Here is a 54,561-nt window from a genome sequence, read left to right on the forward strand (position 1 = left end):
CACCACGCCGATGTCGGCGTTGCGCTGCTTGAAGATGCGGTTCTCAGTCAGCAGATCGTCGATGTCCTGCAGACGCGCGGGGAACTCTTCGCACCAGGTGGCGATGTCGTCGATCAGTTCGGGCGGCAGGTCCTGGTGAACGCCGCCGGGCCGGAAGTAGGCCGCGTGCAGACGCGCGCCGCAAGCCCGCTCGTAGAAGATCATCAGCTTCTCGCGCTCCTCGAAACCCCAGAGCGGCGGCGTCAGCGCGCCCACGTCCATGGCCTGCGTGGTCACGTTCAGCAGGTGGTTCAGGATGCGCCCGATCTCGCAGTAAAGCACGCGGATCAGCTGGGCACGGCGCGGCACCTCGACGTTGCAGAGCTTTTCGATCGCCAGCACCCAGGCGTGTTCCTGGTTCATCGTGCCGACGTAGTCGAGCCGGTCGAAATACGGCAGGTTCTGCAGGTAGGTGCGGCTTTCCATCAGCTTCTCGGTGCCGCGGTGCAGCAGGCCGATGTGCGGATCGCAGCGCTCGACGATCTCGCCGTCAAGCTCCAGCACGAGGCGCAGCACGCCGTGCGCCGCCGGGTGCTGCGGACCGAAGTTGATGTTGAAGTTGCGGATCTTCTGCTCGCCCGTCAGGGCGTCTTCGAAACCTTTGGAGCCGTCCATCACTTCGCCTCCTCCTCGGCCTTTTCATCGCCGGGCAGCACGTATTGCGCACCTTCCCACGGCGACATGAAATCGAACTGGCGGTATTCCTGCACCAGTTTCACCGGCTCATAGACCACACGCTTCAGCTCTTCGTCGTAGCGCACCTCGACATAGCCCGTGGTCGGGAAGTCCTTGCGCAGCGGGTGGCCGCGGAAGCCATAGTCGGTGAGGATGCGGCGCAGGTCCGGGTGGCCCGAGAAGAGGATGCCGAACATGTCGAACACCTCGCGCTCCAGCCAGTTGGCCGAGGGGTGCACCGAGGTGATCGAGGGCACGATCTCATCCTCGCGCACCGAGACGCGCAGGCGGATGCGGTGGTTCTGGTACATCGACAGCAGGTGATAGACCACGTCGAACCGCTTGGGCCGGTCCGGGTAGTCCACCGCGGTGATATCCACCAGCGACGAGAAGCGGCAGGTCGGGTCGCTGCGGAGAAACTCCACCAGCCCGCCGATGTTGGCAGGCGCGACGTCGACGTTGAGCTCGTCGTGAGTGACGTCCCAGGCCACCACGCAATCGGGGCGTTTCACCTCGATGTGGGCGCCAAGTTCGTTCAGTGCTTTGGTCATGATCCCCTCCCGCGAAGGCTCAGCGCACGATCGTGCCGGTGCGGCGGATTTTCTTCTGCAGCGCCATCAGCCCGTAGAGCAGCGCCTCTGCCGTCGGCGGGCAGCCGGGCACGTAGACGTCGACGGGCACGACCCGGTCGCAGCCGCGCACCACGGAATAGCTGTAGTGGTAATAGCCGCCGCCGTTGGCGCAGGACCCCATCGAGATCACATAGCGCGGCTCGGGCATCTGGTCGTAGACCTTGCGCAGCGCCGGAGCCATCTTGTTGGTCAGCGTGCCCGCAACGATCATCAGGTCCGACTGGCGCGGCGAGGCGCGCGGCGCGGTGCCGAAACGCTCGAGGTCGTAGCGCGGCATCGAGGTCTGCATCATCTCGACCGCGCAGCAGGCCAGACCGAAGGTCATCCAATGCAGAGAGCCGGTGCGGGCCCAGTTGATCACATCATCGACGGAGGTCAGCAGAAAGCCTTTGTCCTGCAGCTCGCGGTTCAGCGCCTGCGTGGCTACCTCGCGATCTCCCCCGGCGGTATTGAGGCCGGTCGTCACTCCCATTCGAGCGCCCCTTTCTTCCATTCGTAGGCAAAGCCCGCGGTCAGCACCGCAAGGAACACCATCATCGACCAGAAGCCGACCATGCTCACATCCTTGAACGCGGTGGCCCAGGGGAAGAGGAAGGCGATCTCGAGATCGAAGATGATGAACAGGATCGACACCAGATAGAACCGGACGTCGAATTTCATCCGCGCATCATCGAAAGCGTTGAACCCGCATTCATATGCCGAGACTTTTTCGGGGTCAGGGCTGCGCACCGCCAGCACGACGGCCGCAAGGATAAGCACGAGACCGAGGCCAACGGCGACGGCGAGGAACACGAGGATGGGAAGATATTCCCGCAGCATCTCGTCCAAGATGTGGCTCCTTTGCGAGGCGCACCGCAAGCGGCGCGGAGACCATGGCTTTGTTGCCTTGCTGTGAGTGACTTATCGCTGAGTGCGGTCCGGGTCAACAACGGCCCAAGTTATTCACGAATGATGAAAATCTCGTCATTTCATGGAGATACCCCTTCTTACGTTGGGTAATCACTGATGTTTCGACATTTTTTCCGTCGACCGTTGCATACATTCTGCGCGGACACGCAGATTCAGGCCCTCAGAAGCGCCAAAGAAAACGCCAAACGCGGGGAGCCGGCTGGCAGCCCGTTTTTTCGGTCGACTTAGGTGTTCGGCAGCCAGCGCGCGCAATGCGCTGTCAGCCGGTCGCGCCGCCGTGATGGCCGCGCGCAACGCTTATTGTTCGGATTTGGTCGCCCATGGGGCCGGGCGCTTGTCGAAGAAAGCAGCGATGCCCTCCTGCGCCTCGGCGGTCTCCCAGCGCGCCGCCAGCGCGTCGATCGCCATATCCACCTGCGCCGCGCTCACCTGCCCCACAAGCGCGTTCAGCAGCGCCTTGCTCTCGCGCACCGCACCGGGCGCGCAGGCGAGATAGGGCGCCACCTCGGCCTCGACCGCCGCCTCCAAACCCTCCGGCGCCACAACGCGGTTCAGCAGGTTCAGGCGGCGCGCCTCCTCGGCGCCGAAAATCTTCGCGTTCATAAACACTTCGCGCGCCGCCGCGCCGCCCATACGGGCGATCACATAGGGGCCGATATTGGCCGGAAGCAGCCCCAGCCGCGTCTCGGTGAACCCGAATTTCGCGCCCTCGACGCCGACCACCATGTCGCAGACCGAGATCAGCCCCATGCCGCCGCCAAAGGCGTTGCCCTGCACCCGCCCGATCAGGGGCTGCGGCAGCGCCGCCAGCGCGCCAAGCGCCTCGGCGATGCGCTGCGATTCCGTGCGCCGCGTGGCGCTGTCCATCGCGAACTGCGCCCGCATCCACGCCAGATCGCCGCCCGCGCAGAAGGTCGGCCCCTCGGCACACAGCACCACCAAGCGCACGCTCTCCTCCGCCGCGAGAAGCGCCGCTGCAGCCACAAGCTCGCGCATCATCTCAGCCGACAGCGCATTGTGCTTTTCGGGCCGATTCAGCCGCAGTTCGGCGACGCCGCGCGCGTCGATCTCGGTCTCGATCAGGGCCATCTCAGGCATCCTCCATCTTCGCGGCGATCCGCGCCGCCGCCACTTCGGGATTGGCAAGGGCGGTGTCGATCCGCTGATCTGTGCCCTGCCAAACTGTATCGTCAATGGCCCCGACATCGCTCCAGTGCGACCGCCGCAAGCCCCGCAAGCCCCGTCATACTCAGCCCGTGCGCATGGCGCGCGCCAGCGCCGCCGCCTCTGCCAGCACGGCAGGATCAAGGCCCGTCTCATATCCCAGTGCCGCCAGCCGCTCCGCCACCGCCTCGGTCGCCACATTGCCCGCTGCCCCCGGCGCATAGGGGCAGCCGCCGAGCCCGCCCACCGCCGCGTCAAAGACCCGCAGCCCCATGGCCAGCGACGCCTCGATATTGTCGAGCGCCCGCCCCCCGGTATCGTGGAAATGCCCGGCAAGCTGGGCTGGCGGCACCACATCCGACACCGCCGCGAGCATGGCGCGCACCGCCTCGGGCGTGCCGCGCCCGATGGTGTCGCCGAGCGAGATCTCATAGCAGCCCATGTGATGCAGCGCCCGCGCCACATGCGCCACCGCCTCGGGCGCCACCGCGCCATCGTAGGGGCATTCCACCACGCAAGAGACATAGCCGCGCAGCGGCAGCCCCGCCGCCCGCGCCGCCTCGGCGACAGGGCGGAAGCGCTCGAGGCTCTCGGCGATCGAGGCATTAATATTGGCGCGGCTGAACCCCTCGGAGGCCGAGCCGAAGATCGCCACCTCGTCCACCTGCGCCGCCAGCGCCGCCTCCAGCCCCTTCATGTTGGGTGTCAGCGCCGCATAGGACACGCCCGGCGCGCGGGTGATCCCGGCCATCACTTCGGCCGAGGTCGCCATCTGCGGCACCCATTTGGGGCTGACGAAACTGGCGCATTCGATGCGCCGGAAGCCCGCCCGGCTGAGACAATCGACCAGCGCAATCTTCTCCTCCGCCGGGATCATCCGCGCCTCATTCTGCAGCCCGTCCCGCGGCCCGACCTCGAAGATCTCGACGAATTCACCCATCCTGCGCCCCTTCTTCTCTTTGCCAAATACGCATGGCCCCGCGCCCGCCCAAGGGCGCTGCGCCGCTCAGACCTCCGGCAGATCCCACGCCGGATAGAAATCGCGCCGATACAACCGCGCCCCTTCGTCGGGCAACGAGCGTTGAAACGCCTCGCGCGCGGTGATCCGCCCGTACCAGGCCTGCAGGTGAGCCAGCCCCTCGGTGCTGCGGAAATGCCGCCCGATATAGACCGCCTGCCCCACCGCGATATCCGCCGCCGAAAAGCCCTGCAGCAGATAGTCCCCGCTCTGCGCCAGCCGCGCCTCGATCGCCTCGAAACATTTGCCCAGACGCGCCGCCTCCAGCTGCATGATGATCGGCGAGCGCATGGCGTCCTCGCGCAGCATCAGATGCTGCTGGGTGAGCGCCGCGCCGTGGTGGCTCATGGTTTCGGCAAAATGCAGCCAGACGAGATAGTCGCGCCGCTCAGCATCGCCGCGCAGCCGCCCGAGCCCGCTACCCGGGTAAAGCTCGCACAGATACTCGAGGATGGCGCCGGACTCGAACATGGTCTCGCCGCCGATCTCCAGCGCCGGCACCCGCCCGGCGGGCGAGCGTGTCAGATACGCCTCGCGCCGCAACGACTTGTCGAACCGCTCGGTCACCAGCTCATAGGGCAGACCCAGCTCTTCGAGCAGCCACAGCACCCGCATCGAGCGTGACTGCGGCACATGATGCAGACGGATCATGCGTCTTCCTCTTCGAGCCGGATCAGCGCGGCCCCGGCCTCGACCTGCGCGCCCGCTTCGACCAGCACCTCTGCCACGGTGCCATCGCGCGAAGCGCGCAGCGTGTGCTCCATCTTCATCGCTTCGAGCAGCGCCAGCCGGTCGCCAGCGGTGACCTGCGCCCCCGCCTCGGCAAAGACCGCGACCACCTTGCCCGGCATCGGCGCCTCCACCAGATTGCCCCCCGCACCGGCGTCCGCCGCCCGCGCCAGCGGGTCGATCAGCTCAAAGCGCAGGCCATAGTGGGCAAAGACGGTCACATGGCCATCCTCGCGGAAATGCCCCGCCGCCGGGCGCCCGCCAAAGCGCCAGCGCCCGCCGAAACGCTCGGCCAGCACGGTCGCCCCCGGCACGTCGATCTCCACCAGATCCGGGCCTTTCGCGCGCAGCACACAGGCCAGATCCTCGCCCTCGTGCCGCAACAGCAGCGTGCGCGCCAGCGGCGCCCAGAGCGTGAAGCCGCTCTCCCAGCCCGACGCACCATCCAGCCCCGCCAGCACCAGCGCCGCCTCGGCGACCACCTGAGCCGCCAGCTCCGGCTCGGCCACCAGCGCCTCGAGATCGCGCCCGATGAGCCCGGTGTCGACCTCTCCGGCGGCAAAGCCCGGATGCTCGGCCAGCGCGCCGAGAAAACTAAGGTTGGTCACCGTCCCGGCCACCCGCGTCTGCCGCAGCCCCTGCGCCAGCTTGCGCAGCGCCGCCGCGCGGCTTGGCCCGTGCACGATCAGCTTGGCGATCATCGGGTCGTAATGCGGCGAGATCACATCGCCCGACCGCACGCCGCTGTCAGACCGCAGGCTCGGCGGAAACTCCAGATGCGACAGCCGCCCCGTCGCGGGCAGGAAGCCCGCGGGCACATCCTCGGCATAAAGCCGCGCCTCGAAGGCATGACCGGTGATCGACAGCTCCTCCTGCGCCAGCGGCAACGGCTCGCCGCCCGCCACGCGCAGTTGCCATTCCACGAGGTCGACGCCGGTGATCGCCTCGGTCACCGGGTGTTCGACCTGCAGCCGGGTGTTCATCTCCATGAACCAGAAGCCATCGGGCCGCAGCCCCTCCGAGCCGTCGACGATGAACTCCACCGTGCCCGCGCCCTTGTAGCCGATCGCCTCGGCGGCCCGCACAGCGGCGGCCCCCATGGCGGCGCGCATCTGCTCGCCCATACCCGGCGCGGGGGCTTCCTCGATCACCTTCTGATGGCGCCGCTGCAGTGAGCAGTCGCGCTCGAAAAGATGCACCGCTTTGTCGCCATCGCCAAAGACCTGCACCTCGATATGGCGCGGCGCGGTGATGAACTTCTCGATCAGCACCGCCTCATTGCCGAAGGCGCCACGCGCCTCGGCCTTGGCCCCTTCCAGCGCAGTTGCGAAGTCTGCCGCGCTCTCGACCAGCCGCATGCCCTTGCCACCGCCGCCCGCGACGGCCTTAATCAGCACCGGATAGCCGATGGCCTCGGCCTCGCGCGCCAGCCGCGCCGGGTCCTGATCCTCGCCAAGATAGCCCGGCACCACCGGCACACCGGCCTCATCCATCAGCCGCTTGGCCGCATCCTTCAGCCCCATCGCCCGGATCGCCCGCGCCGAGGGTCCGACAAAGATCAGCCCCGCCGCCTCCACCGCCTCGACGAACTCGGGGTTCTCCGAGAGAAACCCATAACCCGGATGGATCGCGCCCGCCCCTGTGGCCAGCGCCGCCTCGATGATCCGCTCGCCTTTCAGGTAGCTCTCCGAAGGCGCCGCACCGCCGATAGAGACCGCCATATCGGCCTCGGCCACATGCTGCGCGCCGGCATCCGCCTCGGAATAGACGGCCACAGTCCGCAGCCCGAGCGCCCGCGCGCTGCGCATGACCCGGCAGGCAATCTCGCCCCTATTGGCAATCAGCAGAGTGTCAAACATCACGCCCTCCAAGCCCGTCACGGCTTCGTCTAGACAAAAATATCCCGGGGGAGTCGCCGCAGGCGACGGGGGCGGAGCCCCCAACCTGCCTGGATGCGCGCCCGCGGCCCGCGCGAGCAGAGCCCCCTCTCACCTCAGCCCGCCCCATCACATCCGGAACACGCCAAAGCGTGTCTCCTCGACCGGCGCGTTCAGCGCTGCGCTCAGCGACAGCGCCAGCACGGCGCGCGATTTGCGCGGGTCAACGCAGCCGTCATCCCAGAGCCGGGCCGAGGCGTAGAGCGGGTGCGACTGCTCTTCGAACATATCGATGGTCGGCTGCTTGAAGGCCGCTTCTTCCTGTTCCGACCAGCTGCCGCCGCCGCGCTCGATGGCGTCGCGCTTGACCGTCGCCAGCACTCCCGCCGCCTGCGCGCCGCCCATCACCGAGATACGGCTGTTGGGCCAGCTCCACAGAAACCGCGGCTGATAGGCCCGCCCCGCCATGCCGTAGTTGCCCGCCCCGAAGGAGCCGCCGACCAGCATGGTGATCTTGGGCACATTGGTGGTCGCCACCGCGGTCACCATCTTGGCGCCGTGCCGGGCGATGCCCTCGTTCTCGTACTTCCGCCCGACCATGAAGCCGGTGATATTCTGCAAGAAGACCAGCGGGATGCCGCGCTGCGAGCAAAGCTCGACGAAATGCGCGCCTTTCTGCGCCGCCTCGGAAAAGAGCACGCCATTGTTGGCGATGATCCCGACGGGGCAGCCTTCCACATGGGCAAAGCCCGTCACCAGCGTTTCGCCGTAGCGCGGTTTGAACTCGTCAAAGCGCGAGCCGTCGACCAGCCGGGCAATGACCTCGCGGATGTCGTAGGGCGTGCGCAGATCGGCGGGCACCACGCCGAGGATTTCTTCGGGGTCATAGGCGGGCGCCTCGGGCGACTGCCACTCCACGCCAGAGGGTTTGACCCGGTTGAGCCCGCCCACAGCGCGACGAGCCAGCGCCAGCGCGTGGGCATCGTCCTCGGCCAGATAATCCGCCACGCCGGAAAGCCTTGTGTGCACGTCGCCGCCGCCGAGGTCTTCGGCAGTCACCACCTCGCCCGTCGCGGCTTTCACCAGCGGCGGACCGGCAAGGAAGATCGTGCCCTGCTCCTTCACGATGATGGTCACATCGGACATGGCGGGGACATAGGCCCCGCCCGCGGTGCAGGATCCCATGACCACGGCGATCTGCGGGATGTTCTTGGCGCTCATCCGCGCCTGATTGTAGAAGATGCGCCCGAAGTGGTCGCGGTCGGGGAAAACCTCGTCCTGATTGGGCAGGTTCGCCCCGCCGCTGTCGACGAGGTAGACGCAGGGCAGATGGTTCTCCTCGGCGATCTCCTGCGCGCGCAGGTGCTTCTTGACGGTCATCGGGTAGTAGGTGCCGCCCTTCACCGTGGCGTCGTTGCAGACCACCATGACCTCGCGGCCCATGACCCGGCCGATCCCGGCGATGACCCCGGCGCAGGGCGCGGCACCGCCGTACATGCCATGCGCCGCCGTCGCGCCGACCTCGAGGAAAGGCGAGCCCGGATCGAGCAGATTGGCGAGGCGCTCGCGGGGCAGCATCTTGCCGCGCGACACATGACGCTCGCGCGCCTTCTGGCCGCCGCCCGCCGCCGCCTGCGCGGCGGCCTCATCGATGACCCGCAGCGCCTCGAGATGACCCGCGCGGTTGGCGCGGAACGTCTCGGAGGACGGGATGGCCTGTGACTGCAGTTTCATGTGTCCTCCTGAACCTTCGCGTGTTCGGCCTTGGCTTCGGCGCTGGCACGGGCCTTAAGTTCCTTGCGGATCACCTTGCCGGTGACCGTCATGGGCAGATCCTCAAGAAACGAGATTTCTCTTGGGCAGGAATAGGTTGCCAGACGTTCCTTGACCCATGCCTTCAGATCCTCCGCGCTGGCCTCGGTGCCCGGTTTGAGCACGACATAGGCCTTCACGATCTCGGTGCGCAGCGGATCGGGCTTCCCCACCACGCCGACGGTCAGCACCGCAGGATGGGTGATCAGGCAGTCCTCGATCTCCGCCGGGCCGATGCGGTAGCCCGCCGAAGAGATCACGTCGTCCTCGCGCCCAAGAAAGCGCAGGTAATCGCCCTCCCAGATGCCGCGGTCGCCGGTGAGCAACCATTCGCCGCGAAACTTATCTGCCGTCGCCTGAGGGTTCTTCCAATATTCCAATAGCATAGAACCCGATCCCCGGCGGATTGCCACATCGCCTTCGCCCGTCACCGGCTTGCCCTCAAAGTTGATCACCGCGATCTCATGGCCCGGCACCGGCTTGCCGATGCAGCCCGGACGCGGCGCGAAAAGCGTGCCCGCCGAGCTGGCCACCATGTTGCATTCGGTCTGGCCATAGAACTCGTTGATCGTCAGCCCGAAGGCCTCGCGCCCCCATGCCAGCATCTCTGCCCCAAGTGGCTCGCCGCCGCTGGCGACCGAGCGAAGGCCGGGGATGCGCACGTCTACCGCCTTCAGCATGCGCAGAGCCGTAGGTGGGAAAAACACATTCCGAACAGCATGTTCCGCGCAGATATTCGCGCACTCCGTGACGTCGAATTTGGCCATGCGCGCGGCCACCACGGGCACGCCGAGCGCCAGCGCGGGCATGGCCACGTCGAAGAGCCCGCCGATCCAAGCCCAATCCGCCGGGGTCCAGAGCACGTCGCCCGGCTGTCCGAGCCGGTCATGGCTCATCTCGACGCCCGGCAAATGGCCCATCAGAACGCGGTGCCCATGCAGCGCGCCCTTGGGTTTGCCGGTGGTGCCGCTGGTGTAGATGATGATCGCCGGGTCCTCGGGGCCGGTGTCGGCGATGGCGCTTGCGGAAGGCTCCGCAGGCAGCTCGGTAATGACGCTGAGGTCAAAGGGCGCGAGCATCCCGGCCCCCTCTTCATCGGTCACCACCACCTGCGCGCCGCTGTCCCCAAGGCGCGAGCGCAGCGCATCTTCGCGGAAGAGCTTGAACAGCGGCACAGAGATCGCCCCCATGCGCCAGGCCGCGATATGGGCGGCAGCGCAGAGCGGCGATTGCGAGAGCAGCACGCCCACCCGGTCGCCCCGCGCCACGCCGTGCGCCTCGAGCGCCGCCTGCACCCGCCGCGACAGCTGCGCCAACGCGCCATAACTCACCGGCCCGCGTCCATGGTCGAGAATGGCGACGCGCTCGGGCTCCAGCGCCGCCCAATCGTCACAGACCTGCGCCGCCATGTTCAGCCGCTGCGGAAAGCGCCAGTCGAAGCGCGCCCGCATCTCGTCATATGTGCCATCCGGCAGCATCGGATTCATGTCTGCGGCCCCCTCCTGACCCGCGCGTGTAGGATGCGCCCCAGCCGGTCCATCTCGTAGACATGCGCCAGATCCTCCCGCGCGCATGTGACCACGATCCAGACCGGCGCCTCTGCGGGGCGCCCCGTGCAATCGCTTTTCTCGGCCCCCTCCGGGCCGGTCTCGACATAGAGCGTGGCGGCGGCCTCCATGGCCTCGGTCTCGGTGAGTTCCGCCGCCTGCATCCCGGCCCGGTAGGCCGCCAGCGCCACCAGCGCGAGAAGCGCCAGCGCGGGAGCATACCAGAGCGGCCGGGACATCATGCTCAGCTCATCGCGTTCATCAACTCGCGGCCCACAAGCATGCGGCGGATCTCGGAGGTGCCCGCGCCGATCTCCATCAGCTTGGCATCGCGGAAGAGCCGCGCCACCGGGGCGTCGGCCAAAAAGCCCGCGCCGCCCATCGCCTGCACCGCCTGATGCGCCTGCACCATCGCCTGCTCGGAGGCGTAGAGACAGCACGCCGCCGCATCCTGACGGGTGACGTCGCCACGATCGCAGGCCTTGGCGACCTCATAGACATAGGCGCGGGCCGAATTCATCGCGGTGTACATATCGGCGATCTTGCCCTGCATGAGCTGGAAGTTCCCGATGGGTTGGCCGAACTGCTTGCGCTCGACCATATAGGGCATGACCTCGTCGAGGCAGGCGGCCATGATGCCGGTGCCGATGCCCGCGAGCACCACACGCTCGTAGTCGAGGCCCGACATCAGCACGCGCACGCCCTTGCCCTCTTCGCCGAGGATGTTCTCGAAAGGCACCTCCACATCATCGAAGATCAACTCGGCGGTGTTCGAGCCGCGCATCCCAAGCTTGTCGAAATGTGGCGAGGTCGAAAAGCCGGTCATGCTCTTCTCGATCAGGAAGGCGGTGATGCCCTTGCTGCCCGCGTCGGGGTCGGTCTTGGCGTAGACCACCAGCGTGTCGGCGTCAGGCCCGTTGGTGATCCAGTATTTGTTGCCATTCAGCACGAAGCGGTCGTTCTTCTTTTCGGCGCGCAGCTTCATGCTGACCACGTCAGACCCAGCGTTCGGCTCGGACATGGCAAGCGCGCCGACATGCTCGCCCGAGATCAGTCCGGGCAAGTATTTCGCCTTTTGCTGCGGCGAGCCGTTCAGCTTGATCTGATTGACGCAGAGGTTGGAATGCGCGCCGTAGGACAGCGAGACCGAGGCCGAGGCGCGGGCGATCTCTTCGACAGCGACCACATGCGCCAGATAGCCCATGCCCGCCCCGCCGAACTCTTCGGGCACGGTGATGCCCAAGAGGCCCAGCTCGCCCATCTCGCGCCACAGCTCATTCGGGAACGCATTGTCCCGGTCGACCTGCGCCGCCATCGGCTTGACGCGTTCCTGCGCCCAGCGATGCACCATCTCGCGCAGAGCGTTCACGTCTTCACCCAGATCGTAGGTCATGACCGCGTTGAACATCAAACCGCCCCTCCCCTGGCAGTTATTGAACAGTTGTTCATATCTAAGCTCTCTGCCCGCCGGGCGTCAACAGCAAAGGCGCGTCACCCTGCCGTGATCATACGGAACGGCCCATAGGACCGCGCGTTGACGCGGTGACACAGCAGATAAGGAGAGACGATATGCCCAAGGATCATATCACCGACCTGAAAGCCGACTTCTGGAAAAACATGAAGAACGTGCGCGCGGGCCTGCTGGCCGCCGACGGCGAGCGCCCGGTGCCCATGTCGCCGAACGCCGATCCCGAGGAAAACGCCATCTGGTTCATCACCGCCAAAGGCTCGGCTGCGGATCGTGCCGCCAAGAGCGGCGGCGAGGCCTCCTTCCATGTGGCCGACCCCAAATCGCACCTCTACGCCAATATCTTCGGCACGCTCACCATCTCGGACGACGAAGAGAAGCTCGACGAAATCTGGAGCGTCGTCGCCGGTGCGTGGTTCAAAAACGGCCGCGAGGACGACTCGGTGCGTCTGGTCAAGATGACGCCGAAGGACGGCGAGGTCTGGGTCAGCAATGGCGGCGCGAGCTTCCTTTACGAGATCGCCAAGTCGCAAATGTCGGATGACACGCCCGACGTAGGCGAGCATGGCCGGGTGGTCTTCTCGTAAACCGCAGACCGGAGAATCCCCATGAAACGCGCCCTTCTCACCCTCTTGTGCCTGCTGCCCTCTATGGCGGCTGCTGAACAGGTCGGCGAGGTGGGCGTGGACTGGGTCGGCAACGACATCGAGATCGAAGCCGTTGCCGACCCGAAAGTGAAAGGCGTCACCTGCCACATCGCCTATTTCGACCGCGGCATGTTCGACCGTCTGTCGAAGGGCAATTGGTTCGAAGACCCGTCGAACGCCTCGATCGCCTGCCGCCAGACCGGCCCGATCGAGATCGGCGACATCGACCGCGACAAGGATGGCGAGGACGTGTTCCGCACCTCGCGCTCGATCATCCTCAAATCGCTGCGGGTGAAACGCATCTACGACGAGAAGAACCAGACACTGATCTACCTCGCCCATGCCGCCGAACTGACCGACGGGTCGGCCAAGCTGGCGATTTCCACCGTGCCGCTTTACGGCACCGAGGTCACATGGCTGGACGAGTGAGCCGCGCTCAGACCGCCTTGGTCACGTCGTAGCCGTAGATCCAATCGAACTGGCCCAGCATCTTTGCAGGCGCGAGCCGTCCCAGCATCCCCATCCCCATATGCGCAACGCCGCGGATCAGCGGGTTGCTCAGATGGTATTTCCATGCGTTGCCATTGGCCGCCTCGACGATCTTGACGCAGCGTTCGCGCCGCAGCTCCTGATAGCGGGACAGCGCCGCGTCCATATCGGTGCCGGAGGTTAGACAGGCGGCCAGCGCCCATGCATCCTCGAGCGCCATATTCGCCCCCTGCGCCATGAACGGCAGTGTCGGATGCGCCGCGTCGCCGAGGATCGCAACGCCCTGCCCATGCCAATGCCGCGCGACCGGATGGCGGAAGAGACCCCAGAGCCCCGGACGCTCGACCGCGGCAAGAAGCTTTGCCACATCGCCCCCGAAGCCAGCAAAGGCGGCGCGCAGGTTCGCGGCATCGTCATGCTGCGACCACCCCTCTTCGGTCCACTTCCGGCGCTCTTCAACCGCTACCAGATTGACCTTCTCGCCGCCGCGCAGCGGATAGCTGACAACATGCCGCCCCGGCCCCATGTGCACCCGCGCCTCGGGCGGGTGGCCGCAAAGGTTCGGCACCACCGCGCGCCACGCCACCTGCCCGGTAAAGAAGGGCGCCACGACCCCGTTGAGCGCGCTGCGCACCACCGAATGCAAACCGTCGGCACCGATCACCAGATCAGCCGAACAGGAATCTCCATTGGCCATCTCGATGCGCACCGGCGCGCCGGGCCGCACGGCGGCCACCTTCTGCAACAGACGGACCTGCACCCCAGCCTCGCGCGCCGCCTGCGACAACAGCGCGATAAGATCGGCACGATGCACGAAGTGATAGCTCTGCCCCTCGGGCAGCCGGGTCAGATCGAGCCGCAGCACCTCGCGCCCGGCGCGGTGATCGCGCAGCGACACGGCGGTGCCCCGGCAGGCGCCGGCGCGCAGCGCCTCGCCCACACCCAGCGCCTCGAGCACGCGCAGCCCGTTGGGGCTGATCTGCAGCCCCGCGCCCACTTCGGAAATCGCCTCGGCCTGCTCCAGCACCCGCACATCGCAGCCGCGCTGGCGCAGCGCCAGCGCCGCAGCGAACCCGCCGATCCCTCCACCGATGATCGTCACTGACTTAGCTGGCACCACGTGCCTCCGAATTGGGCAAAAATCAAAACGCCGGAGCCATTGGCCCCGGCGTCTTGTCTTGTCAAGCCTTTGGCCCCGCCGACGTGGTGCCGGCGGCGATGGCTTAGTCGTCGCGGTGGACCTTCTCGCGGCGCTCGTGACGCTCTTGCGCCTCGAGGCTCATGGTCGCGATCGGGCGTGCGTCCAGCCGCTTCAGGCTGATCGGCTCGCCGGTCACATCGCAATAGCCATACTCGCCCTCGTCGAGGCGGCGCAGCGCCGCATCGATCTTGGCCACCAGCTTGCGCTGACGGTCCCGCGTACGCAGTTCCAGCGCGCGATCGGTCTCTTCGCTGGCGCGATCGGTCACGTCGGGAATGTTCCGCGTGGCTTCCTGCAGCGCTTCGATCGTATCGCGGCTTTCGGCGAGAATGTCATTTTTCCATGCGAGCAGCTTACGGCGGAAATACTCCGTCTGACGCTCGTTCATGAAAGGTTCGTCTTCAGCCGGACGGTAATCGTCGGGCAGAAAAGTCTCGGGCTTCATTTCTGCTCCCTCTTCAAAACCGGCGTCCGGTCGAGGAATTCCTGACCGGCTCCGGCACCCCTTGCGAGGCTGCTGTTATCCCAAGCCCCCCCCGATGTCACTACACAATAGGATAGGTCGCGAACGAAACTTCGGCAGGTGCCTAATTTGTAACCATCACGTAACAGCGCCCTCTCTGGCCCCCTCGAAACCCCGCTTGAACCGTGCAATCGCGCCCTCTATCCCTTCCCCTAGAGCAGCGGAGGAATGCGTGATGAGCCTGAATTTCCAAGGCACCGAGGCCTATGTGGCCACCGAGGATCTGACCATGGCGGTCAATGCGGCGATCACGCTCGAACGGCCGCTGCTGGTGAAAGGCGAGCCCGGCACCGGCAAGACCGAACTGGCCCGGCAGGTGGCGAGCGCGCTGAACCTGCCGATGATCGAATGGAGCATCAAATCCACCACGCGCGCGCAGCAGGGGCTTTACGAGTACGATGCGGTCAGCCGCCTGCGCGACAGCCAGCTTGGCGACGAAAGGGTGCATGACGTCGGCAATTACATTCGGCGCGGCAAGCTCTGGCAGGCCTTCGAGGCCGCGGGAAAGGTGGTGCTGTTGATCGACGAGATCGACAAGGCCGACATCGAGTTCCCGAACGATCTGCTGCAGGAACTCGACCGCATGGAGTTCCACGTCTACGAGACCGGCGAGACCGTGCAGGCGCGTCAGCGCCCGATCGTCATCATCACCTCGAACAACGAGAAGGAACTGCCCGACGCCTTCCTGCGCCGCTGTTTCTTTCACTACATCCGCTTTCCCGATGACGACACGCTGCGCCGCATCGTCGAGGTCCACCACCCCGGCATCAAGCCGGCGCTGCTGACCGAGGCGCTGAGCCAGTTCTACCAGTTGCGCGAGCAGCCGGGCCTGAAGAAGAAGCCCTCCACCTCCGAGGTGCTGGACTGGCTGAAGCTGCTGCTGGCCGAGGATCTGGACGACGCCGATCTGCGCGCGGGCAGCACCGATGCGCTGCCCAAACTGCACGGCGCGCTGCTGAAGAACGAGCAAGACGTGCATCTCTTCGAGCGGCTCGCCTTCATGGCGAGAGGCCGCCGCTAAGTCCCTGCCCGTGAGTCTTTGCCCTTGAGCCTCTCTCTTCGCGGCAATCCGCCCGTTTGAGCAGCAACTGCCTTCACGATTCCGTGGCGTAGCTGCCTCAAATCCCCGCGAAACCGCCGTTTCGGGCGCGAAAATCCCAGCGAGATTGACCTTTCCCGCCTGATTCCGGTACAAGCCCGCATCATGACCGCATCAAGGCGGTTTTCTCGGGCCATCCGGGCCCTTCTCCTGACGCGCGGGCCAAGTTCAGTGTCCGCATGACATTCGGACATACATGACCAAGTTTACTGATCTTAACCTGAACCCCAAGGTGCTGAAGGCCATTGAAGAGGCGGGCTACGAGACGCCCACCCCGATTCAGGCTGGCGCCATTCCTCCCGCGCTTGCGGGCCGCGACGTGCTGGGCATCGCCCAGACCGGCACCGGCAAGACTGCGTCCTTCACGCTGCCTATGATCACGCTGCTGGCGCGTGGCCGGGCCCGTGCCCGCATGCCGCGCAGCCTCGTGCTCTGCCCGACGCGGGAACTGGCCGCGCAGGTCGCCGAGAACTTCGACACCTACACCAAGCACCTGAAGCTGACCAAGGCGCTGCTGATCGGCGGCGTCTCGTTCAAGGAGCAGGAACAGCTGATCGACAAGGGCGTGGACGTGCTGATCGCCACCCCTGGCCGCCTGCTCGACCATTTCGAGCGCGGCAAGCTGCTGCTCACCGGCGTGCAGATCATGGTGGTCGACGAGGCCGATCGGATGCTCGACATGGGCTTCATCCCCGACATCGAGCGCATCTTCTCGCTGACGCCCTTCACCCGACAGACGCTGTTCTTCTCGGCCACCATGGCGCCCGAGATCGAGCGTATCACCAATACCTTCCTTTCGGGCCCCGAGCGCATCGAAGTGGCCCGTCAGGCCACCGCCTCGGAGACCATCGAACAGGGCGCGGTGTTCTTCAAAGCCTCCCGCAAGGATCGCGAAGGGTCGGAAAAGCGCGCCGTGCTGCGCGCGCTGATCGACAAGGAAGGCGACGCCTGCACCAATGCGATCATCTTTTGCAACCGCAAGGTCGACGTGGATATCGTCGCCAAGTCGCTGAAGAAATACGGCTATAACGCCGCGCCGATCCACGGCGATCTGGACCAGTCGCAGCGCATGCGCACGCTGGACGGCTTCCGCGACGGTTCGATCCGCCTGCTCATCGCCTCCGACGTCGCCGCCCGCGGCCTCGACGTCCCTTCGGTGAGCCATGTGTTCAACTTCGACGTTCCCGGCCACGCCGAGGACTATGTGCACCGCATCGGCCGCACCGGTCGCGCCGGTCGCGAGGGCAAGGCCTTCACCATCGTCGTGCCGAAGGACGAAAAGAACTTCGAGGATGTCGAGGCGCTGATCCAGAAGGAAATCCCGCGTATCGATCCGCCGCTGAAAGGCAAGCGCGCCGCCGATGCCCCCGAGGCGAGTGACGAGGCCGAAAAGCCTGCACGCCGCAGCCGCTCGCGCAGCCGCAAGTCCGACAATAAGCCTGAAAAACAGACCCCGGTCGAAGCGGTGGACACCGCCGCCGAAGCGCCGGTCGAGACGCAGGCCGAACAGCCCGCGGCAAAGCCCGAAAAGGCGCCGCGCAACGAGAAGCCCACTGAGCGCTCCGGAGACCGCTCCAGCGATCGCGGCAACGACAAGTCGCGCGGTCGCGGCCGTCGCGGCGAGCGTGAGAACACGGTGGTCGGCATGGGCGATCACATGCCCGAGTTCATCGCCCTCAGCTTCGAGCAGCGCCGCGCCAGCTGAGCCGCGCTCCTTTATGAGACAGATGGAGCCGCCCCTCGGGGCGGCTTTTTCGTGAGCGCCCTTGCCCATGATCCGCGCAGGCCCGACGCATCGGCCTGCCTCCGGCGGGGATATTTTTGCCAAGAGGAAGCCCCCTGCTCTTCCTCTTGGCGAAAATATCCCGGGGAGCGCGAGGGGCTGGCCCCTCGCTCCGGTGCGTGCCAGAGGCGCCACGCCGGATGTGAAAAGGGCGCCTCCCGCAGGACGCGCCCTTCAAGATTGCGCTCAGCGCTGCACCCGCTCAGGCCAGCGAAGCATCCATGGTGATCTCGGCATTGAGCAGCTTGGAGATCGGGCAGCCCGCCTTGGCCTTGTTCGCCGCCTCCATGAAGGTCTCTTCGCTCGCGCCGGGGATCACGGCGGTCAGCTTCAGGTGGCTCTTGGTCACGGTAAAGCCGCCGTCCCCCTGCTCCAGCGTCACCGTGGCGACGGTGCTGATGTCCTCGGCCTTGAGATCGTAGTCACCAAGGATGTTGCTCAGCGCCATGGAAAAACAGCTGGCGTGGGCGGCGGCGATCAGCTCCTCGGGGTTGGTGCCCGCCTCGTCGCCGAAACGCTTGTTGAACCCGTAGTTCTGCTTGTCCAGCACGCCGGACTCGGTCGAGACGGTGCCGGTGCCGTCTTTCAGGCCACCTTGCCAGTTCGCGGATCCGCTCTTGTTGATCATCTCTTGGGTCTCCTCTTTCTGCCCCTTCGGGCGTTCTGGAGCGAAACCTAGCACAGCGCGGCGCAAGGTCACGCCTGTCGGAAAAACTTCATGACCCACGGTCGGAATAGCCAAGATCGCGCTCGGGCGCGATCACGTCGCGCAGCCGCTGCTTGAGCACCTTGGGCTCGGGGAAGCCACCATCGCGCTTGCGCTCCCAGAGCAGCGTGCCGTCCACCGAGACCTCGTAGACCCCGCCGTACCCGGGCACCAGCGTCACACCGCCAAGATCCTCGCCGAAGGTCTGCAGCAGTTCCTGCGCCATCCAGCCCGCGCGCAGCAGCCAGTTGCAGCCGGTGCAATAGGTGATCGACACCTGCGGTTTCGATGGCTCGGGCATGTCGGTCATCTCGCCTCCTCAGAGCGGCAGCGCGTTGGTGTTCTTGATCTCTTCCATCGAGAGCAGCGCGGTCACGTTGTAGACCTTCACCTCCGAGATCAGCGCCTGATAGAAGACATCATAGGCGCGGGCGTTCTTCACCCGCACCTTGAGGATATAGTCGATCTCCCCCGCGAGGCGATGCGCCTCCATCACCTCGGGCCGCTCGCGCAGGGCTTTGAGGAATTTCGCCTGCCAGTCGGCCTCATGCTCCGAGGTGCGGATCAGCACGAAGAAACAGGCCTCGAACCCCAGCTTCTCGGGATCGGGGATCACCACCTGCGGGCCGATGATCCCGGCCTCGCGCATTTTGCGGATGCGATTCCACACCGGGGTCTTGGAAGAGCCCACGGCGCGGGCAATTTCGTCCAGCGAACGGCCCGCGTCCTCCTGCAGTTCCAGAAGAATTTTCCGGTCGGTCTCGTCGATCGCCATGGCTGTTCCGCCCTTTTGCCTGCTTTGGAACGTCGTCACTCTGCTTAACCACAGGATGGAACGGATGTCCTTATATTTCCGCCCCACTGGCCGCAATGGGGGACAAAATTCTATACTGGGTGGCAACAAACCCCTTCCCGGAGTGTACCCCGATGCCGAAGCCCTTCACGCCCAAGGTTATCACCGCCAACGCGCTGATCGAAGGCGACGTGATCTATCTCGCAGCCGATGACAGCTGGGTGCGCGATCTCGCCGAGGCCGAGGTGATCACCGATGAGGCCATCGCGCAGGTCCGCCTTCTGGACGCGCAGGCGCGCGCCTCGGAGACGGTTGGCGTCTACCTCGCCGACGTCAAGCCGGGCGCGGGTGGGCCCGAGCCGACGCACTTCCGCGAGGATTTCCGCCGCACCGGCCCCTCGAACTATTTCCACGGCAAGCAGGCCGAAGCCGACGCCTGATCCGGCGCCCCTCCCCCTTCGCAGCGACCAGGCCAGACGCAGGAGACCCAGATGTACCGCTATACCGAGTTCGACACCGCCTTCATCCAGGAACGCAACCGCCAGTTCCGGGGCCAGGTCGAGCGCCGCATCGCCGGCAACCTCACCGAAGACGAATTCAAGCCGCTGCGCCTGATGAACGGTCTCTACCTGCAGCTGCACGCCTACATGCTGCGCGTGGCGATCCCCTATGGCACCTTGAGCTCGGCGCAGATGCGCCAGCTCGCGCTGCTGGCCGAGAAGTGGGACAAGGGCTACGGCCATTTCACCACCCGTCAGAACATCCAGTACAACTGGCCGAAGCTTTCGGATGTGCCGGACATGCTCGACGCGCTCGCCGAGGTGAACCTGCACGCGATCCAGACCTCGGGCAACACCATCCGCAACGTGACCGCGGACCACTTCGCCGGTGCCGCCGCCGACGAGATCGCCGACCCGCGCCCGGTGGCCGAGCTGCTGCGCCAGTGGTCGACCGACCACCCCGAGTTCCAGTTCCTGCCGCGCAAGTTCAAGATCGCCGTCACCGGCGCGCCGAACGACCGCGCGGTGATCAAGGCGCATGACATCGGCATCGAGATCGTCGAGAAAGATGGCAAGCAGGGCTACCGCGTGCTCGTCGGTGGCGGCCTCGGCCGGACCCCGATGATCGGCAAGGTGCTGTCGGACTTCGTCGCGCAGGAAGACCTGCTGCCCTTCGTCGAGGCCACCGTCTCGGTCTGGAACCTGCTCGGCCGCCGCGACAACAAATATAAGGCGCGCATCAAGATCACCGTGCATGAGCATGGCATCGAGGAAATCCAGCGCCTCGTGACCGAGCGTTTCGCCGAGACCAAGGCAGCCTTCAACGGCGCCGACCTCGAGCTCTACGAAGAGATCACGCAAAGCTTCCAGCCGCCCGCCTTCCGCAATGCGCCCGAGGACGACTTCACGGCGACCTATGACGCCGATCCGGTGTTCCGCTCTTGGGCCGACACCAACCTCGCCGAGCATAAGGCGCCGGGCTATGCCATCGTGCAGGTCTCGCTGAAGGCCCATGGCCAGACCCCGGGCGACGCCTCTGCCGATCAGATGCGCGTGCTGGCCGACCTTGCCGAGCGTTTCGGCCATGACGAGCTGCGCATTTCCCACGAGCAGAACGTGATCCTGCCGCATGTGCACAAGTCGGACCTGCCGCAGCTGCACCAGATCCTGAAGGCGCATGGGCTTGCCACCGCCAATATCGGCAAGATCAGCGATATCATCGCCTGCCCCGGCATGGACTACTGCGCGCTGGCCACGGCGCGCTCGATCCCGATCGCAACGCAGATCGCCACCCGCTTCGACGAGCTGAAGACCGAGCATGAGATCGGCGATCTGAAGATCAAGATCTCGGGCTGCATCAACGCCTGCGGCCACCACCACGTGGGCCATATCGGCATCCTCGGGCTGGATCGCGGCGGCGTCGAAACCTATCAGATCACCCTCGGCGGCGACGGCACCGAGACCGCCGCGCTCGGCGAGCGCACCGGTCCGGGCTTCTCCTATGAGGAAATCGTGCCCGCAATCGAGCGGCTGGTGGACGCCTACGTCGAGAACCGCGAGAGCGCCGACGAGACCTTCCTGCAGGCCTATCGCCGCCTCGGCATGGCGCCCTTCAAGGAAGCGCTCTACGAGACCGACAAAAAGAACGCCGAAGCGGCCTAACGGAAGCGCGGAGCGGATGACCCTTCATCTTTCCCCAAATACTCCCGCCGGAGGCATCCCGGCGCTGCCGCCCGAGGAACTGGCGGCGCGTCAGGCCCGGGTGGACGCGCTGAACGCGCGCTACCGGCACCACGGTGCGACCGCGGTGCTGGAGGGCGCTCTGCGCGATCCCGAAGCGGGGCGTATCGCCATGGTCTCGTCCTTCGGGGCGGAATCGGTGGCGCTGCTGCACCTCGTGGCGGTGGTGGACCGGACAACCCCGGTGCTCTTCATCGACACGCGGCTGCTGTTTGCCGAGACTCTGGAGTATCAGCTCGAGGTGTCCGAGCGGCTGCGACTGTCGGACGTGCGGGTGATCCGCACCGACGAGGCGCTGCTGCAGTCGCGCGATCCCTATGGCGCCCTGCGCTTCTCCGATCAGGACGCCTGCTGCGCCCTGCGCAAGACCTTCCCGCTGGAGCAGGCCCTCGCGGGCTTCGACGGCTGGATCACCGGGCGCAAGCGCTATCAGTCCAAGACCCGCGCGGGCCTCGAGTTCTTCGAGCTCGAAGAAGAGACCGGGCGGATCAAGGTGAACCCCATGGCCCATTGGGCGCCCGAGGACATCGGTGCCTATATGGACGAGAACCGCCTGCCCCGGCACCCGCTGGTGGCGCAGGGCTACCCGTCCATCGGCTGCGCGCCCTGCACCAGCAAGGTCGCCCCCGGAGAGGACCCCCGCGCCGGACGCTGGCGCGGCGAAGACAAAGTTGAATGCGGCATCCATTTCGTGAATGGCGAAGCCGTGAGAGAAGGACAGAGCCAATGACCGTCATCGTCACCGACGCGGGCTTCGGCCCGGACAGCTGGGCAGATCAGGACACTCCCGTGGTTGACCTGCCCTCGGATACCGACCCTGCGACGCTGGAAGTGCCGCATAACGCCATCCATGTGCGTATCGCCTTCCCCAGCTTTGCCGATGGCCGCGGCTTCACGCTGGCCCGCCTGCTGCGGCTGCGCGGCTACACCGGCACGCTGCGCGCCGCAGGCCATGTGATCTCGGACCAATACGCCATGGCCCGCCGTTCGGGCTTTGACGAGGTCGAGATCTCGGACGAACTGGCCGCGCGCCAGCCCGAGGACGAGTGGAAATTCCGCGCCGATTGGCGGAAACACGACTACCAGTCCCGCGTGCGCGGCTAAACCGCCTTTCGCCTGATCTGCATCAACGATACACCCAAGGGGCCGGTCCTATAGGATCGGCGAGAGAGATCATGACAGAGATGACCCCCGTGACCGAAGCCTCCGCAGCGAAAGCCGACGCGCCCAAGAAGATGGTGCTCCCCGACGCCCAGACCGTGACCGAGGTCAAGCATTGGACCGACCGGCTCTTCTCGTTCCGTGTCAGCCGCCCCGCCAGCCTGCGCTTCCGCTCGGGCGAGTTCGTGATGATCGGCCTGATGGGCGATCCTGACCCGAAGACCGGCAAGCAAAAGCCGCTGCTGCGCGCCTATTCCATCGCCTCGCCCAGCTGGGACGAAGAGCTGGAGTTCTACTCGATCAAGGTGCAGGATGGCCCGCTCACCTCAAAGCTGCAGCACATCCAGCCCGGCGACGAGCTGATCCTGCGCCCCAAGCCCGTGGGCACGCTGGTGCATGACGCACTGCTGCCGGGCAAGCGCATCTGGTTCTTCGCCACCGGCACCGGCTTTGCGCCCTTCGCCTCGCTGCTGCGCGAGCCGCAGACCTACGAGGATTACGACGAGGTGATCATCACCCACACCTGCCGCGAGGCGGGCGAGCTGGAGTATGGTGCCGCGCTGATCGAGAGCCTGAAAACCGACGAGCTGCTCAATGAGCTGATCGGCGAAGGCTTCTGGAAGAAGATCAAATACTACCCGACGACCACCCGCGAAGAGAGCCCGAAGATGGGCCGCATCACCGACCTGATGCGCTCGGGCGAGGCCTTTGCCGACCTTGGCGTCGCGCCGCTGAACCCCGAGACCGACCGCGCAATGATCTGCGGCAACCTCGCCTTCAACCTCGAGCTGAAGGAGATGTTCGAGGAATACGGCCTCGAAGAGGGCGCCAACTCGGACCCCAAGCACTACGTGGTGGAAAAGGCCTTCCTCGACTGAAGCGCCCTGCCCGCGATACAAGAACGCCTTCCGAAGGAGACTTCGGAAGGCGTTTTCTTTTGTAGGGTTGCCGGGGCTGACCGGCGACGCCGGGGATAGGTGAAGACGTCGCCGGCCCCGGACCCGGGCAGACCCCGGGCCATGCCGAGGACCACCGCGCAAGGCTCTCGCGCGGCGGCCAGTTCAAACCCTCAGGCGGCGGCCTTCTGCGACAGCTCGGCGATGATGCCGCGCAGGAAGTCCACGCAGAGGTCAAGCTGCGCGAGGTCGACGAACTCGTTGGGCTTATGCGCCTGCTCGATCGAGCCGGGGCCGACGATGACCGACGGGATGCCGCCGACCTGCTCGAACACCCCGCCTTCGGAGCCGTAAGAGACCTTGCCACCCCACGCCTCGGGCATCAGCCGCGCGTAGCGGGCATAGCCGGCGCTGTTGCGCGCCTCGCCCATCGCCGGATAGGCGAAGATGCGTTCGAAGCGGATGCCGGTGCCCGGCGTTTTCTCGGCCATGGGCGCGCCCACCTCGGCCTCGATCTGCGCCAGCAGCTCGGCCATGTCGGCCTCGGGGTCCATATCGGCGATCGAGCGCAGCTCGAAGGTGAAGCTGCAGCTGTCGGGGGTGACATTGGTCGCCACGCCGCCCTCTACCATGGTCGCCAGCATGGTCGCATGCGGCACGGTGAAATCCGCGTCGAACGGGCCTTCGGTCTCGTAGCGCTTGCCGCGCTCGGAGATGCGCGCGATGGCCTGCGCGGCGTATTCGATGGCGTTCACATGCTCGGGCACAAAAGACGAGTGCCCCGACGTGCCGGTGACATGGGCGCGCATGGCGATCTTGCCCTTCTGGCCGGTCACCAGTTCCATCATCGAGGGCTCGCCGATGATGGCGAACTCTGGCGGCACCGGCAGCGACGCCAGATGCTTGGCGATCGCCGGAGCGCCGAGGCAGCCGACCTCTTCGTCATAGGAAAAGCAGAAATAGACCGGGCGCGTCAGCTGCGCCGCCGCAAGCTCGGGGGCGACCGCCATGGCGCAGGCGGCAAAGCCCTTCATGTCGCAGGCCCCGCGCCCGTAGAGCTTGCCGTCCCGCACTTCGGCGGTGAAGGGGTCGCTCTGCCACTCGGGCTCGTCGGCGGGAACCACATCGGTGTGGCCGGACCAGACCAGCCCCGCCACATCTTCGGGACCGAAGGCCGCGACGAGATTGGCCTTGGTGCCGGTCTCGTCGGGCAGGATGGTGATCCGCGCGCCGAGCGCGCGGAGGTAGTCTGCCATATGGTCGATCAGCGCGCGGTTCCCATTGCGGGAGACCGTATCGAAGCCGATCAGGTCCGAGAGGTGCTGCGCGGCGCTGGCCTGCCGGTCAGGGGCGGGCGTTGTCTCGCTCTGCAGGGTCATTGGGCAACTCGTCTTTCTGTTTTTGTTTTCTGGAACTCGCGGCGCACGGTGACGGACACGACGAACACGATGAGCGCGGCAAACAACCATGTGATCGGCGACGACAGTAGCACCGCCGGGTCACCGCGCGAGATGGCAAGCGCGCGGCGCAGGTTCTCTTCCAGCATCGGGCCGAGGATGAAGGCGATCAGGAATGGCGCTGCGGGAATGTTCAGCAGGAACATACCGAAGCCCACCAGCCCCATCACCAGCAGCACGGCCACGTCGAAGGTGCTCGAGGCGATCGAATAGATGCCGAAGATGCACAGCAGCAGCACCAGCGGCGTCAGCAGGGTCTGCGGGATGTGCGAGACCTTGGCGAACATGCGCATGGTCGCCTTGCCCGCGAAGAACAGCAGCACCGAGGACACCAGCATGCCGATCAGCAGCATGTAAACCTCGTGGATGTTGGTCTGGAACAGCAGCGGTCCGGGGGTGAGGCCCTGGATCATGAAGGCCCCGAGCATGACGCCGGTGATCACGTCGCCCGGCACGCCAAGCGCCAAGAGCGGGATCATCGTCGCGCCGCAGGCGCCGTTGTTGGCCGACTCCGAGGCGGCGATGCCTTCCAGCTCGCCCTTGCCGAAGTTCGCGCCCTTCTTGGAGCTGCGCTGCGCCTCGCCATAGGAGAAGAAGGCCGCCGAGGACGGGCCGATGCCGGGAATGGCGCCCAGCACAGAGCCGATCACCGAACCCTTGAGGATGGTCTTCAGCGAGCCCATGAACTCTTCGCGCGTCACATGCTGCGCGCCGAGCGTGGCCGCCTCTTCCTTCTTGGCCGCGCGCATCACGACCAGCTTGATCAGTTCGGGCAGCGCGAAGAGGCCGATCAGCACCGGCGCGATCGAAAGACCCGCCTGCATGTCGGGGGTGAAGGCAAAGCGGAACGAGCCGTACATATCCTCGCCCACGGTCGCCAGCAGCAGACCCAGCGCCGCCGAGACGAGGCCGAGCAGCAGCGAACTGCCCGAGACGCCCGCAACGGTGGTCAGCGCGAAAAGCATCAGCATGAAGAACTCGGGCGGGCCGATGCGCAGCGCCAGAACCGCCAGCGGCGCGGCAAAGAAGATCAGCGAGAGGTTCGACAGGAAGTCACCGATCACCGAGGAATAAAGCGCCATGTTCAGCGCCTTGCCCGCCTTGCCCTGCTGCGCCAGCGGGAAGCCGTCGAGCGCGGTGCAGGCCGCCGAGGCGGTGCCCGGCGTCTTGATCAGGATGGCCGAAACCGAACCGCCGTAGGTCGAGCCCTTGTAGAGGGCGACCAGCAGCAGGATCGAGGGCACCGGCTCCATGTAGAAGGTGAAGGGCAGCGCCAGCGTCACCGCCATGGTCCCGGTCATGCCGGGGATCGCGCCGACGATCACCCCGCCCCAGATGCCCGCGACCATGATCAGCAGGTTCTGGAAGGTGGCAACCGCTTGCAGCGCCGAAAGGATTTCATTGAGCATTGTGGTCTCCGATCAGAAGCCGAAGGGCTTCGTCAGCGCGCCCTTGGGGAACTGCGTGCCAAGCGCGGAATGGAAGAACAGCGTCAGGAGGATCGGGCCGCCGAAGCACAGGAGGACGATCCAGATCTTGTGGCCGCGCTCGCCGGTCATCAGCACGATGGCCAGCGTCAGCGCCATCGTGGCGACCAGAAAGCCGACGTAGGGCAGCAGCGCCAGAAACAGGCCGAAGGCGACCACGAGGCCGGCAAACCGCCCGATCATCCGGGCGCGACTGCTGCCGTCGGTCTCGATCGGCTCATCCTCGGGCTGCGGACGGCTAAAGGCCAGCACCAACGCCAGCAGGCCAAGCGCGAGACCGGCGATCGACACGGTGCGCGGCCACATATCCGGCGGCGGGGCAAAGCCGGGGATGAAGGCGGGGCGAGGCACGAAAACGGGAACCAGGGCGAAGGCGGTAAGCGCGAAGAAAGCAGCAATTACCAGCCCCCGCAGGACGGGCTTGGACATGGCGATGCTCCTGGGAATGGGGTCCTCCGGTGGAGGAGAGTGGCGCGGCCCTCAAAAAGGGGCCGCGCCTTAAGCGTCACTGGCGCGGGCGCGGGCCCGCCGCACGCTCAGTTCGACAGGTAGCCGAAGTCCTGAGCGAGACCGTGGAACAGCTCATACTGGCCCTTGGCGTAGTCGGTCATGTCGACGTCACCGATGGTCGAGATCGAGCCGCGGCGCGCCGCGAGGTCGAGCCACTTCTCGTCGGTGGCGACCTGGCTCAGCACTTCGTCCCACTTAGCGACGACGTCTTCCGGCAGGTCCTTGGGACCGTAAAGGGCGCTCCAGCCAGCGATCTGACCGGCTTTCTCGTAGCCCATCTCCTGCGCGGTGGCGACGTCGGGCAGGCTGTCCATGCGCTTGGGAGCGAAGACCATCAGCGCCTTCATGTCACCGCTTTCGATGTGCGGCATCAGCGAGGCTGCGGCCATGGCGACGAAATCCACGTGACCGCCGAGCAGAGCGGTCGCCAGTGCGCCGCCGCCTTTGTAGGGCACGAGGGTCGCGGCGGTCAGCGGGTCGAGGTCGTTGTCGGCCAGCAGCGCCTGCGTGGTGAAACCGTCGATGGCGGTCGCACCCGAGGCGGCATAGGTCATGCGGCCGTTGCTGTCCTTGATCGCGGCGATCAGGTCATCAACGCTGTCATAGGGCGCATCGCCGCGCACGGCGAGGATCATCGGCGTGGCTTCCAGCGCACCAAGGAAGGTGTAGGCGTCCCACGGAACGGCGTTGCCGGGGGTCACGGCGGGCGACAGCGCCATACCGACGCGAGCCAGCAGCAGCGTATAACCGTCGGCGTCGGCTTCCGACACCGAACGCGCACCGTTCATGCCGCCAGCGCCGGGCTTGTTCATCACGGTGACCGGCTGGCCGAGGAAGGGCTGCGCGGTCTCTGCCAGCGCGCGGCCAGCGAGGTCCGACGCGCCGCCGGGGCCGTAAGGCACCACCAGCGTCACGGCTTGGTCGGGGTAGGTCTGGGCCGCTGCGGGGCCGGTTGCTGCGATCACGGCAAGGGCGATCGATCCGAGTAGCTTTTTCATTATTCACCTCACATAGGGTCCGGGGAGGCCCCGGAACTGTTGGATCGGCGCCACCATCCACAGTATGCGATTGTTGACAATAGATGCTGAATAGTTGCACAAAATGCATACTGAGGGAGCGGTCATGTACAAGATACGGGAACTGGAGGCCTTCGACGCCTATATGCGCCTCGGCGGTGTGAAGCTGGCCGCCGAGCATATGGAGACCAGCCAGCCGATGATCAGCCGGCTGCTCTCGGGTCTCGAAGAGAAAGTCGGCTTCGCGCTTTTCCTACGCAAGCGCAACCGCTTGGCCCCCACCCCCGAGGCCTTTCGCTTTCACCAGACGGTGGTGCGCCACCTCGCCGGGCTGCGTGATCTCGAGCAGGAGGCGGTGGCCATCGCCAATGGTCAGGTCGGGCATCTGGTGATCGCCGCACAGCCGGTCTTTTGCGACACCTTCTTGCTCGATGCGCTGCGCAGATTTCGCGAGACGCACCCGCAGGCCACGGTTCAGATCGTCGATGTGGGCATGGCAGAGATGCTGCGGATGATTTCAGAGCAGCGCTGCGACCTCGCCTTCGGAATCACCCTCAACGCCGATGCCTTCGGCGGCGAGGCGCTGCCGCTGGGCCATTGCACGGCACGCTGCATCATGCCGAAGGGTCATCCTCTGGGCACGGTCGAAGAGATTCCCCTGCCCCGGCTGCGCAGGGAATGGTTCATCGACCTCTCGCCCGACAGCCCGCTGCGCCAGCGCGTCGATCACATGATGGATACGATTGACGTGCGCCGCACCATCGCCGCCGAATTGCGCACGCTGCACGGCGTGGTGCGGCTGGTGGAGCGCGGGGTTGGTGTGGCGATTGTCGATCCGGTGGCGCTGCGGCTGATCGACCCCGAGAAGGTCTCGGCGCATCGGCTGATCCCGGAAATCACCTGGGATATCGCGCAGTTCCTGCCCCGCGACAGGCCGCTGAGCGCGGTGGGTCAGGCCTTTGCAAAGGCCATCGCCGACGAGATCGACAGTCTCAAAAACGATGGGCTGGTGACCTGATGCACAACGCCGCCGGGCGCAGGTCAGTCCTGATTGAGCTGCGCGAGGGTCGCCGAGGATGACGGTGCCAGACCAAGCATCAGCAGCCCCCCGAACACGCCCAGCAGGCTGAGCGCCGTGTAAATGGACATGCCTTCAAAGAAGCTCAGCGCCATCACCGTGCCGGGCTGAAAGTTGTGAACCATAAAAACAGCGGTGATCCCGGTCAGCCCCGAGAGCGCGGCCAGAAGCGGCAGTTCCGCCCGGCGGAGCGACGGCAGCGCAAGCCCCGCAAGTCCCGCCGCACCGATGAGCAGGCCGGTGACCGTGCCCGGAGACATGCGATCGTGCATCGGCCGTTTCGCCAGCAGCGCGTCGAGCCCCTCGGCCCCGAAACTCACCACAAGCGTATTGGTCAGCGCCACCACTGCTGCGCCCGCAGCGCAGGCGAGAACCCGGCCAGAGGTCTCGCGCCCGCTTGCCGCAACGGCCAGACCGCAGAACAGCAGGGCGAGGGAAATGGCGGTGCTGGGCACCATGGCGGCCCTGTCGGGCCCGGAGCGCACCAGAACCTCGATATGCGACAGCCAGCCAAGCAGCACGCTGGTCACAAGCGCCAGCGCCACCAGCGACATCAAAAGGGCGAGGTTGCGCAGCAGCACAGGGGTCTTTTGGCTCGTCATCAAGGTCGATCCGGCTTGGCGCGCGCATGCGCGAAACGATCAGGAGTACGCAGCATTTAACCGGTCGGATCACCCCCGCGCCAGAATTTCTTGACGCGGGGATGTCGTTTTTTGTGCCACCCTCTCAGGTCAGCCTCAGCGGCCAGCATAGGGACCGCGCATCAAAGCGCTCAGAGGCCGAGCCGTTCGCGCGCTTCTTCGAGCACCGGGGCCAGTTGCTCGGGCGCGTCCCGCACCGCCGCCAGTGCCGATTTGGTCGCCTCTTTCGCCGCGAACCCAAGGTCGGACTGGTCGATGTAGGCCTCGGCCTTGTCGTAGTCGAAACCGTCCACGGTGAAGAGCTCGCGCAGGTCCTCATCGCTCATCGCGGCAACCTCTGCCGCGCTGTCGCCGGCCCCCTCGAGCGCGCGATCTGCATTCTCCATCGCGCCTTCGGCCGAGGCCATGGCGCTGTCGGCGGCGTCGCGCAGGCTGTCGGCGGCATTGCCCGCCGCCTCGGATGCGCTGTCCATCGCCTCGCGCGCGCCTTCGGCCACCGCCGCCGCGGCGCCCTCTGCGGTTTCCGCCGCCTTGCCCGCCGCATCCGACACCGCATCCATCGCGCTGTCCGCCGCCTCGCCCGCCTTGTCGAGCGCCTCGCGTCCCGAGGCTGCCGCCTCATCGGCCACATCGTTCAAGGTGTCGCTGGCCTCCGCCGCTTCTTGCTGCGCTTCATCCGCCAACTGATCGGCCTCATTCCCGGCGTCTTCCAGAGCCTCCTGCATCGTATCCGGCTCGGCGGTCTCGTCGCTCATCGGCACGTCGTCCTGCCCCATGCCGAAGACCACGATGATCAGGATCAGCACGGCCCCGACGATCAGAATCGCTTGTTTCATCTCAGATATCTCCAGTGTCGCGTGCGTGTGACATAGGTAGTCACCCTGCCATGACCAGCACCCAAGCGCCTTGGTCGCGGGCCAAAGCCCCCAAGATCGGCAAGTTGAGGCTCGTCAAGCGACGCATTCGGCCATTTGCCGCTTGAAACAAGCGGATCGCAGCACTACTTTGCGCGCCTACCAGATATGGCAACAAAGGACGAAAACCATAGCTCGCAGACCTCACAACGCGCCCCCGACGCGCGACACCGGCCCCCGCGTCAACGATCGCATCCGGGCTCCCGAAATCCGCCTGATCGGCGCCGAAGGCGAGAACCTCGGTGTGCAGACCCCTGCGCGCGCGATGGAAATGGCCGAAGAGGCCGGTCTCGATCTCGTCGAGATCTCGCCGAACGCCAAACCGCCCGTTTGCAAGATCATGGACTTCGGCAAGTTCAAATACGAACAGCAGAAGCGTGAGAGCGAGGCGCGGAAGAAGCAGAAGACCATCGAGGTCAAGGAAGTTAAATTCCGCCCCGGCACCGATACGCATGACTATGACGTCAAGATGCGCAACGTGCTGAAGTTCCTCGAAGGCGGCGACAAGGTGAAGATCACCCTGCGCTTCCGTGGCCGCGAGATGGCGCACCAGAACCTTGGCCGCGAACTGCTCGAGCGAGTGTCCGAGGACGTCAAGGAAGTGGGCAAGGTCGAGAACATGCCCAAGATGGAAGGCCGTCAGATGGTCATGATGATCGGTCCGATCACCAAATAAGGCCAACGGCCAAGCACGGTATTTCGCGTGCTTATTGTACAAACCCGCCGCGCTGCCGCCGGCGGGTTTTGCTTTTTTTGGGGCACGGCCCTATGCCGTGTTTGGCGGTGCTGCCCCATTGCGTTTCTTCGGGGCGCTGCCCCATTGCCGTGTGTGGGAGCGCTGCCTTTTGCCGCGTTTGAGGGCGCTGCCACTTTGCGTTTTTTGGGGGCGCTGCCCCCGTGCGCCTGCGGCGCCCTCCCCCGGGATATTTTCGCCAAGAGGAAGCAAGGGCGCGGAGGCATTAGCCCTCGCGGGGGCGCGGGCGGGAGGGCGGCTCTTTGAGCAGGCCACCGACGCCCATGGCGGCGATCTCGGAAGGGCTGACCGGCACGCCGCAGATCAACCGCTCAAGCACCCAGTCCGCACCGTTGAGCGCGGGCGAGCGGGCGCAGCCCGGCAGGCCGATCACCGGGCGCCCCATGTGCTGGCCGTAGAACAGCAGATTGCCCGGATCGACCGGCATGCCGAAATGCGTCACCTCGCCGCCCGCGCGGCGCAGCGCCTCGGGCGCCACGTCATGCAGATCAGAGGTGGCCGAGCCGGTAAGGATCAGCACCATGTCCCCCGATGCCGCGCTTATCGCCTCGGCCAAAGGCTCCGCCCGATGCGGCACCTGCACGCGCGGCCCAAGCTCGGTGCCGAAGCGGTCGAGCCGGGCGCGGGTGGCGCGGCGCCCCTTGTCGCCCGGATCGCTGCCGACGCTTGTTTCGATCAGCGTGGCGCTGCGGGCGACGGGCGCATGCAGGCGCAGCGCGCCGCCCTGCGCCGCCGCGCAGGCCTCTGCCAGCGCCGCCTCGGGCACGGCGTAGGAAATGATCTTCACCGTCGCCACCATGGCGCGCGCGGCGCAGCGCTGCCACGGTCGCAGGGTGGCCACGGTGATCATCGGGTGCACCGCGTTGACCGCGTCGATCCGCGCCGCATCCACCTCGATCACCCCCGGTCCGACCGCGTGAAGGTTGACCCGCCCGGTGGTCGCCGGACCCAGCTTGAGCCCCGCCGCCTCCGGCGCGGGCAGCAATGCCTCGGCCAGCCGCTGCGCAGCGATATCCTCGGGCACATCATCCGGCCCGAGCCTTGCGACGATCACCTCGTTTTGCCCCGCCGCGCGCAGCCGCGAGAGGTCGCCCTCCGTCAGAATATGCCCCTTCCTGAGCCGCCCCTGCGGCAGCGCCACTGCATGGGCGAGCACCGCGCCTGCGGCCTCGCCGAGGGGCACCGGGCCAAATTTCACGCGCCCTTCCTCAGCACGCGGGTCATTTCGGCAATGATCGAAACAGCGATTTCCGCCGGGCCGGAAGCGCCTATGTCGAGGCCGATAGGGCCGTGGATCAGCGCGATCTCCGCCTCGCTGAACCCGGCCTCGCCGAGCCTTGCCACGCGCTTGGCATGGGTGCGGGTGGAGCCGAGCGCGCCGATGTAGAAGACCTTGCTGCGCAGCGCCGCCTCGAGCGCGGGATCGTCGAGCTTGGGGTCATGGGTCAGCAGCACCAGCGCGGTGCGGCTGTCGAGGCCGAGCTTGCTGACTGCCTCATCGGGCCAGTCGTCGAGGATGGTCTCGCCGGGAAAGCGCGCTTCGGACCCGAAGGCGCCGCGCGGATCGATCAGCACCGGATCATAGGCCGCGATGCGCGCCATGGGCAGCAGCGCCTGCGCGATATGCACCGCGCCCACCACCAGCAGCCGCAGCGGCGGGTTGTGGATGGCGACGAAGGTTCGGCTCTCCTCGGCAAATCCCGAGCGGTCCATGCGGAAGGCCGTTTCATGCCCGTCATAGGCCAGCTGCCGGACCTGACTGTCCAAGTCCACCACATAGGCCACAGGAGTCCGCGCCGCGCGCGCGGTGCAAAGCTCTGCCAGCAGCGCCTCGGGCAGGACGTCGCCCACCGGCTCGACCAGCACGCGGATGGTGCCGCCGCAGGCGAGGCCGACGGCAAAGGCATCCTGATCCGACACGCCAAATTCCAGCTCGCGCGGCTTGCCTTCGTCCAGCGCCTCCAGCGCCTCGACGATCACCGCGCCTTCGACGCAGCCACCCGAGACCGAACCCTCTATTTCACCATCTCCCGAAATAGCCAGCTGCGCGCCGGTGCGGCGTGGTGCCGAGCCCCATGTCTCGATCACCGTCGCCAGCGCGGCGCGGCGCCCGGCGCGGTGCCATGCGAGCGCGGTTTCGGGGATGGCGTCGAACCGGGCGGTGTCGAGGCTGCCTTTGATATCGCTCATGGGATCTCCTCCGAAGGGCTGAACGGGCCGTCAGCCCGCCTGCTGATAGACCGCCGACACTTCGGCGCGGATGATCCGCGCGATCAGCGCGCAGTCCTCGAGGCTGAAAGTCAGCGGCAGGCGCATGTCGAGAATGCCGGTCAGGATGCGGTCGGTGGCGGGCATCGGGCTGGACGGCGCGTAACGCCAGCTGTCGTAGCGCGAGGTGAAGGCCACCGGCTCGGCACCGCCGAACCACTTCAGCTCGACCCCGCGCGCGGCGCAGCGCGCCAGCAGATCGGTGATCGCCTGCGGCGCCCAGTCGAGCACCAGCGCCTGAATCGATGAGCCGACGTAGCTTTCTTGCGCCGGCCGCTCGATCACCGTGAGCCCCGGCGTGCCGCGCAGCCCCTCTTCGACCACGCGGTAACGGTCATTCCAGCGCGCGATCTGTTCGGGCAGCGCCGCCAGTTGCGGGCGCAGCAGTGCCGCGCGCAGATTGTCCATCCGGCCCGAGACATTGGGGGTGACGTATTTCACCCGCTCGAACACCTCGGGGCCCGGCGCGGCAAGGTGCCGCTCGTAAAGCATGTAGCTGCCCGAGAGCATCACCGCGCGCGCCGCGATCTCTTCGTCGTCGGTGACCAGAAAGCCGCCCTCGCCCGAGTTCATATGCTTGTAGGTCTGCGTCGAATAGCAGCCCACCGCACCGTGGCGGCCCGAGGGCGTGCCGTTCCACGACGCGCCCATGGTGTGCGCGCAATCCTCGATCACCGGCACCCCGGCGGCGTCGCAGAGCACCATCAGCCGGTCCATGTCGCAGATGTGGCCGCGCATGTGTGAGAGCATCAGCGCCCGCGCGCCGGGCAGTTTCGCGGCAAGATCGTCAAGGTCGATGACCAGCGCTTCGGTTACCCCGACGAACTCTGGCACCGCGCCCACCGAGGCGATCGCCCCCGGCACCGGCGCCAACGTGAAGGCGTTGGTCAGCACCCGGTCGCCCGGCCCGACCTCCAGCGCGCGCAGGGCGCAGCCAAGCGCATAGCCGCCCGAGGCCACCGCGACGCAGAAGCGCGCGCCGGTGAAAACGGCGAACTCCTGTTCCAGCAGCGCGGTCTGCGCGGTCTCACCGGCGGCGGTGTTGTAGCGGTGCAGGCGGCCGTGGCGCAGCACTTCCAGCGCGGCCTCGATGCCCGCCTCCGGGATCGGCTCCTGCTGGGTGAAATTTCCGGTAAATTGTTCGGTAAATCGCTCGATCATGGGGCATTGATGCGCCCCCGCCGCGCGCGGGTCAATGCGGATTGCGTCACGCTGTCGTGCCGCGCCGTTCGGGCGCGGTGAGCAGCCCGTGCAGCGCGTCCAGCGCGGCGCGCACCGGCGGATCGTGGCGGGCGTCGTGATGGGCCACCAGCCATTCGTCATGGCTCAGCGCGTCAATCGGCTCGGACAGGCGCATCAGCCCCGGCTCGGCATCCCCGGCAAAGCAGGGCATGACGATGCGGGCCACGCCGCCAAGCGCGAGATCGAGCGCCAGCCGGGCGTCGGAGGCATGGGTGACGATCTCGTCGGGGTGGGTCACCCGCAACCAGCGTTCAGAAGGTGTGCTCGCGGCGCCGGGCGGAAGGGTGACATAGCCCTGCACCTGCGGGCCGCGCCCATAGGCGGCGTAGCTCAGCCGCACGGTGCGGCGCCCGGCGAGCCAAGGCTGCTCGGGGCGGCGGTTGCGGATGCCGATGTCTGCGGCGCGGCGGGCGATGTCGAGGTCGGCGTTGGAGGCCGCGAACTCGGGCAGCCAAGCATCCTGCGGCGACCAGACCCGCGCCAGCCCGCGCGCGATGTAGCGCGAGGTCCAGAGCCCGGCGGTGATGCGCACCCGCACCGGCCCCTCCTGCGCGGTCCAGCGCGCCAGCAGCGACGCCTGCGCGCGCAGCCCGCGCATCTCTTCGGCCAGTTGCCGCCCCTCGGCGGTGAGCGCATAGCGCTGCGCGCCGCGCTGGAACAGGCGCTGGCCAAGCTGACGCTCAAGCTCGGTCATGCGGCGGCTCAGGGTCGGCTGGCTGGCGCCGGTCAGCGCGGCAGCGCCGCCGAGCGTGCCGGCGTCGGTCACGGCAAGGAACAGCATCACATCGTCGAGGCTGGGTGCGTCTTTCATTATTGAAAATCCGCTTCGGCATTTCGCGACTGATCGCGCCTTCATCTGCCAGCTAAACTGGAGCCTACGAAGGCACATCTTTCATTATCAGAAGGAGAGCCGCGATGCAGGTTCTTTTGCAGCCGCTGCGCCAAGCGCAGCAGGCCCCGACCTCTTATGCGCTGGAGAAACAGGCGGCGCTGACCGAATTGGCAGCACAACGCCGCGCGAAACGGCGGTACCTCGCGACGGCGCCACTGCGGGGTGCGCGTGCCCTTTCAGGGCTGTTGGTGGAAAAGCTGTTTCGGAAATTCCCGAAATGGCGCCTCAGGCTCAGCCGATGAGGCGCGCCACCGCTTCGGAGAGCTCGTCGAAATGGCCGATCATCGCCTCGGGGGCCAGATCGCGCACCGCTTCGCCATCGGGACCGAAGCCCACGAGGATGCAGGGCACGCCCGCCGCCTTGGCGGTGTTGCGGTCGGTCGCCGTATCGCCGACCAGCAGGCTTTGCGCCACTGCGCCGCCCGCACGTTCCACCGCCGCCACATAGGGCGCCGGATCGGGCTTGCGGGTGGGCAGTGTGTCGGCCCCGATGAGCGCGTCGAAATGGCCCCGGGCACCCATCCGCTCCATCAGCGTCTGCGCCAGCCCCTCGGGCTTGTTGGTGCAGATGCTCACCTTGTACCCCGCCGCGCGCAGGCCAGACACAGCCTCCAGCGCACCGGGGTAAAAGCGGGTGTAGCGGTCGATCGCCTCGCCATAGACCGACAGAAGCTCGGGATACCAGCGCGCGATCAGTTCCTCGGAGAAGGCATTCTCACGCTCCAGCCCGGCGGTCAGCATGGCGCGCCCGCCTTTCACCGCGATACCTGCGTCGGCGTCAGGGTCGAGCCGGACCTCCAGCCCCATGCCTTCGAAACAGGCATTGGCGGCAGCGATCAGGTCGCCGCTGGTGTCGGCGAGCGTGCCGTCGAGATCAAAGACCACCGTGCGCATTCTGCTTGTCCCTTTTGCCCTGCCCTGTCACAGGCTGAAATCCAACGTGACATGGGGCACCTTGCCCCCCTGCCTCAAGCGGATAAAACGGGCGCAGGCAGAAGACAAACAGGAAACCGCATGAGCATCGCGCTGATCCTCCTTGCCGCGGGCAAGGGCACCCGGATGGAATCCGACCTCCCCAAGGTTTTGCACCGTCTCGGTCAGGCGCCGCTGCTGTGGCACGCGCTGCGCGCCGGACAGGCGCTGGAGCCCTCGCGCGCCGTGGTGGTCGCCGGACATGGCGCCGAGGAGGTCACCGCCTCCACCGCCGAGTTCGCCCCCGAAACGCAGGTGGTGATCCAGTCCGAGCAGCTTGGCACCGCCCATGCGGTGGCGCAGGCCAAGCCCGCGCTTGCGGGGTTCGAGGGCGACGCGCTGGTGCTTTACGGCGATACGCCCTTCATCACCGACGACACGCTCGAGGCCATGCGCGAGGCGCGCGCCAAGCATGACGTGGTGGTGCTGGGCTTTGAGGCCGCCGATCCGGGCCGTTACGGCCGCCTGATCACCCAAGGCGACGCGCTGGAGCGGATCGTCGAATTCAAAGACGCCTCCGAGGCCGAGCGCGCCATCACCCTATGCAATTCCGGCGTGGTCTGCGCGGCCAGCCAGACGCTCTTTGATCTCATCGACGCCGTGGGCAACGACAACGCGTCGGGCGAGTATTACCTCACCGATATCGTCGAGATCGCCCGCAGTCGCGGCCTTTCGGCGGGGGTCGTGCGCTGCGACGAGGCCGAGACGCTGGGCATCAACTCCCGCGCCGAGTTGCGCGCTGCCGAGGCCGCCTTCCAGTCCCGCAAGCGTGCCGAGCTGCTGGACGACGGGGTGATGATGCTCGCCCCCGAGACCGTCTTTTTGGCGTGGGACAGCTACATTGGCCGCGACGCCGAGATCGAACCCAATGTGGTCTTCGGCCCCGGCGTCACCGTCGAGAGCGGCGCGCGCATTCGCGCCTTTTCCCACCTCGAAGGCTGCCACGTCAGCCGTGGGGCCATCGTCGGCCCCTACGCCCGCCTGCGCCCCGGTGCCGAACTGGCCGAGGACGTGCATGTGGGCAATTTCGTCGAGGTGAAGAACGCCTATCTGGCCGAAGGCGTGAAAGCCAACCACCTGACCTATCTGGGCGATGCCGACGTGGGCGAGCGCACAAACATCGGCGCAGGCACCATCACCTGCAATTACGACGGCTTCTTCAAGCACCGCACCACCATTGGCAAAGAGGCCTTCATCGGCTCCGACACCATGCTGGTGGCGCCCGTGACGGTCGGCGACGGCGCGATGACTGGCTCGGGCTCGGTGGTGACCGAGGATGTGCCCGCCGGGGCGCTGGCGCTGGGGCGCACGAAACAGGTGACCAAACCGGGCTTTGCCACCAGACTGCGCGACATGCTGCGAGCAAAGAAAGCCGCCCAAAAGGCGGAGCAGACCGCCGGAAAGAAGGAATAAGACCATGTGTGGCATCGTAGGAGTTCTGGGCACACACGAGGTCGCCCCCATGCTGGTCGAGGCGCTGCGCCGGCTCGAATATCGCGGCTATGACAGCGCGGGCATCGCCACCGTCAACGCGGGCAAGCTCGACCGCCGCCGCGCGGTCGGCAAGCTGGTGAACCTGTCGGACCTGCTGGTGCATGAGCCGCTTCGCGGCAAGTCGGGCATCGGCCACACCCGCTGGGCCACCCATGGCGCACCCACCGCGCGCAACGCCCACCCGCATCAGGCGGGCAAGGTCTCGGTCGTGCACAATGGCATCATCGAGAACTTCCGCGAGCTGCGCAGCGAGCTGGCCGCCTGCGGGCTGACGCCGGAAACCGACACCGACACCGAGACCGTCGCGATGCTGGTGTCGCACTACCTCGATCTGGGCATGGCGCCGGTCGAGGCCGCCTCCAAGGCGCTCGGTCGGCTCGAGGGCGCCTTTGCCCTCGCCTTCCTCTTCGATGGCGAGGAAGACCTCATCGTCGCCGCGCGCAAGGGCTCGCCACTGGCCATCGGGCATGGGGACGGCGAGATGTTCGTGGGCTCGGACGCCATCGCGCTCGCCCCGATGACCGACCGGATCAGCTATCTCGAAGAGGGCGACTGGGCCGTGGTCACCCGCGCCGGGGCCGAGATCTTCGACGAGACCGGCGCGCCGGTGGAGCGCGAGATCAAGCAGGTCCGCCTCGATCAGACGCAGGTCGACAAGGCTGGCTACAAGCACTTCATGGCCAAGGAAATCGCCCAGCAGCCCACGGTGCTGGCCGAGGCGCTGGGGGCCTATCTCAAGGGCGATGAGATCGTACTGCCGCAGCCCGGGCTCGATTTTTCGCAGATCGACCGGCTGGTGCTGGTCGCCTGCGGCACCGCCTATTACGCCTGCCTCACCGCCAAATACTGGTTCGAAAAGCTCGCCCGCATCCCCGTCGAGGTGGATATCGCCTCGGAGTTCCGCTACCGCGAGCCGCCGGTGACCAAGGGCACGGTGGCGCTCTTCGTCAGCCAGTCGGGCGAGACCGCCGACACGCTGGCGGCGCTGCGCTACTGCGCGGGGCGGGCCGACAAGATCGTTTCGGTGGTCAATGTCGAGACCTCGACCATCGCCCGTGAGAGCGATCTGGCGCTGCCGATCCACGCTGGCGTGGAGGTCGGCGTCGCCTCGACCAAGGCTTTCACCTGCCAGCTCAACGTGCTGCTGCTGCTTGCTATCAAGGCCGCCGAGGTGCGCGAGCGCATGGATGCCGCCGAGAAGGCCGAGCTGCTGGCGCAGCTGCGCGCCCTGCCCGGGCTATTCAACGCCGCGCTTGATCGCGACGAGACCATCGCCGAGGCCGCCCGCAAGATCGCCGAGGCGCGCGACGTGCTCTTTCTGGGCCGCGGCATGATGTATCCGCTGGCGCTCGAAGGCGCGCTGAAGCTCAAGGAGATCAGCTACATCCACGCCGAAGCCTATGCGAGCGGAGAGCTGAAGCACGGGCCGATCGCGCTCATCGACAAGAGCGTGCCGGTGATCGTCATGGCCCCGCGCGACGGGCTTTTCGACAAGACCGTCTCGAACATGCAGGAGGTGATGGCGCGCGGCGGCAAGGTCTGCCTGATCTCCTGCGCGGGCGGCATCGAGGCGGCCGGCAGCGGCATCTGGTCAAGTATCACCCTGCCCGAGGTCGACGAGCGCCTCGCCCCGCTGCTCTACGCGCTGCCAGCGCAGCTGCTGGCCTATCACGCCGCCATCGCCAAAGGCACCGACGTGGACCAGCCGCGCAACCTCGCGAAGTCGGTGACGGTGGAGTAAACTTCCCTGCTGTGACGCGCCGATGCAGGATAGGGGCTCTGCCCCCGTCCGCTGCGCGGCCTCCCCCGGGATATTTGGGTCTAGACGAAGCTGCGAATGCAAAAAGCCCCGAGGGTCCGCGCACCCCCCCGGGCTTCTTCTCTTTTCAAATACGCAAATCCGGCAGCGCCACCCGGCACCCGGCCCGGCAAGGGCTCAAGTTAAACCTTCAGGGCAAAACTCAGGCGAAAAGCTCGTGCGCCAGTTCCAGCGCCTCGACCAGCGTGTCGACCTCAGCCTCGGTGTTGTAGAGACCAAAGGAGGCACGGCAGGTGGCCGAGACCCCGAGGTGATCCATCAGTGGCCCGGCGCAGTGATGGCCGGCGCGCACCGCGACGCCCTTCTTGTCGAGGATCGTCGAGATGTCATGCGCATGCGCAGCCCCATCCAGCGTGAAGGAGAAGATCGCCGCCTTGTCCGGCGTGGTGCCCTGCACGTTGAGCCAGTTCAGCCCCTGCAGCTTTGACGCGGCATATTTCGCAAGCTTCGCTTCATGGGCGGCGATATTGTCCATGCCGAGGCCCATCATATACTCCAGCGCCACACCAAGCCCGATCTGCTGCACGATGCCGGGGGTGCCGGCCTCGAATTTCATCGGCGGCTCGGCATAGGTGATGCAGTCCTTGTGAACCTCGCGGATCATGTCGCCGCCACCAAGGAAGGGGCGCATCTCGGCCTGACGCTCCTTGCGGATCCAGATCGCGCCGGACCCCGAGGGGCCGTAGAGCTTATGCCCGGTGATGGCGTAGAAGTCGCAGCCGAGATCTTCGACGTCGACCGGCATGTGCACCGCGCCCTGCGAACCGTCGACGAGCACCGGCACGCCCTTCTCGCGAGCGGCGGCGGCGATGGTCTTTACGTCGACCACCGTGCCCAGCACGTTCGACACCTGCGTGACGGCGATCAGCTTGGTCTTGGGGGTGATCGCGTCGATCACCGCCTGCGGGTCGAGCGCGCCCGTGGCGTCCACATCGACCCATTTGATCACCACACCCTGCCGCTCACGCAGGAAGTGCCAAGGCACGATATTGGCGTGGTGCTCCATTACCGACAGGATGATCTCGTCCCCCGCCTCAAGGCGCGGCATGGCCCAGCCGTAGGCGACGAGGTTGATGCCCATGGTCGAGCCATTGGAGAAGACCACCTCTTCCTCGTCCTTCGCGCCCAGAAAGCGCGCGATGGTGCCGCGCACGCCCTCGTATTTCTCGGTGGCGAGGTTCGACAGGTAGTGCAGACCGCGGTGGACGTTGGAATATTCCTCGGCATAGCCACGGGTCACGGCGTCGATCACCACCTGCGGTTTCTGCGCCGAGGCGCCATTGTCGAGATAGGTCAGCGGCTTGCCGTTCACCTTGCGCGACAGGATCGGAAAATCTTCGCGGATTTTTTGCACGTCATACATAGCCAGCCATCCCGTTCGGCCCAACTCCCAGCAGGGAGACGATCATCATCAGCGCCAGAACCAGCGCCACGCTTGCGAGTATCAGCACCAGCAGCGCCTTGAAAGGGCTGCCGAGACCATGCGCCTCGTCGAGAAAATTGACGAGGATCCAGATGCCCACGATGAGGCTGCCCAGCACGACAAGCAGCGCCAGCCCGCCCGAGACCGCGCCCAGAAGCGCCACACCGAGCTGCGCCAGCGCGCGCAGCGCCTGCAGCCAGATCAGCAGCACCGCCACATCCTCGATCCGGCCCGAGCCGCCCAAGGTGCGTCCGGCCCATGTCATCACGGCGATGGAGGCGGCCAGCATGGTCGCCAGCAGCAGCCCCATCGGCACGGGTGCGAGCAGCATGCCCGCGGGCACCTCACCGCCGAGCTGCATCAGCCCGACGATCAGCGCGTTCAGCACCACCACCAGCGCGAAACCGGTCAGCAGCACCTCGCGCGACAGCCGCAGCGAGATCAGCAGACGCGCCACCTCGCGCGGGGCGACGATGGTCTGCCACGCCAGCGAAAGCAGGGCCGCGGCGCTCATGTGGCAGGCCGTCCGGTCACCGGCTCGGCGGGGCGTTCGGCGACGATCAGGCAGCGCAGCCAGAACCAGAGGAACACCGCGAACCACAGCAGGCCGACCAGCGACAGCTGCGCGCCCTCGCCGACAAAGCCCGCGACGAGCCCGTTCAGCAGCACCAGCGGACTGGCCGCCAGCAGCGCCCAGAACAAGGCGAGCCGGGCGCCATAGCCGGTGCCCTGCCCGCGAAAGAGTTTCGCCACGAGGTGGCTCAGCGCCGCCAGCACGTAAAGCGCAAGCGGCAGGATCACCATGCAGGCCAGAAGCGAGGCGCCCATCAAAGGGTTGAGATCAACCTGCTCCAGATGTGCCTGCCGCGCGAGGCCCGGCAGCTGCGCAACGAAGAAGATTGCGCAGGCCACCATGGCAAACATCAGCGCCCGGTCCTCGCGGGGGCCCTGCGACAGCAGGCGGCGCATCACCGCGCCCGGCCCCCGATAGGTGGCGACAATCTCGCGCGAGAGCGACATCAGCCGCGGCGCCGGCCCAGCCAGGCAGCGACGAGACCGTTGATCTCTTCCTGGATGCTCTCGTCCTCGACCTCCTGCACCGCCTCGGCGATGAAGGCGATGGTCAGCAGGTCTTCGGCCTCGCCACGCGACACGCCGCGGGCGCGCAGGTAGAACAGGCCATCTTCGTCGATCGCCCCCGAGGTCGACCCGTGCGAACAGGCGACGTCATCGGCATAGATTTCCAGCTCGGGCTTGGCGAGGAACTGGCTGTCCTCGTCGAGCAGCAGCGACTGGCTGATCTGGTAACCATCGGTCTTCTGAGCGCCGGGCTGCACGAGGATCTTGCCCTGGAACACGCCGGTCGCGCCGTTGCGCAGCACCTTCTTGAACACCTGACGGCTTTCGCAGTTCACCGCGTCATGGGTGATGAACACCGTATCGTCGTGGTGGAAATCGCCATCGCCCATGCAGGCGCCCGCGATGTGGCACAGCGCATCGTCGCCGGTCAGCTCGACCACGCATTCGTTGCGGGTCAGCACGCCGTTGACGGTCAGGGTGAAGGTCTTGAAGGTGCTCTCGGTGCCGAGACGGGCGAAGACATGGGTCGCCGCGCGGCGCTCGTGGTCACGACCCTGCACGCGCACGTGGTGGAAGCCCGCGCCATCGGCCACGTCCACTTCCATCACCTTGTTGAAGCGCGCCGCAGCCGGGCCGGATTCCAGCACCGTCAGATCGCCGCCCTCTTCGACCTTCACCACGTGGTGCAGGATCGCATCCGAGGTGTCCTCGACGTGGCGGTAGATCAGGTGCAGCGGCTTGGTGGCCTTGCCGGTCACGCGGATCAGCAGACCGTCGGTGGCGAAGGCGGTGTTGAGCGCGGCGAGCGGGCGCTCGACCGGGGTCTGACCCGCCGTCTCCAGCTGGCCGTAGAGGTCCTTGGCCCAGTGGATGTCCGACGTTTCTGCAAGACGCTCGATGCTGACGCCGTCGAGGGCCAGATCGTCCGACTCCTCGGCGCTGAACACACCGTCGACGAAGACCACCTTGAGGGTGTCGCGTTCGCCGAACACCGGCGCCTCATCCGAGACGTCCATGACAGCAGCCGAGGGAGCCTCGGCGGCGGTCAGCGTCTCGGGGCGGGTGTATTTCCAATACTCGTCACGGGCGCCGGGCAGACCCATGGCCTGCACGCGCGTCAGCGCCGCCTCGCGGGCGGGGCGCGACCAGCCACCCTCGGGCAGGCTCAGCGCCGCCAGCCGCGTGTCGGTCGCGGTCTGTTTGACTTGGGGAAGTGCCATTTACGCTTCCTCCTCGATGATGTCCGCATAGCCGTTCTGCTCGACTTCGAGCGCCAGCTCGGGGCCGCCGGTCTTGATGATGCGGCCGTTCGACATGATGTGCACGACGTCGGGTTTGATGTGGTCCAGAAGACGCTGGTAGTGGGTGATCACGAGGAAACCACGGCCTTCGTCGCGCAGCGCATTCACACCGTCGGCGACCAGCTTCATGGCGTCGACGTCGAGCCCGGAGTCGGTCTCGTCGAGGATGCACATCTTCGGCTCGAGCATCGCCATCTGCAGGATTTCGTTGCGCTTCTTCTCACCGCCCGAGAAGCCGACGTTGACCGGACGCTTAAGCATCTCGGCGTCGATCTTCAGCGATTTCGCCTTCTCGCGCACGACCTTGAGGAACTCGGTCGAGGACATTTCTTCCTGACCACGGGCCTTGCGCTGCGAGTTCACCGCGGTGCGCAGGAAGGTCATGTTGCCGACGCCGGGGATTTCCACCGGGTATTGGAACGCGAGGAAGAGGCCGGCTGCGGCGCGCTCTTCGGGCTCCATGTCGAGGATGTCTTCACCGCCGAGCGTGGCTTCGCCGCCGGTCACCTCGTAGCCGTCCTTGCCCGACAGGACGTAGGACAGGGTCGACTTGCCCGAACCGTTCGGGCCCATGATCGCATGCACCTTGCCCGCTTCGACGGTCAGGTCCACACCTTTGAGGATCTGCTTGTCCTCTTCTTCCAGCTTCACCTGAAGGTTTTTAATTTCCAGCATAGGTTTCCCTCCTTGGGGGTGCGGTCAGGGCCGCACGGTCAGTTTCATGATCCGCAGCAGATCCTTCACCGGGAAGGCCTGAGGGACGATCTCGAACCGGGCCATGCGCCCGGTCATTTGCGGTCGGCCGAGCCAGTGCTCGACCTTGTGATAGTGTTGCCGCGGCGCGTAATCGTCGAAGAGCAGCACCAGCGGTTTCTCGGTCATGAAGCCGGCGGCAAGCGCGCAGCCCTCGCGGAAACGCCCGTCGACCAGCACCACGTCGGGCTGGCGGAACTCGGGCAGGTCCCAAACTTTCAGCGGGTACTCGGGGAAGCTGCGCCATTCGGCGTCGCTCACCGGGTGCCCCCATTCCTTCGTCGGCCCGATGTCGGACCAGATCACATCCACCTCGGTGCCCCGCGCGGGCGGGTGAGCGGCGAGCCAGCGGCGCATCATCTGCGCCCAGTCCTTTCCCGACTCCACCGAGAACACCGATTTTCCCGGCATCTCGGACGCCAGCACCGTCGAGCCGCCCGACCCATACTCAAGGATCACCTCCGCCGCGGCGTATTCGGCGCGCAGTAGCGCCGCCTCCGCCTCGGGGAGCGTGAGCTCGGGTCGGGTCAGCACGTCGCTCATGGGGTGATCACCACCGCCGTGCCCGACACCGAGACCATGAGCATCGAGTTGCCCACCACCTCGTAATCGAGATCGACGCCGACCACCGCGTTCCCGCCGAGCGCGATGGCGCGCTCCTTGAGCTCACGCATGGCCACGTCGCGCGCGTCCTGCAGCTTGGCCTCATAGGCGCCGGAGCGCCCGCCGATCACATCGGTGATCGAGGCAAAGAGATCACGCACGACATTCGCGCCCATGATCGCCTCGCCCACCACGACCCCTTTGTAAGAGGTGATGCGGTGGCCTTCGATGCTGTTGGTGGTGGTGACGATCATCGCTCAGCCCTCAGCCCAGAAAGTAGCGGAACGCCATCATGACGATGAGCGCGAGGCCCGCCGCGGCGCTTGCGGTAAGCAGCACCGAGTTGGCCATCAGCCCCTCGGTGTTGCCCTTACGCTTGCGCACGCCAAGCCCGATCAACACGCCAAGAAAGACGCCGATCGCCGCCCCGGCGGACTCCAGAACCAGCTGTTGCAGCATCCGGTCTCTCCCTTCGGCGGGCCTTAGCCCACCGAGCCTTCGAGCGAGATGGCGACGAGCTGCTGGGCTTCCATGGCGAACTCCATGGGCAGCGCCTGCAGCACTTCCTTGCAGAAGCCATTGACCACCAGAGCCACGGCCTCTTCCTCGTCCATGCCGCGCTGGCGGCAATAGAAGAGCTGGTCGTCGTCCACTTTCGAGGTGGTCGCCTCATGCTCGCAGCGCGAAGAGTTGTTCTTCACCTCGATGTAAGGAACCGTGTGCGCCCCGCATTTGTCGCCGATCAGCAGGCTGTCGCACTGGGTGTAGTTGCGCGAGTTCTTCGCCTTCGGGTGCATCGACACCAGACCACGATAGGTGTTCTGCGCTACGCCCGCCGAGATGCCCTTCGAGACGATCCGGCTCTTGGTGTCCTTGCCAAGGTGGATCATCTTGGTGCCGGTGTCGGCCTGCTGGTGGTTGTTGGCGATGGCGATCGAATAGAACTCGCCCTGGCTTTCGTTGCCGCGCAGGATGCACGACGGGTATTTCCAGGTCACGGCCGAGCCGGTTTCCACCTGCGTCCACATCACCTTGGCACGGTCGCCGCGGCAGTCGGCACGCTTGGTGACGAAGTTGTAGATGCCGCCCTTGCCTTCCTCGTCGCCGGGGAACCAGTTCTGGACGGTCGAGTATTTCACCTCGGCGTCTTCTTCGACGATGATCTCGACCACGGCGGCGTGCAGCTGCGCGGTGTCACGCTTCGGCGCGGTGCAGCCCTCGAGGTAGCTGACGTAAGAGCCCTTGTCGGCGATGATCAGCGTCCGCTCGAACTGGCCGGTGTTTTCGGCGTTGATGCGGAAGTAGGTCGACAGCTCCATCGGGCAGCGCACGCCCGGCGGCACATAGACGAACGAGCCGTCCGAGAAGACCGCCGAGTTCAGCGTGGCATAGAAGTTGTCCGACACCGGAACCACCGAGCCGAGGTACTTCTTGACCAGCTCGGGGTGGTTCTTGATCGCTTCGGAGATCGAGCAGAAGATCACGCCCGCCTTCTCCAGCTCTTTCTGGAAGGTGGTGCCCACCGACACGGAGTCGAAGACCGCGTCCACAGCGACCTTGCGGCCTTCGGCGGGCGCATCCTCGGCACCTTCGATGCCCGCAAGGATCATCTGCTCCTTGAGCGGAATACCCAGCTTTTCATAGGTGGCCAGCAGCTTGGGGTCGACCTCGTCCAGCGACTTGGGCTTGGTCTCCATGCTTTTGGGGCGCGCATAGTAATACTGCTTCTGGAAGTCGATCTTGGGGTAATCGACCATCGCCCAGCTGGGCTCCTCTTTGGTCAGCCAGCGGCGGAACGCCTCGAGACGCCAATCGGTCATCCACTCGGGCTCTTCGTTCTTTTCCGAGATCAGACGCACGATGTCCTCATTGAGGCCCATCGGCGCGTATTCCATCTCGATGTCGGTTTCCCAGCCGTATTTGTAGGTCGAGACGGCCTCGACCGCGTCAACGGTCTCCTGCTCGACACCTTCTTTCACGGTAATATTGTCAAAAGCTGCCATCAGCCTTTTCTCCTGTCGTCCCGGGGCGCACCATGCGGGCTGCCCTGCGTTTCCGGTGACGCGCGTGACCTCAGGAGGCCGGCGCGTATTTCTTCCGATACTGACGTGCCCATGCTTCGGCGAAGCGCAGCACGTCCTCTTCCCGTGTCGTCGGGCCAAGGCTCACGCGGATCGCGCTGCCGGCCACGTCGTCGTCAAATCCCATTGCCCGCAGCACGCGGGAGGCGCGGACCTTGCCGCTGGAACAGGCCGAGCCCGCAGAGATCGCGAAGCCGGCCAGATCCATCTGCATCACCTGCGTCTCGCCCTTCCAGCCCGGCAAAGCGAAGCAGGAGGTGTTCGGCAGGCGCGGCGCACCATTCCCGACAAAAATAGTCTCTGGGGCGGCAGCCGCAATAGCGTTTTCTAGAATTGTTCTAAGTTTTTCGATTCCTGTCCAGACGTCATCGGCCAGATCGCGCGCAGCCACCTCCGCCGCTGCGCCAAATCCCGCGATACCGATCAGATTTTCGGTGCCGGCGCGGCGTCCCATCTCCTGCCCGCCGCCCTTCATCTGCGGTGGAAGGTCGGTGCCGCGCTTCATCACCAGCGCGCCGATTCCCTTCGGCCCGCCCAGCTTATGCGCCGAGACGATGGCCATCTGCGCGCCCGACCAGTTGAAGGCGAAGGGCAGCTTGCCAAAGACCTGCGTGGCATCCACCACCGCCAGCCCCTGCGGCAGGTCCTGAATGACGCCGGTCTCGGAGTTCGCCGCCTGCAGCGCGGTCTGCGCCGGGTCGGTCACGCTTACGCGCCCCTGCCCGTCCACCGGCAGATCGCAGGTGAGCCATGCCGCCATGGCATCATGTTCGATATCCGCGCCATGCAGCCCGCGCCCGGCACAGGCCAGCGCCGCCGCTTCGGTGGCGCCGGAGACGAAGACCACATCCGCCCCATCGGCCCCCAGCGCCGAGGCGACCTGCGCCCGCGCCTTTTCCATCAGCCCTTTGGCCGCGCGCCCCTCGGCGTGCACCGAAGACGGGTTGCCCACGACATCCATCGCCGCGATCATCGCATCCCGCGCCTCGGCCCGCAGCGGGGCCGTCGCATTCCAGTCGAGATAGGCCCGCGTCACGCCGCCCCTCTTTCATTGTTCCAAAAATACGCGCCCCGGGGTCACGGACCGACCGGGCCGCCGCCTGAGCCTCACGCCTCGCTGGCGGCCACTTCGTCCTGCTCGTCGACCACGGCGAAAAGCGACGGCACCGCCGGACAGGGCGCGAGCGCATTGCTCACCACATCCGACAGCCGCGCCTGATGCAGGTAGACATAGACATGCGCCGAAAGCGACTGCCACAGGCGGTTCGATAGCGATTGCGCCCGGCTGCCCGAAGCCCCGCCCGAGGCGCCAGCCCCCTTGTGCATCGCGTCCACGGTCTCGTCCACCGCGGCGAGGATGTCCACAACGCGGATCTCATCGGGGGTCTGGGCGAGCCGATATCCGCCGCCCGGCCCGCGCACAGAGGCCACCAACCCCGCCCGGCGCAGCTTGACGAAAAGCTGCTCGAGATAGGGCAGCGAGACGTCCTGACGCTTTGAGATGTCACCGAGGGTCACAAGCTCGCCCTCTGGCTGCAGGGCGATGTCCACCAGCGCCACCATCGCGTAGCGCCCTTTCGTACTCAGCTTCACGCTCGCCTCCCCGGGCACCATGCGCCCAACCGATTGACCTTGACCGGGCAATTGCCTATCTGCAATGAAGCCCTTTCCCGTGCGCACACGGGATTTAGAAACGTTCTAAAGTGCCGCAGGAATATCGTCAAGAATTTCGCGCACACCGATCAGGAGCAGTTCCGCCCGATGCCCGAGGTCATTTTTCCCGGACCCGAAGGCCGCCTTGAAGGCCGCTATCATCCGCAAAAAGACAATGACGCCCCCATTGCCATCGTCCTGCACCCGCACCCGCAGTTCGGCGGGACGATGAACAACAAGGTCGTCTATAACCTTCACTACGCCTTCTACAACATGGGTTTCACCGTGCTGCGGTTCAATTTCCGCGGCGTGGGCCGGAGCCAGGGCGAATACGACCAGGGCATCGGCGAGCTTTCCGACGCCGCCTCGGCGCTCGACTACCTGCAGTCGATGAATAACAATTCCAAGCACTGCTGGGTCGCGGGATTTTCTTTCGGTGCGTGGATCGGCATGCAACTGCTGATGCGCCGCCCCGAAATCACTGGCTTCGTCTCGGTCTCGCCGCCGGCGAACATGTATGATTTCTCGTTCCTCGCCCCCTGCCCCTCGTCGGGGCTGATCATCAACGGCACCAATGACCGCGTGGCGCCGCCCGCGGACACCACGACGCTGGTGAACAAGCTCAAGGAGCAGAAGGGCATCACCATCACCCACGAGCAGATCGAGGGGGCCGGCCACTTCTTTGAAGAGCCGCATATGGATACGATGATCGACAATGTCACCGGCTACGTGAAGCGCCGCCTGACCGAAACCACGCGCTGAGCCGCGGGCGCGGGCCCGGCCCGCGCTGCGGTCCGCAAGCCCCAAGCCCCGGAGAGCGTCATGCAACTGACCGAGGAACTGGCCGACAAACTGGCCGATGACACGTTCAAGGTGATGAAAGTGACCGGCGACGACCGGTTCTTCATGGAGGTCGCCAAAGTCATCGGCGCCTCCTCCACCACCCTTGAGGAAGCCTATCTCACCTCGATCCGCGTGCGCATGGCCGAGCGCCGGGCGCGCGCCTTCCTCGTCGAGCGGCTGAACGCCGCCAAAGCGAGCGGCCTCGATGCCGAAGGCGCCGCGGACACCGGGGACACGCCCACATGAGCACCGAACGCCTCGACGCGCAGATGGCCTTTCTCATCGAGGCGGGCCGTCTGTCCGCGGTGACCCGTGCCACCAAGACCTCGGATGGCGCGCGCTTCGAAAACTCCGCCGAGCACAGCTGGCACCTCGCGCTCTTTGCGCTGGTGCTGGGCGAGCACGCCCCCGAGGGCGTGACCATCGAGCGCGTCATCAAGATGCTGCTGCTGCATGATCTCGTCGAGATCGACGCGGGCGACAACCCGTTCTTCGGGGATGTGGACGAGGCCGCCAAGGAAGCCGAGGAAGCCGCCGCCGCCGACCGGCTCTTCGGCCTGCTACCCGCCGATCAGGGCGCCGAATTGCGCGCGCTCTGGGATGAGTTCGAAGCCAATGAGACCCCCGACGCACGCTTTGCGAAATCCGTCGACCGGTTCCAGCCACCGAATATGAACCTCGTCACGCAAGGCGGCTCATGGGTCGACTACAAGGTGACCTGGCCGGTGTTCGAGAAGAAAATGGCGCCGAAGATCCAAAGTGGCGCGCCGAAACTCTGGGATTGGCTGGCGCCGAAGGTGCAGAGCTTCCTCGCGCGGCTTTCGGCCTGACGTTGCAAGATGGGGGCGCTGCCCCCGTCCGCCTGCGGCGGCCTCCCCCGGGATATTTTGGCCAAGAGGAAGACTGGAGCCGCGCAGCTTCCTCTTGGTGTAAATATCCCGGGGGTGAGGCGCGAAGCGCCGAGGGGGCAGCGCCCCCTTTATCCTGACACACGAAAAAGGGCGCCCGGTCGGGCGCCCTTTTCTTTTCCGAGGTGCGCGGCCTCAGTAATGGATCGCACGGCCCCATGCGTCGAGCACGCTTTCGTGCATCATCTCCGACAGCGTCGGGTGCGGGAAGACGGTGTTCATCAGGTCTTCTTCGGTGGTCTCAAGCTGCCGGCCCACCACGTAGCCCTGGATCAGCTCGGTGACTTCCGCGCCGATCATATGCGCGCCCAGAAGCTCGCCGGTCTTCTCGTCGAAGACGGTTTTCACCAGCCCCTCGGGCTCGCCAAGCGCGATCGCCTTGCCGTTGCCGATGAAGGGGAAGCGGCCGACCTTGATCTTATAGCCCGCCTCTTTCGCCTGCGCTTCGGTCATGCCGACCGAGGCCACCTGCGGGTGGCAATAGGTGCAGCCCGCGATGGAGTTGGGATCGACCGCATGCGGATGACCGCCGGCGATCAGCTCGGCCACCATGACGCCCTCGTGGCTCGCCTTATGTGCCAGCCAGGGCGCGCCGGCGATGTCACCGATGGCGTAGACGCCTTCGATGCCGGTGCGGCAGTGCTTGTCCACCACCACATGCGTGCGCTCCACTTTCACGCCGAGCGCTTCGAGACCCAGCCCTTCGGTGTTGCCGACGATGCCGACCGCCGAGATCACCGTGTCGAACTCTTCCTTGGTGACCTTGCCGCCTTGCTCGATATGCGCGGTGACCTTGCCCTTGGCGCGGTCAAGCTGCTTGACCATGGTCTTCTCGCGGATCTTCAGGCCCTGCTTCTCGAACTGCTTCTTGGCGAATTTCGAGATTTCCTCATCCTCGACGGGCAGAATGCGGTCCATCACCTCGACCACCGTCGTATCGGCGCCGAGCGTGTTGTAGAAGCTGGCGAACTCGATGCCGATGGCACCCGAGCCGATGACCAGCAGCTTCTTGGGCATGCGGCCCGGCTGCAGCGCGTGCTTATAGGTCCATACCAGATCGCCATCCGCCTCGAGGCCCGGCAGTTCGCGCGCGCGCGCGCCGGTGGCGATGACGATGTTCTTCGCCGTCAGCTCTTCGGTGCCTTTGTCGGTCTTGACGGTGACCTTGCCCTTGGCGGGGATCGAGGCCTCGCCCATGATCGCCGTCACCTTGTTCTTCTTGAGAAGGTGGGTGACGCCGGAGTTCAGCTGCTTGGCCACGCCGCGCGAGCGTTTCACCACCGCATCGAGGTCGTAACCGATCTTCTCGGCGCTCAGACCGTAGTCTTTGGCGCGCTGCATGAAGTGGTAGATCTCCGAGGACCGCAGCAGCGCCTTGGTCGGGATGCAGCCCCAGTTGAGGCAGATGCCGCCCATGTGCTCGCGCTCCACCACGGCCACCTTGAGGCCGAGTTGGGCGCCGCGGATGGCGGCGACGTAGCCCCCCGGTCCGGCACCGATGACGATCATATCGAAGCTTTGCGAAGCCATGGCTCTCTCCCGCCGAGTCAAATTAGTTTGATATTAAACCATCTCCCCGGGGGCTTCAACGCCGCGCCGCGAAAGATCGCCTGCCCCGCAGGCAGCTAGGGCGATGCGGGACTTCAGGCAAGGTGACGGGCTGCGGCGGAATACGCAACCCGCCACGCGAAAGCTTGCCGCCGGACAGCTGCAAACCAAAAGAAAGGCCCGCGCGACTGGATCGCACGGGCCTTAATTCATTGGGCTAATCTGAGGTTCTGGCCGCTCAGGCCGCCTCGACCGCCTGCAGTTTGCGCAGCACCTCGCCATAGCCGCCACCCTGAAGGTAGCCGCTTTCGGGCGAGGTCGAATTGCGCGACAGTGCCTCGTTGCGGGTGGGGAAGCGCCCGAACTCGCGGATCACTTCGCGGTGTGCCCGAGCGTGCAGCAGGTTGCTGGCGCCGGTCTCGGTCAGCCGCTCTTTCATCAGGCGGATGCACCGCTCCTGATCGCAGAGGTTCTCGGAATGCATCAGCGGCAGGTAGAAGAACTGCCGCGCGGGCTCGTCGATCTTCAGATCCCAGCCGCGCCAGATCGCCTGTTTCGCTGCCGCCAGTGCGATCTCATCCGCCGAAAAGGCCTTGGCCTCGCCGCGGAACATGTTGCGTGAGAACTGATCGAGCAGGATCACATAGGCAAGCGCGCCGCTGGGATAGGTGAGCCATAGCCCGAACCGCCCCTCCATCGCGCCTTCCCAAGTCTCCTCGAACTGGGAGCGGATCTCGGCGTCGAGCGCCGGGTCCGCTTTGTACCATTTGTCGCTTTCGGTCTGGTCGAGCCAGAATGCCAGAATATCCTCGGGGGCCTTCATACCTTCCATCCTTGCGTGCCGCTCCGGTGTCATGAACAGGTTACATTCGCCTGCACCGGATGCTGAAGTCACAAATTCTGTCAATTGCGACAATCCCTGCTTTCGTCCGTGTCTGCCCGAAAATCAGGCACTCACCTAAGCCTGTCTTCGGCCTCGGCCTCGGCGCGCGCGGCCTCAATCATCTCGGCCTCCGCGGCTTCCTGCGCGTCGATCACCGCCTCCTGCGCGACCTCAACCGCCACCATGGAGCCGGTGGGCGCCACTGCGGCGAAGGCGCCGATATCGTCCGCCTGCGGTGCCGCGCGGCGGGTCATGCGCCAGCCCGCGTAGCCGGTGAGACCCAGCATCAGCGCCGAGATCAGCATGAAGAAGCCGCCCGGCCCCATCGTCTGCATCGCATAGCCCGAGATCAGTGGCCCGGCGATGGCCCCAAGGCCGTTGATGAACAGCAGGCCCGCAGAGGCCGCCGCCATGCGGTCCGTGCCGAGGAAGTCGTTGGTGTGGGCGATGAGGATCGAATAAAGCGGGTTCGAGGCACCGCCGATCAGGAAGGCCGCCGCCAGCAGCACGGTGAAATGCCCCGAAAGCGTCACCGCCAGCGCCGCCGCGACGCCGCCGACCAGCGCCACCACCATGACCAGCACGCGGCGGTCCATCCGGTCCGACAGCCAGCCCAGCGGATACTGAGTGACCAGCGCGCCCACATAGAAGGCCGCGACGAAGGTGGAGATCTGCGCAAGGCTCAGCCCCGCCTCCGAGCCATAGACCGCCGCCATACCAAACTGCGAGGCGAAGACGCCGCCCAGTAGAAACATCCCGACCATGCCCAGCGGCGAGACGTGGAACAGCTCCAGCAGGCTCATCGGGCGGGTGGTGTCAAAGGCGGGCGTCGGCGAGATCGACAGCAGAATGGGCGCGAAGGCGATGGAGACCAGCACCGAGGGGATCACGAAAAGCAGGAAGCCCGAGCTGTCGGGGATCAGCAGCATGCCCTGCGCGGCGATGATGCCGACCATCTGCACGATCATATAGGCCGAGAGCGCCTGCCCGCGGTTCTCGTTCGACGAGGCGTTGTTGAGCCAGCTTTCGGCGGTCACATAGACGCCGCAGTAGCAAAAGCCGATGATCATCCGCTCGATGGTCCACACGATGGGATGCGGGAACGCCGGGTAAAGGATCAGCACCGCCGAGATGAACGAGCCAAGCGCGGCGAAGACCCGCACGTGCCCAACGCGGCGGATCATCCCCGGTGTCAGCCGCGAGGCGAGCAGGAAGCCGGCGAAATACCCGGACATGACGATCGACATGGAGAAGGCCGAGAACCCCGCGTCGCCGCCGCGCACACCCAAGAGCGAGCCTTGCAGACCGTTGCCCACCATCAGCAGCATGACGCCCAAGAGCAGCGCCCAGGAATTTTTCAGAACCTCGGTCATGTCCGGCCCCTTTATCCACATCCGCCGCAACGCAGTTTGGTCACGATCTACTGCGGCGATTCTTACCTTCGCCCTGCCCTGCCCTCACGACGCTTTCGGCGCAAGAGCATTCTAATTTCGTCGCAAAATTGGGCACATTTCCCGCCAAAAACCCGCGTGG

General features: G+C 66.0%; 60 protein-coding genes (1 of these 60 only partly in view). 17 read left to right on the forward strand and 43 right to left on the reverse strand.

Annotated features, from left to right (window positions below):
• The 13 genes from AYJ57_RS02715 to AYJ57_RS02770 form a co-directional block, all read right to left on the reverse strand.
• Positions 1 to 654, reverse strand: the 5' portion of a protein-coding gene (locus AYJ57_RS02715; RefSeq protein WP_066100855.1) for an NADH-quinone oxidoreductase subunit D. Its footprint begins 567 nt before the window's first position; the window shows 654 of its 1,221 coding nt (coding positions 1-654); the start codon lies at positions 652 to 654; its stop codon lies beyond the left edge, outside the window.
• Positions 654 to 1,265 (reverse strand): NADH-quinone oxidoreductase subunit C, encoded by a 612-nt coding sequence (locus AYJ57_RS02720; protein ID WP_066100858.1) that lies wholly within the window; start codon positions 1,263 to 1,265, stop codon positions 654 to 656. The genes AYJ57_RS02715 and AYJ57_RS02720 overlap by 1 nt, the downstream gene beginning before the upstream one ends.
• A gap of 19 nt (positions 1,266 to 1,284) precedes the next feature.
• Positions 1,285 to 1,818, reverse strand: coding sequence for a NuoB/complex I 20 kDa subunit family protein (locus tag AYJ57_RS02725; protein ID WP_066100862.1), 534 nt, complete (start codon positions 1,816 to 1,818; stop codon positions 1,285 to 1,287).
• Entirely contained in the window at positions 1,809 to 2,174 is a 366-nt protein-coding gene (locus AYJ57_RS02730) for an NADH-quinone oxidoreductase subunit A (RefSeq protein WP_066100865.1), read from the reverse strand. Before AYJ57_RS02730 ends, AYJ57_RS02725 begins: the two co-directional genes overlap by 10 nt.
• Positions 2,175 to 2,552: 378 nt before the next feature.
• Positions 2,553 to 3,344: a crotonase/enoyl-CoA hydratase family protein gene (locus AYJ57_RS02735; RefSeq protein ID WP_157373925.1), complete on the reverse strand. Its 792-nt coding sequence runs from the start codon at positions 3,342 to 3,344 to the stop codon at positions 2,553 to 2,555.
• Between the two features lies 1 nt (position 3,345).
• On the reverse strand, positions 3,346 to 3,483 hold the full coding sequence (locus AYJ57_RS25815) for a hypothetical protein (protein ID WP_157373928.1): 138 nt from the start codon (positions 3,481 to 3,483) through the stop codon (positions 3,346 to 3,348).
• A 21-nt stretch (positions 3,484 to 3,504) separates the two neighbouring features.
• Positions 3,505 to 4,359, reverse strand: coding sequence for a hydroxymethylglutaryl-CoA lyase (locus tag AYJ57_RS02740; RefSeq protein ID WP_066100871.1), 855 nt, complete (start codon positions 4,357 to 4,359; stop codon positions 3,505 to 3,507).
• Between the two features lie 66 nt (positions 4,360 to 4,425).
• Entirely contained in the window at positions 4,426 to 5,088 is a 663-nt protein-coding gene (locus tag AYJ57_RS02745) for a glutathione S-transferase family protein (protein WP_066100874.1), read from the reverse strand.
• Positions 5,085 to 7,025 (reverse strand): acetyl/propionyl/methylcrotonyl-CoA carboxylase subunit alpha, encoded by a 1,941-nt coding sequence (locus tag AYJ57_RS02750; RefSeq protein WP_066106562.1) that lies wholly within the window; start codon positions 7,023 to 7,025, stop codon positions 5,085 to 5,087. The genes AYJ57_RS02745 and AYJ57_RS02750 overlap by 4 nt, the downstream gene beginning before the upstream one ends.
• Positions 7,026 to 7,172: 147 nt before the next feature.
• On the reverse strand, positions 7,173 to 8,777 hold the full coding sequence (locus AYJ57_RS02755) for a carboxyl transferase domain-containing protein (protein ID WP_066100877.1): 1,605 nt from the start codon (positions 8,775 to 8,777) through the stop codon (positions 7,173 to 7,175).
• Complete coding sequence (locus tag AYJ57_RS02760) at positions 8,774 to 10,333, reverse strand: AMP-binding protein (protein ID WP_066106565.1); 1,560 nt, start codon at positions 10,331 to 10,333, stop codon at positions 8,774 to 8,776. Before AYJ57_RS02760 ends, AYJ57_RS02755 begins: the two co-directional genes overlap by 4 nt.
• A 5-nt stretch (positions 10,334 to 10,338) precedes the next feature.
• A complete protein-coding gene (locus tag AYJ57_RS02765) occupies positions 10,339 to 10,644 on the reverse strand; it encodes a hypothetical protein (RefSeq protein WP_083191129.1) in 306 nt (101 codons plus the stop codon).
• 2 nt (positions 10,645 to 10,646) lie between these two features.
• On the reverse strand, positions 10,647 to 11,810 hold the full coding sequence (locus tag AYJ57_RS02770; protein WP_066100879.1) for an isovaleryl-CoA dehydrogenase: 1,164 nt from the start codon (positions 11,808 to 11,810) through the stop codon (positions 10,647 to 10,649).
• Positions 11,811 to 11,971: 161 nt separating this feature from the next.
• Here AYJ57_RS02770 and AYJ57_RS02775 point away from each other — a divergent pair, with 161 nt between their 5' ends.
• Positions 11,972 to 12,457, forward strand: a complete 486-nt coding sequence (locus AYJ57_RS02775) for a pyridoxamine 5'-phosphate oxidase family protein (RefSeq protein ID WP_066100882.1) — start codon at positions 11,972 to 11,974, stop codon at positions 12,455 to 12,457.
• 21 nt (positions 12,458 to 12,478) lie between these two features.
• The gene (locus AYJ57_RS02780; RefSeq protein WP_066100886.1) at positions 12,479 to 12,946 is read left to right on the forward strand and encodes a CreA family protein; all 468 of its coding nucleotides are present in this window, start codon (positions 12,479 to 12,481) and stop codon (positions 12,944 to 12,946) included.
• A gap of 7 nt (positions 12,947 to 12,953) precedes the next feature.
• On the opposite strand, the gene AYJ57_RS02785 is transcribed toward AYJ57_RS02780, so the two are convergent.
• Positions 12,954 to 14,123, reverse strand: coding sequence for an FAD-dependent monooxygenase (locus tag AYJ57_RS02785; RefSeq protein ID WP_237220185.1), 1,170 nt, complete (start codon positions 14,121 to 14,123; stop codon positions 12,954 to 12,956).
• 106 nt (positions 14,124 to 14,229) lie between these two features.
• On the reverse strand, positions 14,230 to 14,652 hold the full coding sequence (gene dksA / locus AYJ57_RS02790; RefSeq protein WP_066100890.1) for an RNA polymerase-binding protein DksA: 423 nt from the start codon (positions 14,650 to 14,652) through the stop codon (positions 14,230 to 14,232).
• 259 nt (positions 14,653 to 14,911) lie between these two features.
• Between dksA and AYJ57_RS02795 the strand changes: the two genes are divergently transcribed.
• Entirely contained in the window at positions 14,912 to 15,751 is an 840-nt protein-coding gene (locus AYJ57_RS02795) for an AAA family ATPase (protein WP_066106571.1), read from the forward strand.
• Positions 15,752 to 16,025: 274 nt separating this feature from the next.
• Positions 16,026 to 17,534 (forward strand): DEAD/DEAH box helicase, encoded by a 1,509-nt coding sequence (locus tag AYJ57_RS02800; protein ID WP_066100893.1) that lies wholly within the window; start codon positions 16,026 to 16,028, stop codon positions 17,532 to 17,534.
• A 280-nt stretch (positions 17,535 to 17,814) separates the two neighbouring features.
• Here the strand turns inward: AYJ57_RS02800 and AYJ57_RS02805 are convergent, their stop codons facing one another.
• The 3 genes from AYJ57_RS02805 to AYJ57_RS02815 form a co-directional block, all read right to left on the reverse strand.
• A complete protein-coding gene (locus AYJ57_RS02805; RefSeq protein WP_157373931.1) occupies positions 17,815 to 18,240 on the reverse strand; it encodes an OsmC family protein in 426 nt (141 codons plus the stop codon).
• Positions 18,241 to 18,328: 88 nt separating this feature from the next.
• Positions 18,329 to 18,619, reverse strand: a complete 291-nt coding sequence (locus AYJ57_RS02810; protein ID WP_157374110.1) for a SelT/SelW/SelH family protein — start codon at positions 18,617 to 18,619, stop codon at positions 18,329 to 18,331.
• Positions 18,620 to 18,637: 18 nt separating this feature from the next.
• Positions 18,638 to 19,093 (reverse strand): Lrp/AsnC family transcriptional regulator, encoded by a 456-nt coding sequence (locus AYJ57_RS02815; RefSeq protein ID WP_066100897.1) that lies wholly within the window; start codon positions 19,091 to 19,093, stop codon positions 18,638 to 18,640.
• Positions 19,094 to 19,245: 152 nt separating this feature from the next.
• On the opposite strand from AYJ57_RS02815, the gene AYJ57_RS02820 reads away from it, so the two are divergent.
• The 5 genes from AYJ57_RS02820 (at position 19,246) to AYJ57_RS02840 (ending at position 23,390) form a co-directional block, all read left to right on the forward strand.
• Complete coding sequence (locus AYJ57_RS02820; RefSeq protein ID WP_066100900.1) at positions 19,246 to 19,551, forward strand: DUF2849 domain-containing protein; 306 nt, start codon at positions 19,246 to 19,248, stop codon at positions 19,549 to 19,551.
• Between the two features lie 51 nt (positions 19,552 to 19,602).
• Positions 19,603 to 21,273, forward strand: a complete 1,671-nt coding sequence (locus AYJ57_RS02825) for a nitrite/sulfite reductase (protein WP_066100904.1) — start codon at positions 19,603 to 19,605, stop codon at positions 21,271 to 21,273.
• 16 nt (positions 21,274 to 21,289) lie between these two features.
• On the forward strand, positions 21,290 to 22,081 hold the full coding sequence (locus AYJ57_RS02830) for a phosphoadenylyl-sulfate reductase (protein ID WP_083191130.1): 792 nt from the start codon (positions 21,290 to 21,292) through the stop codon (positions 22,079 to 22,081).
• The gene (locus tag AYJ57_RS02835; RefSeq protein WP_066100907.1) at positions 22,078 to 22,455 is read left to right on the forward strand and encodes a DUF934 domain-containing protein; all 378 of its coding nucleotides are present in this window, start codon (positions 22,078 to 22,080) and stop codon (positions 22,453 to 22,455) included. Before AYJ57_RS02830 ends, AYJ57_RS02835 begins: the two co-directional genes overlap by 4 nt.
• Before the next feature lie 71 nt (positions 22,456 to 22,526).
• On the forward strand, positions 22,527 to 23,390 hold the full coding sequence (locus AYJ57_RS02840) for a ferredoxin--NADP reductase (RefSeq protein WP_066100910.1): 864 nt from the start codon (positions 22,527 to 22,529) through the stop codon (positions 23,388 to 23,390).
• A gap of 191 nt (positions 23,391 to 23,581) precedes the next feature.
• On the opposite strand, the gene argE is transcribed toward AYJ57_RS02840, so the two are convergent.
• From argE to AYJ57_RS02860, 4 genes are all read right to left on the reverse strand, one after another.
• A complete protein-coding gene (argE, locus tag AYJ57_RS02845) occupies positions 23,582 to 24,787 on the reverse strand; it encodes an acetylornithine deacetylase (protein WP_066100913.1) in 1,206 nt (401 codons plus the stop codon).
• Positions 24,784 to 26,274, reverse strand: coding sequence for a tripartite tricarboxylate transporter permease (locus tag AYJ57_RS02850; protein WP_066100916.1), 1,491 nt, complete (start codon positions 26,272 to 26,274; stop codon positions 24,784 to 24,786). The genes argE and AYJ57_RS02850 overlap by 4 nt, the downstream gene beginning before the upstream one ends.
• A 12-nt stretch (positions 26,275 to 26,286) precedes the next feature.
• On the reverse strand, positions 26,287 to 26,781 hold the full coding sequence (locus tag AYJ57_RS02855) for a tripartite tricarboxylate transporter TctB family protein (protein ID WP_066100919.1): 495 nt from the start codon (positions 26,779 to 26,781) through the stop codon (positions 26,287 to 26,289).
• Between the two features lie 107 nt (positions 26,782 to 26,888).
• Positions 26,889 to 27,860 (reverse strand): Bug family tripartite tricarboxylate transporter substrate binding protein, encoded by a 972-nt coding sequence (locus AYJ57_RS02860; RefSeq protein ID WP_066100922.1) that lies wholly within the window; start codon positions 27,858 to 27,860, stop codon positions 26,889 to 26,891.
• Between the two features lie 124 nt (positions 27,861 to 27,984).
• Here AYJ57_RS02860 and AYJ57_RS02865 point away from each other — a divergent pair, with 124 nt between their 5' ends.
• Positions 27,985 to 28,896, forward strand: coding sequence for a LysR family transcriptional regulator (locus tag AYJ57_RS02865; RefSeq protein WP_066100926.1), 912 nt, complete (start codon positions 27,985 to 27,987; stop codon positions 28,894 to 28,896).
• A 23-nt stretch (positions 28,897 to 28,919) separates the two neighbouring features.
• On the opposite strand, the gene AYJ57_RS02870 is transcribed toward AYJ57_RS02865, so the two are convergent.
• Positions 28,920 to 29,558: a hypothetical protein gene (locus AYJ57_RS02870; protein WP_066100927.1), complete on the reverse strand. Its 639-nt coding sequence runs from the start codon at positions 29,556 to 29,558 to the stop codon at positions 28,920 to 28,922.
• Positions 29,559 to 29,728: 170 nt separating this feature from the next.
• Complete coding sequence (locus AYJ57_RS02875) at positions 29,729 to 30,433, reverse strand: hypothetical protein (protein ID WP_066100930.1); 705 nt, start codon at positions 30,431 to 30,433, stop codon at positions 29,729 to 29,731.
• Positions 30,434 to 30,602: 169 nt separating this feature from the next.
• Here AYJ57_RS02875 and infC point away from each other — a divergent pair, with 169 nt between their 5' ends.
• Positions 30,603 to 31,187, forward strand: a complete 585-nt coding sequence (infC, locus tag AYJ57_RS02880) for a translation initiation factor IF-3 (protein ID WP_442974730.1) — start codon at positions 30,603 to 30,605, stop codon at positions 31,185 to 31,187.
• 283 nt (positions 31,188 to 31,470) lie between these two features.
• Here the strand turns inward: infC and AYJ57_RS02885 are convergent, their stop codons facing one another.
• The 4 genes from AYJ57_RS02885 to AYJ57_RS02900 are packed head-to-tail and all read right to left on the reverse strand — an operon-like array spanning position 31,471 to position 35,586.
• Positions 31,471 to 32,463 carry a molybdopterin-binding protein gene (locus AYJ57_RS02885; protein ID WP_066100933.1) on the reverse strand — a complete coding sequence of 331 codons (993 nt, stop codon included), beginning with the start codon at positions 32,461 to 32,463 and terminating at the stop codon, positions 31,471 to 31,473.
• On the reverse strand, positions 32,460 to 33,455 hold the full coding sequence (locus tag AYJ57_RS02890; protein WP_066100936.1) for an XdhC family protein: 996 nt from the start codon (positions 33,453 to 33,455) through the stop codon (positions 32,460 to 32,462). The genes AYJ57_RS02885 and AYJ57_RS02890 overlap by 4 nt, the downstream gene beginning before the upstream one ends.
• A 30-nt stretch (positions 33,456 to 33,485) precedes the next feature.
• Entirely contained in the window at positions 33,486 to 34,694 is a 1,209-nt protein-coding gene (locus tag AYJ57_RS02895; RefSeq protein WP_066100939.1) for a DegT/DnrJ/EryC1/StrS family aminotransferase, read from the reverse strand.
• Between the two features lie 46 nt (positions 34,695 to 34,740).
• Entirely contained in the window at positions 34,741 to 35,586 is an 846-nt protein-coding gene (locus tag AYJ57_RS02900) for a LysR family transcriptional regulator (protein WP_066100942.1), read from the reverse strand.
• A 104-nt stretch (positions 35,587 to 35,690) separates the two neighbouring features.
• Here AYJ57_RS02900 and AYJ57_RS02905 point away from each other — a divergent pair, with 104 nt between their 5' ends.
• Positions 35,691 to 35,909 carry a hypothetical protein gene (locus AYJ57_RS02905; RefSeq protein WP_066100946.1) on the forward strand — a complete coding sequence of 73 codons (219 nt, stop codon included), beginning with the start codon at positions 35,691 to 35,693 and terminating at the stop codon, positions 35,907 to 35,909.
• Here the strand turns inward: AYJ57_RS02905 and AYJ57_RS02910 are convergent.
• Positions 35,899 to 36,561 carry an HAD-IA family hydrolase gene (locus AYJ57_RS02910; RefSeq protein ID WP_066100951.1) on the reverse strand — a complete coding sequence of 221 codons (663 nt, stop codon included), beginning with the start codon at positions 36,559 to 36,561 and terminating at the stop codon, positions 35,899 to 35,901. The genes AYJ57_RS02905 and AYJ57_RS02910 overlap by 11 nt on opposite strands.
• 120 nt (positions 36,562 to 36,681) lie before the next feature.
• Here AYJ57_RS02910 and glmU point away from each other — a divergent pair, with 120 nt between their 5' ends.
• Together glmU and glmS are read left to right on the forward strand one after the other, a co-directional pair.
• Positions 36,682 to 38,052 carry a bifunctional UDP-N-acetylglucosamine diphosphorylase/glucosamine-1-phosphate N-acetyltransferase GlmU gene (gene glmU / locus AYJ57_RS02915; protein ID WP_066100954.1) on the forward strand — a complete coding sequence of 457 codons (1,371 nt, stop codon included), beginning with the start codon at positions 36,682 to 36,684 and terminating at the stop codon, positions 38,050 to 38,052.
• 4 nt (positions 38,053 to 38,056) lie between these two features.
• Positions 38,057 to 39,874 carry a glutamine--fructose-6-phosphate transaminase (isomerizing) gene (gene glmS, locus AYJ57_RS02920; RefSeq protein WP_066100957.1) on the forward strand — a complete coding sequence of 606 codons (1,818 nt, stop codon included), beginning with the start codon at positions 38,057 to 38,059 and terminating at the stop codon, positions 39,872 to 39,874.
• A 220-nt stretch (positions 39,875 to 40,094) separates the two neighbouring features.
• Here glmS and AYJ57_RS02925 read toward each other — a convergent pair whose 3' ends face one another.
• From AYJ57_RS02925 to AYJ57_RS02975, 11 genes are all read right to left on the reverse strand, one after another.
• Positions 40,095 to 41,315: a cysteine desulfurase gene (locus AYJ57_RS02925; RefSeq protein WP_066100960.1), complete on the reverse strand. Its 1,221-nt coding sequence runs from the start codon at positions 41,313 to 41,315 to the stop codon at positions 40,095 to 40,097.
• Positions 41,308 to 41,889 carry a YIP1 family protein gene (locus tag AYJ57_RS02930; RefSeq protein WP_066100964.1) on the reverse strand — a complete coding sequence of 194 codons (582 nt, stop codon included), beginning with the start codon at positions 41,887 to 41,889 and terminating at the stop codon, positions 41,308 to 41,310. The genes AYJ57_RS02925 and AYJ57_RS02930 overlap by 8 nt, the downstream gene beginning before the upstream one ends.
• Positions 41,886 to 42,395, reverse strand: coding sequence for a YIP1 family protein (locus AYJ57_RS02935; RefSeq protein WP_066100966.1), 510 nt, complete (start codon positions 42,393 to 42,395; stop codon positions 41,886 to 41,888). Before AYJ57_RS02935 ends, AYJ57_RS02930 begins: the two co-directional genes overlap by 4 nt.
• Positions 42,395 to 43,675, reverse strand: a complete 1,281-nt coding sequence (sufD, locus tag AYJ57_RS02940; RefSeq protein ID WP_066100968.1) for a Fe-S cluster assembly protein SufD — start codon at positions 43,673 to 43,675, stop codon at positions 42,395 to 42,397. The genes AYJ57_RS02935 and sufD overlap by 1 nt, the downstream gene beginning before the upstream one ends.
• Positions 43,676 to 44,431 carry a Fe-S cluster assembly ATPase SufC gene (gene sufC / locus AYJ57_RS02945; protein ID WP_066100971.1) on the reverse strand — a complete coding sequence of 252 codons (756 nt, stop codon included), beginning with the start codon at positions 44,429 to 44,431 and terminating at the stop codon, positions 43,676 to 43,678.
• 24 nt (positions 44,432 to 44,455) lie between these two features.
• A complete protein-coding gene (locus AYJ57_RS02950; protein WP_066100973.1) occupies positions 44,456 to 45,052 on the reverse strand; it encodes a hypothetical protein in 597 nt (198 codons plus the stop codon).
• Entirely contained in the window at positions 45,049 to 45,366 is a 318-nt protein-coding gene (locus AYJ57_RS02955; RefSeq protein WP_066100976.1) for a heavy metal-binding domain-containing protein, read from the reverse strand. Before AYJ57_RS02955 ends, AYJ57_RS02950 begins: the two co-directional genes overlap by 4 nt.
• Before the next feature lie 10 nt (positions 45,367 to 45,376).
• Entirely contained in the window at positions 45,377 to 45,571 is a 195-nt protein-coding gene (locus AYJ57_RS02960; protein WP_066100979.1) for a hypothetical protein, read from the reverse strand.
• A 23-nt stretch (positions 45,572 to 45,594) separates the two neighbouring features.
• Positions 45,595 to 47,115, reverse strand: a complete 1,521-nt coding sequence (gene sufB / locus AYJ57_RS02965) for a Fe-S cluster assembly protein SufB (RefSeq protein WP_066100982.1) — start codon at positions 47,113 to 47,115, stop codon at positions 45,595 to 45,597.
• Positions 47,116 to 47,185: 70 nt separating this feature from the next.
• The gene (locus AYJ57_RS02970) at positions 47,186 to 48,229 is read right to left on the reverse strand and encodes a cysteine desulfurase family protein (protein WP_066100985.1); all 1,044 of its coding nucleotides are present in this window, start codon (positions 48,227 to 48,229) and stop codon (positions 47,186 to 47,188) included.
• A gap of 71 nt (positions 48,230 to 48,300) precedes the next feature.
• Entirely contained in the window at positions 48,301 to 48,786 is a 486-nt protein-coding gene (locus AYJ57_RS02975; protein ID WP_066106582.1) for an Rrf2 family transcriptional regulator, read from the reverse strand.
• A gap of 168 nt (positions 48,787 to 48,954) precedes the next feature.
• Here AYJ57_RS02975 and AYJ57_RS02980 point away from each other — a divergent pair, with 168 nt between their 5' ends.
• Genes AYJ57_RS02980 through AYJ57_RS02990 form a run of 3 tightly spaced genes read left to right on the forward strand, consistent with a single transcriptional unit; the run spans position 48,955 to position 50,519 of the window.
• Positions 48,955 to 49,608 (forward strand): alpha/beta hydrolase, encoded by a 654-nt coding sequence (locus tag AYJ57_RS02980; protein WP_066100987.1) that lies wholly within the window; start codon positions 48,955 to 48,957, stop codon positions 49,606 to 49,608.
• Positions 49,609 to 49,668: 60 nt separating this feature from the next.
• Positions 49,669 to 49,935, forward strand: a complete 267-nt coding sequence (locus AYJ57_RS02985) for a hypothetical protein (RefSeq protein ID WP_066100992.1) — start codon at positions 49,669 to 49,671, stop codon at positions 49,933 to 49,935.
• Positions 49,932 to 50,519 carry an HD domain-containing protein gene (locus tag AYJ57_RS02990; RefSeq protein WP_066100996.1) on the forward strand — a complete coding sequence of 196 codons (588 nt, stop codon included), beginning with the start codon at positions 49,932 to 49,934 and terminating at the stop codon, positions 50,517 to 50,519. Before AYJ57_RS02985 ends, AYJ57_RS02990 begins: the two co-directional genes overlap by 4 nt.
• Before the next feature lie 213 nt (positions 50,520 to 50,732).
• Here the strand turns inward: AYJ57_RS02990 and lpdA are convergent, their stop codons facing one another.
• The 3 genes from lpdA to AYJ57_RS03005 form a co-directional block, all read right to left on the reverse strand.
• Positions 50,733 to 52,127 (reverse strand): dihydrolipoyl dehydrogenase, encoded by a 1,395-nt coding sequence (gene lpdA, locus AYJ57_RS02995; protein WP_066100999.1) that lies wholly within the window; start codon positions 52,125 to 52,127, stop codon positions 50,733 to 50,735.
• Positions 52,128 to 52,383: 256 nt separating this feature from the next.
• Positions 52,384 to 52,968, reverse strand: coding sequence for a DUF924 family protein (locus tag AYJ57_RS03000; RefSeq protein ID WP_066101001.1), 585 nt, complete (start codon positions 52,966 to 52,968; stop codon positions 52,384 to 52,386).
• Positions 52,969 to 53,099: 131 nt separating this feature from the next.
• Positions 53,100 to 54,401, reverse strand: a complete 1,302-nt coding sequence (locus AYJ57_RS03005) for an MFS transporter (protein ID WP_066101004.1) — start codon at positions 54,399 to 54,401, stop codon at positions 53,100 to 53,102.
• Positions 54,402 to 54,561: the final 160 nt, after the last annotated feature.

Source organism: Salipiger sp. CCB-MM3, from assembly GCF_001687105.1.
Classification (GTDB): domain Bacteria; phylum Pseudomonadota; class Alphaproteobacteria; order Rhodobacterales; family Rhodobacteraceae; genus Salipiger.

Coding starts and splice junctions, on each gene's coding strand:
- AYJ57_RS02720 (WP_066100858.1), bottom strand. CDS start 1,265: ATGACCAAAGCACTGAACGAACTTGGCGCCCACATCGAGGTGAAACGC.
- AYJ57_RS02725 (WP_066100862.1), bottom strand. CDS start 1,818: ATGGGAGTGACGACCGGCCTCAATACCGCCGGGGGAGATCGCGAGGTA.
- AYJ57_RS02735 (WP_157373925.1), bottom strand. CDS start 3,344: ATGGCCCTGATCGAGACCGAGATCGACGCGCGCGGCGTCGCCGAACTG.
- AYJ57_RS02740 (WP_066100871.1), bottom strand. CDS start 4,359: ATGGGTGAATTCGTCGAGATCTTCGAGGTCGGGCCGCGGGACGGGCTG.
- AYJ57_RS02745 (WP_066100874.1), bottom strand. CDS start 5,088: ATGATCCGTCTGCATCATGTGCCGCAGTCACGCTCGATGCGGGTGCTG.
- AYJ57_RS02750 (WP_066106562.1), bottom strand. CDS start 7,025: ATGTTTGACACTCTGCTGATTGCCAATAGGGGCGAGATTGCCTGCCGG.
- AYJ57_RS02755 (WP_066100877.1), bottom strand. CDS start 8,777: ATGAAACTGCAGTCACAGGCCATCCCGTCCTCCGAGACGTTCCGCGCC.
- AYJ57_RS02760 (WP_066106565.1), bottom strand. CDS start 10,333: ATGCTGCCGGATGGCACATATGACGAGATGCGGGCGCGCTTCGACTGG.
- AYJ57_RS02765 (WP_083191129.1), bottom strand. CDS start 10,644: ATGATGTCCCGGCCGCTCTGGTATGCTCCCGCGCTGGCGCTTCTCGCG.
- AYJ57_RS02770 (WP_066100879.1), bottom strand. CDS start 11,810: ATGTTCAACGCGGTCATGACCTACGATCTGGGTGAAGACGTGAACGCT.
- AYJ57_RS02775 (WP_066100882.1), top strand. CDS start 11,972: ATGCCCAAGGATCATATCACCGACCTGAAAGCCGACTTCTGGAAAAAC.
- AYJ57_RS02780 (WP_066100886.1), top strand. CDS start 12,479: ATGAAACGCGCCCTTCTCACCCTCTTGTGCCTGCTGCCCTCTATGGCG.
- dksA (WP_066100890.1), bottom strand. CDS start 14,652: ATGAAGCCCGAGACTTTTCTGCCCGACGATTACCGTCCGGCTGAAGAC.
- AYJ57_RS02800 (WP_066100893.1), top strand. CDS start 16,026: ATGACCAAGTTTACTGATCTTAACCTGAACCCCAAGGTGCTGAAGGCC.
- AYJ57_RS02805 (WP_157373931.1), bottom strand. CDS start 18,240: ATGATCAACAAGAGCGGATCCGCGAACTGGCAAGGTGGCCTGAAAGAC.
- AYJ57_RS02810 (WP_157374110.1), bottom strand. CDS start 18,619: ATGCCCGAGCCATCGAAACCGCAGGTGTCGATCACCTATTGCACCGGC.
- AYJ57_RS02815 (WP_066100897.1), bottom strand. CDS start 19,093: ATGGCGATCGACGAGACCGACCGGAAAATTCTTCTGGAACTGCAGGAG.
- AYJ57_RS02820 (WP_066100900.1), top strand. CDS start 19,246: ATGCCGAAGCCCTTCACGCCCAAGGTTATCACCGCCAACGCGCTGATC.
- AYJ57_RS02825 (WP_066100904.1), top strand. CDS start 19,603: ATGTACCGCTATACCGAGTTCGACACCGCCTTCATCCAGGAACGCAAC.
- AYJ57_RS02830 (WP_083191130.1), top strand. CDS start 21,290: ATGACCCTTCATCTTTCCCCAAATACTCCCGCCGGAGGCATCCCGGCG.
- AYJ57_RS02835 (WP_066100907.1), top strand. CDS start 22,078: ATGACCGTCATCGTCACCGACGCGGGCTTCGGCCCGGACAGCTGGGCA.
- AYJ57_RS02840 (WP_066100910.1), top strand. CDS start 22,527: ATGACAGAGATGACCCCCGTGACCGAAGCCTCCGCAGCGAAAGCCGAC.
- argE (WP_066100913.1), bottom strand. CDS start 24,787: ATGACCCTGCAGAGCGAGACAACGCCCGCCCCTGACCGGCAGGCCAGC.
- AYJ57_RS02850 (WP_066100916.1), bottom strand. CDS start 26,274: ATGCTCAATGAAATCCTTTCGGCGCTGCAAGCGGTTGCCACCTTCCAG.
- AYJ57_RS02855 (WP_066100919.1), bottom strand. CDS start 26,781: ATGTCCAAGCCCGTCCTGCGGGGGCTGGTAATTGCTGCTTTCTTCGCG.
- AYJ57_RS02860 (WP_066100922.1), bottom strand. CDS start 27,860: ATGAAAAAGCTACTCGGATCGATCGCCCTTGCCGTGATCGCAGCAACC.
- AYJ57_RS02865 (WP_066100926.1), top strand. CDS start 27,985: ATGTACAAGATACGGGAACTGGAGGCCTTCGACGCCTATATGCGCCTC.
- AYJ57_RS02870 (WP_066100927.1), bottom strand. CDS start 29,558: ATGACGAGCCAAAAGACCCCTGTGCTGCTGCGCAACCTCGCCCTTTTG.
- AYJ57_RS02875 (WP_066100930.1), bottom strand. CDS start 30,433: ATGAAACAAGCGATTCTGATCGTCGGGGCCGTGCTGATCCTGATCATC.
- AYJ57_RS02890 (WP_066100936.1), bottom strand. CDS start 33,455: ATGAGCGATATCAAAGGCAGCCTCGACACCGCCCGGTTCGACGCCATC.
- AYJ57_RS02895 (WP_066100939.1), bottom strand. CDS start 34,694: ATGATCGAGCGATTTACCGAACAATTTACCGGAAATTTCACCCAGCAG.
- AYJ57_RS02900 (WP_066100942.1), bottom strand. CDS start 35,586: ATGAAAGACGCACCCAGCCTCGACGATGTGATGCTGTTCCTTGCCGTG.
- AYJ57_RS02905 (WP_066100946.1), top strand. CDS start 35,691: ATGCAGGTTCTTTTGCAGCCGCTGCGCCAAGCGCAGCAGGCCCCGACC.
- AYJ57_RS02910 (WP_066100951.1), bottom strand. CDS start 36,561: ATGCGCACGGTGGTCTTTGATCTCGACGGCACGCTCGCCGACACCAGC.
- glmU (WP_066100954.1), top strand. CDS start 36,682: ATGAGCATCGCGCTGATCCTCCTTGCCGCGGGCAAGGGCACCCGGATG.
- glmS (WP_066100957.1), top strand. CDS start 38,057: ATGTGTGGCATCGTAGGAGTTCTGGGCACACACGAGGTCGCCCCCATG.
- AYJ57_RS02925 (WP_066100960.1), bottom strand. CDS start 41,315: ATGTATGACGTGCAAAAAATCCGCGAAGATTTTCCGATCCTGTCGCGC.
- AYJ57_RS02930 (WP_066100964.1), bottom strand. CDS start 41,889: ATGAGCGCCGCGGCCCTGCTTTCGCTGGCGTGGCAGACCATCGTCGCC.
- AYJ57_RS02935 (WP_066100966.1), bottom strand. CDS start 42,395: ATGTCGCTCTCGCGCGAGATTGTCGCCACCTATCGGGGGCCGGGCGCG.
- sufD (WP_066100968.1), bottom strand. CDS start 43,675: ATGGCACTTCCCCAAGTCAAACAGACCGCGACCGACACGCGGCTGGCG.
- sufC (WP_066100971.1), bottom strand. CDS start 44,431: ATGCTGGAAATTAAAAACCTTCAGGTGAAGCTGGAAGAAGAGGACAAG.
- AYJ57_RS02950 (WP_066100973.1), bottom strand. CDS start 45,052: ATGAGCGACGTGCTGACCCGACCCGAGCTCACGCTCCCCGAGGCGGAG.
- AYJ57_RS02955 (WP_066100976.1), bottom strand. CDS start 45,366: ATGATCGTCACCACCACCAACAGCATCGAAGGCCACCGCATCACCTCT.
- AYJ57_RS02960 (WP_066100979.1), bottom strand. CDS start 45,571: ATGCTGCAACAGCTGGTTCTGGAGTCCGCCGGGGCGGCGATCGGCGTC.
- sufB (WP_066100982.1), bottom strand. CDS start 47,115: ATGGCAGCTTTTGACAATATTACCGTGAAAGAAGGTGTCGAGCAGGAG.
- AYJ57_RS02980 (WP_066100987.1), top strand. CDS start 48,955: ATGCCCGAGGTCATTTTTCCCGGACCCGAAGGCCGCCTTGAAGGCCGC.
- AYJ57_RS02985 (WP_066100992.1), top strand. CDS start 49,669: ATGCAACTGACCGAGGAACTGGCCGACAAACTGGCCGATGACACGTTC.
- AYJ57_RS02990 (WP_066100996.1), top strand. CDS start 49,932: ATGAGCACCGAACGCCTCGACGCGCAGATGGCCTTTCTCATCGAGGCG.
- lpdA (WP_066100999.1), bottom strand. CDS start 52,127: ATGGCTTCGCAAAGCTTCGATATGATCGTCATCGGTGCCGGACCGGGG.
- AYJ57_RS03000 (WP_066101001.1), bottom strand. CDS start 52,968: ATGAAGGCCCCCGAGGATATTCTGGCATTCTGGCTCGACCAGACCGAA.
- AYJ57_RS03005 (WP_066101004.1), bottom strand. CDS start 54,401: ATGACCGAGGTTCTGAAAAATTCCTGGGCGCTGCTCTTGGGCGTCATG.